57 protein-coding genes (2 of these 57 only partly in view) are annotated in these 55228 nt (G+C 72.7%); 31 read left to right on the forward strand and 26 right to left on the reverse strand.

Features of this window, described 5'->3' with window-relative positions:
• The 4 genes in view from pspAB to ABD999_RS17240 are tightly spaced (at most 5 nt apart) and all read right to left on the reverse strand, a layout consistent with a single transcriptional unit that may run on beyond the window.
• Window positions 1–67: the 5' portion of a PspA-associated protein PspAB gene (pspAB, locus tag ABD999_RS17225; RefSeq protein WP_271279994.1), read on the reverse strand. 491 nt of this gene lie to the left of the window's left edge; the window shows 67 of its 558 coding nt (coding positions 1–67); the start codon lies at window positions 65–67; its stop codon lies beyond the left edge, outside the window.
• Window positions 68–72: 5 nt separating this feature from the next.
• Entirely contained in the window at window positions 73–972 is a 900-nt protein-coding gene (htpX, locus tag ABD999_RS17230) for a zinc metalloprotease HtpX (protein ID WP_148032824.1), read from the reverse strand.
• A 4-nt stretch (window positions 973–976) separates the two neighbouring features.
• Window positions 977–1255 carry a PspA-associated protein PspAA gene (pspAA, locus tag ABD999_RS17235; RefSeq protein WP_148032825.1) on the reverse strand — a complete coding sequence of 93 codons (279 nt, stop codon included), beginning with the start codon at window positions 1253–1255 and terminating at the stop codon, window positions 977–979.
• On the reverse strand, window positions 1252–2073 hold the full coding sequence (locus ABD999_RS17240; RefSeq protein WP_148032826.1) for a PspA/IM30 family protein: 822 nt from the start codon (window positions 2071–2073) through the stop codon (window positions 1252–1254). The genes pspAA and ABD999_RS17240 overlap by 4 nt, the downstream gene beginning before the upstream one ends.
• 151 nt (window positions 2074–2224) lie before the next feature.
• Between ABD999_RS17240 and ABD999_RS17245 the strand changes: the two genes are divergently transcribed.
• Together ABD999_RS17245 and ABD999_RS17250 are read left to right on the forward strand one after the other, a co-directional pair.
• Complete coding sequence (locus ABD999_RS17245; RefSeq protein ID WP_261808686.1) at window positions 2225–2809, forward strand: DUF3043 domain-containing protein; 585 nt, start codon at window positions 2225–2227, stop codon at window positions 2807–2809.
• Window positions 2810–2891: 82 nt separating this feature from the next.
• Entirely contained in the window at window positions 2892–3893 is a 1002-nt protein-coding gene (locus ABD999_RS17250; RefSeq protein ID WP_148032827.1) for an aldo/keto reductase family protein, read from the forward strand.
• Window positions 3894–3948: 55 nt separating this feature from the next.
• Here the strand turns inward: ABD999_RS17250 and ABD999_RS17255 are convergent, their stop codons facing one another.
• A complete protein-coding gene (locus ABD999_RS17255; protein ID WP_148032828.1) occupies window positions 3949–4155 on the reverse strand; it encodes a hypothetical protein in 207 nt (68 codons plus the stop codon).
• 157 nt (window positions 4156–4312) lie between these two features.
• On the opposite strand from ABD999_RS17255, the gene ABD999_RS17260 reads away from it, so the two are divergent.
• On the forward strand, window positions 4313–5392 hold the full coding sequence (locus tag ABD999_RS17260; protein ID WP_271279993.1) for a bifunctional adenosylcobinamide kinase/adenosylcobinamide-phosphate guanylyltransferase: 1080 nt from the start codon (window positions 4313–4315) through the stop codon (window positions 5390–5392).
• Window positions 5393–5407: 15 nt separating this feature from the next.
• Here ABD999_RS17260 and ABD999_RS17265 read toward each other — a convergent pair whose 3' ends face one another.
• On the reverse strand, window positions 5408–6205 hold the full coding sequence (locus tag ABD999_RS17265; RefSeq protein ID WP_148032830.1) for an ABC transporter ATP-binding protein: 798 nt from the start codon (window positions 6203–6205) through the stop codon (window positions 5408–5410).
• Window positions 6206–6272: 67 nt separating this feature from the next.
• Between ABD999_RS17265 and ABD999_RS17270 the strand changes: the two genes are divergently transcribed.
• On the forward strand, window positions 6273–6995 hold the full coding sequence (locus ABD999_RS17270) for an aminoglycoside 3'-phosphotransferase (RefSeq protein ID WP_219544683.1): 723 nt from the start codon (window positions 6273–6275) through the stop codon (window positions 6993–6995).
• On the forward strand, window positions 6992–7825 hold the full coding sequence (locus tag ABD999_RS17275) for an adenosylcobinamide-GDP ribazoletransferase (RefSeq protein WP_271279992.1): 834 nt from the start codon (window positions 6992–6994) through the stop codon (window positions 7823–7825). Before ABD999_RS17270 ends, ABD999_RS17275 begins: the two co-directional genes overlap by 4 nt.
• Here ABD999_RS17275 and ABD999_RS17280 read toward each other — a convergent pair.
• From ABD999_RS17280 to ABD999_RS17290, 3 genes are read right to left on the reverse strand one after another with little or no spacing between them, the layout of a single operon-like run.
• A complete protein-coding gene (locus tag ABD999_RS17280; RefSeq protein ID WP_271279991.1) occupies window positions 7807–8718 on the reverse strand; it encodes a CPBP family intramembrane glutamic endopeptidase in 912 nt (303 codons plus the stop codon). The two genes, ABD999_RS17275 and ABD999_RS17280, sit on opposite strands and share 19 nt — an antisense overlap.
• Window positions 8715–9677 (reverse strand): hypothetical protein, encoded by a 963-nt coding sequence (locus tag ABD999_RS17285; protein WP_271279990.1) that lies wholly within the window; start codon window positions 9675–9677, stop codon window positions 8715–8717. Before ABD999_RS17285 ends, ABD999_RS17280 begins: the two co-directional genes overlap by 4 nt.
• Complete coding sequence (locus ABD999_RS17290) at window positions 9674–10021, reverse strand: GntR family transcriptional regulator (protein WP_187281263.1); 348 nt, start codon at window positions 10019–10021, stop codon at window positions 9674–9676. The genes ABD999_RS17285 and ABD999_RS17290 overlap by 4 nt, the downstream gene beginning before the upstream one ends.
• A 104-nt stretch (window positions 10022–10125) precedes the next feature.
• Here ABD999_RS17290 and ABD999_RS17295 point away from each other — a divergent pair, with 104 nt between their 5' ends.
• From ABD999_RS17295 to ABD999_RS17360, 14 genes are all read left to right on the forward strand, one after another.
• Window positions 10126–11604 carry a leucyl aminopeptidase gene (locus ABD999_RS17295; RefSeq protein WP_261808688.1) on the forward strand — a complete coding sequence of 493 codons (1479 nt, stop codon included), beginning with the start codon at window positions 10126–10128 and terminating at the stop codon, window positions 11602–11604.
• A gap of 42 nt (window positions 11605–11646) precedes the next feature.
• Window positions 11647–13011 (forward strand): dihydrolipoyl dehydrogenase, encoded by a 1365-nt coding sequence (lpdA, locus tag ABD999_RS17300; RefSeq protein WP_219544687.1) that lies wholly within the window; start codon window positions 11647–11649, stop codon window positions 13009–13011.
• Between the two features lie 37 nt (window positions 13012–13048).
• On the forward strand, window positions 13049–14491 hold the full coding sequence (sucB, locus tag ABD999_RS17305; protein WP_345482795.1) for a 2-oxoglutarate dehydrogenase, E2 component, dihydrolipoamide succinyltransferase: 1443 nt from the start codon (window positions 13049–13051) through the stop codon (window positions 14489–14491).
• Between the two features lie 278 nt (window positions 14492–14769).
• Window positions 14770–15663: a TIGR01777 family oxidoreductase gene (locus ABD999_RS17310; RefSeq protein ID WP_271278488.1), complete on the forward strand. Its 894-nt coding sequence runs from the start codon at window positions 14770–14772 to the stop codon at window positions 15661–15663.
• Between the two features lie 34 nt (window positions 15664–15697).
• Entirely contained in the window at window positions 15698–16435 is a 738-nt protein-coding gene (locus ABD999_RS17315; RefSeq protein WP_148032838.1) for a Type 1 glutamine amidotransferase-like domain-containing protein, read from the forward strand.
• A 38-nt stretch (window positions 16436–16473) separates the two neighbouring features.
• On the forward strand, window positions 16474–17166 hold the full coding sequence (gene lipB / locus ABD999_RS17320) for a lipoyl(octanoyl) transferase LipB (protein WP_271278489.1): 693 nt from the start codon (window positions 16474–16476) through the stop codon (window positions 17164–17166).
• Window positions 17167–17241: 75 nt separating this feature from the next.
• Window positions 17242–18204 carry a M48 family metallopeptidase gene (locus tag ABD999_RS17325; RefSeq protein WP_271278490.1) on the forward strand — a complete coding sequence of 321 codons (963 nt, stop codon included), beginning with the start codon at window positions 17242–17244 and terminating at the stop codon, window positions 18202–18204.
• 49 nt (window positions 18205–18253) lie between these two features.
• Window positions 18254–19183, forward strand: coding sequence for a lipoyl synthase (gene lipA / locus ABD999_RS17330; RefSeq protein ID WP_271278491.1), 930 nt, complete (start codon window positions 18254–18256; stop codon window positions 19181–19183).
• Window positions 19184–19382: 199 nt separating this feature from the next.
• Entirely contained in the window at window positions 19383–20342 is a 960-nt protein-coding gene (locus tag ABD999_RS17335) for an AraC-like ligand-binding domain-containing protein (RefSeq protein ID WP_271278492.1), read from the forward strand.
• Window positions 20343–20457: 115 nt separating this feature from the next.
• Window positions 20458–20844: a VOC family protein gene (locus ABD999_RS17340; protein WP_187281266.1), complete on the forward strand. Its 387-nt coding sequence runs from the start codon at window positions 20458–20460 to the stop codon at window positions 20842–20844.
• The gene (locus tag ABD999_RS17345; RefSeq protein WP_271278493.1) at window positions 20841–21650 is read left to right on the forward strand and encodes an alpha/beta fold hydrolase; all 810 of its coding nucleotides are present in this window, start codon (window positions 20841–20843) and stop codon (window positions 21648–21650) included. The genes ABD999_RS17340 and ABD999_RS17345 overlap by 4 nt, the downstream gene beginning before the upstream one ends.
• Window positions 21651–21681: 31 nt before the next feature.
• Window positions 21682–24048, forward strand: a complete 2367-nt coding sequence (locus ABD999_RS17350) for a beta-glucosidase family protein (RefSeq protein WP_271278494.1) — start codon at window positions 21682–21684, stop codon at window positions 24046–24048.
• A gap of 93 nt (window positions 24049–24141) precedes the next feature.
• Window positions 24142–24822, forward strand: a complete 681-nt coding sequence (locus ABD999_RS17355) for a DUF4191 domain-containing protein (RefSeq protein ID WP_271278495.1) — start codon at window positions 24142–24144, stop codon at window positions 24820–24822.
• On the forward strand, window positions 24822–25586 hold the full coding sequence (locus ABD999_RS17360; protein ID WP_219544695.1) for a class I SAM-dependent methyltransferase: 765 nt from the start codon (window positions 24822–24824) through the stop codon (window positions 25584–25586). The genes ABD999_RS17355 and ABD999_RS17360 overlap by 1 nt, the downstream gene beginning before the upstream one ends.
• Here ABD999_RS17360 and ABD999_RS17365 read toward each other — a convergent pair.
• The 3 genes from ABD999_RS17365 to ABD999_RS17375 are packed head-to-tail and all read right to left on the reverse strand — an operon-like array spanning window position 25567 to window position 27630.
• Window positions 25567–26517, reverse strand: coding sequence for a glycoside hydrolase family 113 protein (locus ABD999_RS17365; RefSeq protein ID WP_271278496.1), 951 nt, complete (start codon window positions 26515–26517; stop codon window positions 25567–25569). The genes ABD999_RS17360 and ABD999_RS17365 overlap by 20 nt on opposite strands.
• Entirely contained in the window at window positions 26514–27119 is a 606-nt protein-coding gene (locus ABD999_RS17370; protein ID WP_271278497.1) for a TetR/AcrR family transcriptional regulator, read from the reverse strand. The genes ABD999_RS17365 and ABD999_RS17370 overlap by 4 nt, the downstream gene beginning before the upstream one ends.
• Before the next feature lie 49 nt (window positions 27120–27168).
• Window positions 27169–27630, reverse strand: coding sequence for an RDD family protein (locus ABD999_RS17375; RefSeq protein ID WP_148032847.1), 462 nt, complete (start codon window positions 27628–27630; stop codon window positions 27169–27171).
• Window positions 27631–27719: 89 nt separating this feature from the next.
• Between ABD999_RS17375 and ABD999_RS17380 the strand changes: the two genes are divergently transcribed.
• On the forward strand, window positions 27720–28019 hold the full coding sequence (locus tag ABD999_RS17380) for a hypothetical protein (RefSeq protein ID WP_271278498.1): 300 nt from the start codon (window positions 27720–27722) through the stop codon (window positions 28017–28019).
• 85 nt (window positions 28020–28104) lie between these two features.
• Window positions 28105–29529, forward strand: coding sequence for a type I glutamate--ammonia ligase (gene glnA / locus ABD999_RS17385; protein ID WP_148032849.1), 1425 nt, complete (start codon window positions 28105–28107; stop codon window positions 29527–29529).
• A 67-nt stretch (window positions 29530–29596) separates the two neighbouring features.
• Here the strand turns inward: glnA (ABD999_RS17385) and ABD999_RS17390 are convergent, their stop codons facing one another.
• Complete coding sequence (locus ABD999_RS17390; RefSeq protein WP_271278499.1) at window positions 29597–30421, reverse strand: hypothetical protein; 825 nt, start codon at window positions 30419–30421, stop codon at window positions 29597–29599.
• Window positions 30422–30672: 251 nt separating this feature from the next.
• Here ABD999_RS17390 and ABD999_RS17395 point away from each other — a divergent pair, with 251 nt between their 5' ends.
• Window positions 30673–31719, forward strand: coding sequence for a trypsin-like serine peptidase (locus ABD999_RS17395; protein ID WP_271278500.1), 1047 nt, complete (start codon window positions 30673–30675; stop codon window positions 31717–31719).
• 89 nt (window positions 31720–31808) lie between these two features.
• Here ABD999_RS17395 and ABD999_RS17400 read toward each other — a convergent pair whose 3' ends face one another.
• On the reverse strand, window positions 31809–32612 hold the full coding sequence (locus tag ABD999_RS17400) for an SDR family NAD(P)-dependent oxidoreductase (protein WP_271278501.1): 804 nt from the start codon (window positions 32610–32612) through the stop codon (window positions 31809–31811).
• 137 nt (window positions 32613–32749) lie between these two features.
• A complete protein-coding gene (locus ABD999_RS17405; protein ID WP_271278502.1) occupies window positions 32750–33547 on the reverse strand; it encodes an SDR family oxidoreductase in 798 nt (265 codons plus the stop codon).
• A 156-nt stretch (window positions 33548–33703) separates the two neighbouring features.
• On the opposite strand from ABD999_RS17405, the gene ABD999_RS17410 reads away from it, so the two are divergent.
• On the forward strand, window positions 33704–35407 hold the full coding sequence (locus ABD999_RS17410; RefSeq protein WP_378525120.1) for an ABC-F family ATP-binding cassette domain-containing protein: 1704 nt from the start codon (window positions 33704–33706) through the stop codon (window positions 35405–35407).
• A gap of 10 nt (window positions 35408–35417) precedes the next feature.
• Here the strand turns inward: ABD999_RS17410 and ABD999_RS17415 are convergent, their stop codons facing one another.
• From ABD999_RS17415 to ABD999_RS17435, 5 genes are all read right to left on the reverse strand, one after another.
• Window positions 35418–35933 carry a hypothetical protein gene (locus tag ABD999_RS17415; RefSeq protein ID WP_271278504.1) on the reverse strand — a complete coding sequence of 172 codons (516 nt, stop codon included), beginning with the start codon at window positions 35931–35933 and terminating at the stop codon, window positions 35418–35420.
• Between the two features lie 369 nt (window positions 35934–36302).
• Window positions 36303–36884 carry an NUDIX hydrolase gene (locus tag ABD999_RS17420; protein ID WP_271278505.1) on the reverse strand — a complete coding sequence of 194 codons (582 nt, stop codon included), beginning with the start codon at window positions 36882–36884 and terminating at the stop codon, window positions 36303–36305.
• A gap of 108 nt (window positions 36885–36992) precedes the next feature.
• Window positions 36993–37541 carry a GNAT family N-acetyltransferase gene (locus ABD999_RS17425; RefSeq protein WP_148032855.1) on the reverse strand — a complete coding sequence of 183 codons (549 nt, stop codon included), beginning with the start codon at window positions 37539–37541 and terminating at the stop codon, window positions 36993–36995.
• Window positions 37542–37551: 10 nt separating this feature from the next.
• Window positions 37552–38595 (reverse strand): hypothetical protein, encoded by a 1044-nt coding sequence (locus tag ABD999_RS17430; protein ID WP_261808692.1) that lies wholly within the window; start codon window positions 38593–38595, stop codon window positions 37552–37554.
• Between the two features lie 79 nt (window positions 38596–38674).
• Window positions 38675–41614 (reverse strand): bifunctional [glutamine synthetase] adenylyltransferase/[glutamine synthetase]-adenylyl-L-tyrosine phosphorylase, encoded by a 2940-nt coding sequence (locus tag ABD999_RS17435; protein ID WP_271278506.1) that lies wholly within the window; start codon window positions 41612–41614, stop codon window positions 38675–38677.
• A gap of 75 nt (window positions 41615–41689) precedes the next feature.
• On the opposite strand from ABD999_RS17435, the gene ABD999_RS17440 reads away from it, so the two are divergent.
• Complete coding sequence (locus ABD999_RS17440) at window positions 41690–42226, forward strand: HXXEE domain-containing protein (RefSeq protein ID WP_271278507.1); 537 nt, start codon at window positions 41690–41692, stop codon at window positions 42224–42226.
• Here the strand turns inward: ABD999_RS17440 and ABD999_RS17445 are convergent.
• Window positions 42204–42902, reverse strand: a complete 699-nt coding sequence (locus ABD999_RS17445) for a type 1 glutamine amidotransferase (protein WP_148032858.1) — start codon at window positions 42900–42902, stop codon at window positions 42204–42206. The two genes, ABD999_RS17440 and ABD999_RS17445, sit on opposite strands and share 23 nt — an antisense overlap.
• A gap of 41 nt (window positions 42903–42943) precedes the next feature.
• On the opposite strand from ABD999_RS17445, the gene ABD999_RS17450 reads away from it, so the two are divergent.
• A complete protein-coding gene (locus ABD999_RS17450) occupies window positions 42944–43789 on the forward strand; it encodes an alpha/beta fold hydrolase (protein WP_271278769.1) in 846 nt (281 codons plus the stop codon).
• Between the two features lie 43 nt (window positions 43790–43832).
• Here ABD999_RS17450 and ABD999_RS17455 read toward each other — a convergent pair whose 3' ends face one another.
• The 4 genes from ABD999_RS17455 to glnA (ABD999_RS17470) all read right to left on the reverse strand — a co-directional run bounded on the left by ABD999_RS17455 (window position 43833) and on the right by glnA (ABD999_RS17470) (window position 47345).
• Entirely contained in the window at window positions 43833–44549 is a 717-nt protein-coding gene (locus tag ABD999_RS17455; protein WP_271278768.1) for a PaaI family thioesterase, read from the reverse strand.
• Window positions 44550–44781: 232 nt separating this feature from the next.
• Window positions 44782–45069: a hypothetical protein gene (locus ABD999_RS17460; protein ID WP_271278767.1), complete on the reverse strand. Its 288-nt coding sequence runs from the start codon at window positions 45067–45069 to the stop codon at window positions 44782–44784.
• A gap of 14 nt (window positions 45070–45083) precedes the next feature.
• Window positions 45084–45860, reverse strand: coding sequence for a hypothetical protein (locus tag ABD999_RS17465; protein ID WP_271278766.1), 777 nt, complete (start codon window positions 45858–45860; stop codon window positions 45084–45086).
• 123 nt (window positions 45861–45983) lie between these two features.
• The gene (glnA, locus tag ABD999_RS17470) at window positions 45984–47345 is read right to left on the reverse strand and encodes a type I glutamate--ammonia ligase (RefSeq protein ID WP_271278765.1); all 1362 of its coding nucleotides are present in this window, start codon (window positions 47343–47345) and stop codon (window positions 45984–45986) included.
• Window positions 47346–47496: 151 nt separating this feature from the next.
• On the opposite strand from glnA (ABD999_RS17470), the gene ABD999_RS17475 reads away from it, so the two are divergent.
• Together ABD999_RS17475 and ABD999_RS17480 are read left to right on the forward strand one after the other, a co-directional pair.
• Complete coding sequence (locus tag ABD999_RS17475) at window positions 47497–48042, forward strand: EF-hand domain-containing protein (protein ID WP_271278764.1); 546 nt, start codon at window positions 47497–47499, stop codon at window positions 48040–48042.
• 8 nt (window positions 48043–48050) lie between these two features.
• Window positions 48051–49031, forward strand: a complete 981-nt coding sequence (locus ABD999_RS17480) for a terpene synthase family protein (protein ID WP_261808693.1) — start codon at window positions 48051–48053, stop codon at window positions 49029–49031.
• Here ABD999_RS17480 and ABD999_RS17485 read toward each other — a convergent pair.
• Window positions 49022–49993 carry a DUF5937 family protein gene (locus tag ABD999_RS17485; RefSeq protein ID WP_271278763.1) on the reverse strand — a complete coding sequence of 324 codons (972 nt, stop codon included), beginning with the start codon at window positions 49991–49993 and terminating at the stop codon, window positions 49022–49024. The genes ABD999_RS17480 and ABD999_RS17485 overlap by 10 nt on opposite strands.
• Before the next feature lie 58 nt (window positions 49994–50051).
• Here ABD999_RS17485 and ABD999_RS17490 point away from each other — a divergent pair, with 58 nt between their 5' ends.
• The 4 genes from ABD999_RS17490 to ABD999_RS17505 all read left to right on the forward strand — a co-directional run.
• On the forward strand, window positions 50052–51248 hold the full coding sequence (locus tag ABD999_RS17490) for an MDR family MFS transporter (protein ID WP_261808694.1): 1197 nt from the start codon (window positions 50052–50054) through the stop codon (window positions 51246–51248).
• 72 nt (window positions 51249–51320) lie between these two features.
• Entirely contained in the window at window positions 51321–53195 is a 1875-nt protein-coding gene (locus tag ABD999_RS17495; protein ID WP_271278762.1) for a sensor histidine kinase, read from the forward strand.
• Between the two features lie 47 nt (window positions 53196–53242).
• The gene (locus ABD999_RS17500) at window positions 53243–54718 is read left to right on the forward strand and encodes a BTAD domain-containing putative transcriptional regulator (protein WP_148032867.1); all 1476 of its coding nucleotides are present in this window, start codon (window positions 53243–53245) and stop codon (window positions 54716–54718) included.
• A gap of 53 nt (window positions 54719–54771) precedes the next feature.
• Window positions 54772–55228, forward strand: the 5' end (the start) of a protein-coding gene (locus ABD999_RS17505) for an NAD+ synthase (protein WP_271278761.1). Its footprint extends 1313 nt past the window's final position; the window shows 457 of its 1770 coding nt (coding positions 1–457); the start codon lies at window positions 54772–54774; the stop codon falls past the right edge of the window.

The raw sequence follows: 55228 nt of genomic DNA on the forward strand, positions 1-55228 counted from the left end.
CGAACAACGCGTCGAGATCGGGTTTGACCGGCTTCGTCCGGCCCAGGATGGCATCGAGCCAACCCATCGCGCTCAGCCCCTTCCGAGTTGGTTGGAGATCTTCGCGAGCTGGTCCAGCCGTCGCTCCAGCGGCGGGTGGGTGGAGAACAGGTTGGCCAGCGTCTCCCCCTTGGCCCGGGCGGGCGCGAAGTAGAACGCGTTGAACGGCTCCGCGTCGCGCAGATCGCGGGTGGGGATCCTGGCCATGTCCCCGGAGATCTTGACCAGCGCGCTCGACAGGGCCGACGGCTGCTGGGTGAGCAGCGCGGCCGCCCGGTCGGCCGACAGTTCGCGGTAGCGCGACAGGGCTCGCGTCAGCAGGAAGCTGACCGCGTACACCACGATCGAGACGACCATGACGATCAGCCCGATGGGCAGGCCGCCCTGGCCGTTGCCGCGGCGGTTGCCGAGCCCGGTATAGAGTGCGACGCGGGTCATCAGCCCGGCCACGATGCCCAGGAACGACGCGATCGTCATCACCACCACGTCGCGGTGGGCGACGTGCGACAGCTCGTGGGCCAGCACCCCTTCGAGCTCGCGCGGCTCCAGTCTGCGCAGGATGCCGGTCGTCACGCAGACGACGGCCTTCTTGCGGTTGCGCCCGGTGGCGAACGCGTTGGGGACGTCTGACTGCGCGATCGCCACCCGGGGCTTGGGCATGTCGGCCATCGCGCACAGCCGATCGATCATGCCGTGGAGCTCGGGGGCCTCCTGGGGCGAGACCTCCCGGCCGTGCATCGCGAACAACGCGATGCGGTCGGACAGGAAGTACTGCACGAACAGCAGGACCCCCGCGATCACCAGCACGGTGACCGCCTGCGCCCCCAAGGCGATGAGGACGCCGACGAACACCACGTAGAGCAGGCCGAGAAGGAACATCGTCGCGACCATCCGGCGGGTGAGGCCGCTGTCGGGCGCGAACCTGGTCTTCATCGGCTCAGCCCGGAATCAGGCCCTGGTCTCCCAGCATCTCCCGGACCTCCTCGATAGAGGCGTCCGCGGGGGGAAGGATCAGCTCAGAAGGCTCCAGGGAGTCGTCCGGCAGGCTCTTGCCTACATGGCGCACCTTGTCGAGCAGCGCGTGCAGCTTGACGCGGAACGCCTTCTCGTCGCCCGCGTCGATGGCCGCCTCGAGCTCGCTGTCGAGGTCGTTGAGCACCGCGATGTCCTCGGGCGAGATCTCGATCTGACCCTCGCCCATAATCCTGACGATCATGCGCCCTCCCCAGGCTGACGAAGCTGCTGGGTCTGCTGGGGCTGAGCCTGCTGCTGAGGCTGAGCCTGCTGCTGCGGCGGCTGCTGGCCCTGCTCGATGGCGGACTGCGGAGCGGGGCCCTGGCCGAGCTCGGACTTCATCCTGGCCAGCTCCAGCTCGACGTCCATGCCGCCGCCCATGCGGTCGAGCTCGGCCTGGATGTCGTCGCCGCGGCTGCCGCTGTAGTCGTCGAGCGCGCCGCTGGCGAGCAGCTCGTCGATGGCGCCGGCGCGTGCCTGCATCTGGGCGGTCTTGTCCTCGGCGCGCTGAATCGCGAGGCCGACGTCGCCCATCTCCTCGGAGATGCCGGAGAAAGCCTCGTTGATGCGCGTCTGCGCCTCGGCGGCGGTGTAGGTCGCCTTGATGGTCTCCTTCTTGGTGCGGAAGGAGTCGACCTTGGCCTGCAGCCGCTGCGAGGCGGTGGTCAGCTTCTCCTCCTCACCCTGCAGGTTGTCGTGCTGGACCCTGAGGTCACCGATCTGTGCCTGGAGGTTGGAGCGGCGCTGCAGCGCCTCCCTGGCGAGGTCCTCGCGCCCCACGGACAACGCCTTGCGGCCCTGCTCCTCAAGACGCTTGCTCTGCTGCTCAAGGCCATTGATCTGCAGCTCCACACGCTTGCGAGAAGTGGCGACGTCCGCCACCCCGCGACGCACCTTCTGCAGCAGCTCCAGCTGCCGCTGATAGGAGTAGTCGAGGGTCTCGCGTGGATCCTCCATCTTGTCCAAGGCCTTGTTGGCCTTGGACTTGAAGATCATTGAAAGTCTCTTCATCACGCTCATGCGCGTCGGCCGTCCCCTTCTTCGGTCGTGCTGTGGTCACCCAGTGCAGCGCAGCCGCCTTGGGATTACCCTACGCATAACGCACGAGGGCGTCACTAAGTTGCAGTCCAGGTAGGGTTGAGACGTGTTGCGACGCCGTTCCCAAACCTCCGTGGACGACTCCCCCGTCCCCTCTGACGATCCTAAGCCCCAGGGCAAGGGCCGTCCCACTCCCAAGCGCCGGGACGCCGAGAGCAGACGACGCCAGCCGGTGAGCGCGCCGAAGGACCGCAAAGAGGCCTATCGGCAGATGCGGGCCAAGCAGACCGCCGAGCGTGAGCGGGCCCGCAGGGGCATGCTCGCGGGCGACGAGCGCTACCTCCCCGCGCGCGACAAGGGCCCGGCGCGCAAGTTCGCGCGCGACTGGGTCGACTCCCGCCGGCTGCCCAGCCAGTACTTCCTGCCGTTCTCGCTGCTGATCCTGCTGGCGACCTGGGTGCCGTGGCCGCCCGCCGTCCGCGTCCAGGTGCTCAACGCGGTGATCGTGGTGGGCTGGCCGGTGATGATGGTGGGCGTGGTCTTCACGTCCGTCTACGTGTCCTGGAAGGTCAAGCGCGAGGTGGCGGCGAAGCTGCCGGACGAGTCGCTGCGCGGGGTGGGCTTCTACGCCGCGATGCGCGCCCTGCAGATCCGCAGGCTGCGCTTCCCCCCGCCCACGCTGCTGCCGGGCGGCAAGCCGGTGCCGCCGAAGAAGTAGACCCGCGCGCGGAACCCCGCCGCAGCACGCCTCCGCCGGACCACGGGCGGATCTTCCGGCATGAAGCCATAAGGTCTGATCCATGGAATTCCGTCACCTCGGCCGCAGCGGTCTCATGGTCAGCGAGATCAGCTACGGCAACTGGCTCACCCACGGCTCCCAGGTCGAGGAGGACGCCGCCAAGCTGTGCGTGCAGGCGGCGCTCGACGAGGGCATCACCACGTTCGACACCGCGGACGTCTACGCGGGCACCAAGGCCGAGGAGGTGCTCGGCAGGGCGCTGAAGGGCGTCCGCAGGGAGTCGCTGGAGATCTTCACCAAGGTCTACTGGCCCACCGGCAAGGGCCGCAACGACCGGGGCCTGTCGCGCAAGCACATCACCGAGTCCATCCACGCCTCGCTGCGCCGCCTGCAGACCGACTACGTGGACCTCTACCAGGCGCACCGCTTCGACTATGAGACCCCGCTGGAGGAGACGCTCAAGACCTTCGACGACCTCGTACGGCAGGGCAAGGTCCTGTACGTGGGCGTCAGCGAGTGGTCGGCGCCCCAGATCGCCGAGGCGCTGAAGATCGCCGATCAGATGGGCTTCGACCGCATCGTCTCCAACCAGCCTCAATACTCGATGCTCTGGCGGGTCATCGAGGGCGAGATCGTGCCGCTGTGCGAGCGCGAGGGCGTCGGCCAGATCGTCTGGTCGCCCATCGCGCAGGGCGTGCTCACCGGCAAGTATCTGCCCGGCCAGGCCCCTCCCGAGGGCTCCCGGGCCACCGACCAGGCGGGCGGCGCGGGCATGATCGCCCGGTTCATGAAGGACGACGTGCTGGCGAAGGTACAGGAGCTCAAGCCGATCGCCGCCGACCTGGGGCTGTCGATGGCGCAGCTGGCCGTGGCGTGGGTGCTGCAGAACCCGAACGTCTCCAGCGCCATCGTCGGCGCCAGCCGCCCCGAGCAGGTGCGCGACAACGTCAAGGCGGCGGGCGTCAAGCTCGAGGCCGAGGTGATGAAGCGCATCGACGACGTGCTCGGCTCGCTGGTCGAGCGCGACCCCGGCAAGACGGCGAGCCCGCCGAAGCGTCCCTGACGAGCGACGACCCCTTGAGCCCCGGGCTCAAGGGGTCGTCCCGTTCACGGGGACGTCACTCCTGGCGCAGCGACAGCCCTCGGTACTCGACCCGTTCCTCTTCGAGGAGCGCCACCTGTTCGACCCCCGAGTCGAGCAGCTCACGCCAGTTCTCGCCGAGCCACGACTCGGCGTCGGCCTGGCTGGGAAAGACCTCACGGGGCAAGGGACGGTCCGTCACCTCACCGCCGTGCGCGTCCTCGTAACGCCAACGCCATGTCATGCCATTCGCTCCTTCTCCGCCGGCCCGCCGGCACACCCCCCGGCGGCATTGGAACCCTACTCCGGCCGCGGCACGTGATCGATCCCGCGCGCCCGCTCCCCTCCATGATCGGCCCCCGCCGCGCGGCCTCCTCCCCCGGGTTTGTACGCTCGGCGCGATGAGGCTTCTTCTCACCGGGACCGCGGGGACGGGAGGCTGGCCGGAGCCGGGGTGCCCGTGCGCGTCCTGCGGCACAGCCGACCGGCCAGGCCGACGGCCGTTCGGCCTGGTCGTCGACGACGTGGTGGCGTTCCCGTGGGCGGCGGCGCCGCGCGGTTACGAGGTGCTCGCGGGCGGGCTGGGGCTCGCGGGGCCGGACGGTCGTCGGGTGCTGTGCGTGCCCGCCGATCGGGAGGCGCCGCTCGACGCGGCGGTCCCGTACGACGTCGTCCTGATCGACCTCCTGGACCGCCCCGAGAGGCTCGGGGCGCTGCGCCGGTCCGGCGCGGTTACCGGCCGGACCCAGGTCGTCGCCGTCGGCCTGGACCACCGCGTCCGGTCCGCGGCCGAGCTGCGCCGGCGGCTGCGCCTGTGGGGCGCCGTCACCGTGCCGGACGGGACCGTCCTCCACGCCGGCGGGCCGCCGCCGGAGGCGACCGCGCTCACCACCGGACGACCCCCGGACGGAACCGCACGCCACCCCGGACAGCCGGGCGGCGTCGAGGGGGAGGCCGTGCCCCCGGCGCGACGGGCGCTGATCCTGGGCGGGTCGCGTTCCGGCAAGTCGGCCGAGGCCGAGCTGCGGCTGGCGGCGGAGCCGTACGTCACGTATGTCGCGACCGGCCCTTCGGCGGAGGGCGACGCGGAGTGGGCGGCCCGGGTGCGCGCCCATCGGGCGCGGCGGCCCGCGCACTGGGACACCGAGGAGACCACGGACCTGGCCGGGGCGATCCGCGCGGCCACGGCCCCGCTCCTGGTCGACGGCCTGGGCACGTGGCTGGCGGCGGTCTTCGACGAGCACGGCGCGTGGGACGGCGACCGCACGCCGGTGGACGAGCGGTGCGACGAGCTGGTGAGCGCCTGGCGGCGGGCGCCAGGGCGCGTCGTGGCGGTGTCGGACGAGGTCGGCATGGGCGTGGTGCCGGCCACGGCGAGCGGCCGCGCCTTCCGTGACGCGCTCGGCCGGCTGAACGAGCGGCTGGCGGCCGAGTCGGAGGACGTCACCCTGGTCGTGGCGGGCCGGCCGCTCCCCCTCTGACGTCGGCTTCTGACGTCAGCGGACGGAGCGGGCGTACCAGCGGCCGTGCAGCCGGTCGACGTGGAGCGGGAGGCCGAAGCAGTCGGACAGGTTGGCCGGGGTGAGCACGTCGGCCACCGGACCCGCCGCCAGCACCCGACCCTCGCGCAGCAGCAGGGCGTGGGTGGTCGTCGACGGCACCTCCTCCAGGTGGTGGGTGACCGTGACGGTGGTGAGCACCGGCCGGGTCTCCGCCAGGCCCTCGACGGCGTCGATGAGGTCCTCGCGGGCCGGCAGGTCGAGCCCGGCGAACGGCTCGTCGAGGAGCAGCACCGCCGGGTCGGCCATGAGCGCCCTGGCCACCCGGATCCGGGCCTGCTCCCCTTGCGAGCACACCCGGAACCGCCGGTCGGCGAGGTCCTTGCAGCCGAGGTCGGCGAGCAGCCGCCTGGCCCGGTCGTGCTCGGCGTCGCCGTAGCGGTCCCAGAGCGGGGCGCTGGTGCCGGTGTGGCCGGTGAGGACGACGGTGTGGGCGGTCGCGCCCTCCTCCTCCATCAGGCTCTCGTCGATCAGATGCTGGCTGGAGGAGACCAGGCCGATGTGGCGGCGCAGCTCGCGCAGGTCGACGCGGCCGAGCCGGTGGCCGAGCACGGTCACGGCGCCCACGGTCGGGTGGCGCACGGCCGCCGCGAGCGACAGCAGCGTCGTCTTGCCCGCGCCGTTGGGGCCCAGGACCACCCAGTGGTCGCCGTAGGCCACGTGCCAGTCGACCGCGTCCAGCAGGGTCTTGCCGACGACCCGGACGCCTACGCCTTCGAGTTCAACCACGTGCATCCGGCAAGCCTATGGGACACCGGGTGACAGGCCGCCGCGATCGCCGCCACCCGTAGGATCGGTCCTCATGCGCTTCCCTGAGAACGTCTTCGATCTGGTCGGCGGCGAAGACGCGATCTGGTCGGACGACCACGCGGACCTGAGTGCCGAGACGCTGCGGGTGACGGGACCGCACGGCGAGTTCTTCATCAAGCAGGGCCCGGTGGCGGTGGCCGAGCACGAGCGGCTGCGGTGGCTCAAGCGGTGGGCGAGCGTGCCGGACGTGGTGGCGTTCGAGGGCGACGTGCTGGTGCTGGCCGAGGCGGGCTGGCGGAGCCTCGACCACAGGCCGCCGCCGGACGCCGGCACGATCATGGGCCGGGCGCTGCGCGAGCTGCACGAGATCCCGGTGGCGGAGTGCCCCTTCGACGAGCGGCTGGACGTCAAGCTGGCCAGGGCGGCCGGTCACGTGCGCGCCGGGCTGGTCGACCCCGCCCGCTTCCACGGCGACCACGCCGGCCTCACCCCCGAGCAGGTGTACGACAGGCTGCTGGCGGAGCGGCCGGCCGGCGAGGACCTGGTGGTCACGCACGGCGACTTCACCCCCGCCAACGTGCTCGCCTCCGACTCGGGCGAGGCGATCCTGGTCGACGTCGGCGAGCTCGGCGTGGCCGACCGCCACGTGGACCTGGCCGTCGCGCTGCGCGAGCTGGACGGGCGGGCCGCCGCCGACCTCCTGGCCGCGTACGGGCCCGCCGAGGTCGACGAGGCCAGGCTCTCCTACTACCGGCTGCTGGCAGAGCTGCTTTGAGCGCCGCCGGGCTGCGGCTCGCGCTCGGCACACTCACCGTGTTCCCGGTACGGGTGACGCGGGTGGACCGCGGGGCGGCGGGCCGGGCGATGGCGCTGGCCCCGGCCGTGGGGTTGGCGCTCGGCGCGGTCGCCGCGCTGCCGCTGCTGCTGCCCGGGCCGCCGCTGCTCGGCGCGGCGCTGGCGCTCGGGCTGCTGGCGGTGCTGACGCGAGGGCTGCACCTGGACGGGCTCGCGGATCTGGCGGACGGGCTGGGCAGCGGGAAGCCCGCCGCCCAGGCGCTCGACATCATGAAAAAGTCGGACATCGGGCCGTTCGGGGTGATGGCCGTGCTGTTCACGGTCCTCGTCCAGGCGGCCGCCCTGACGGAGGCCGGGGCCGCCGGGCTGGTCACGGCGTGCGTGGCGGGCCGCCTGACGCTCGCCTGGGCCTGCCGCCCCGCCGTGCCCGCCGCCCGCCCCGACGGGCTGGGCGCGATGGTCGCGGGCACGGTACGGACCGGCGCCGCCCTCCTGGTGACCCTCGCCGCCCTGGTCGTCACGGCGGCCTTCGCCCCGGCCGCCGGACTGGTGAGGTCGTGGACCGCGCCCGAACCTGCCGGGGCGTTCCAGAACCTGCTCCGCTACCGGGAGCAGCTGGAACCGGGGATCTGGGAGCTGTGGCCGGGGGTCCTCGGGCCGCCCGTCGCGCTGCTGGCCGGGCTGGGGCTGGCGATGCTCCTGCTCGCCCATGCCCGGCGCAGGCTCGGCGGGATCACCGGCGACGTGCTCGGCGCCCTCGTGGAGACCGCCGCCGCGGCGACCCTCGTGGTCTACGTGCTGGTCGTCTGACGCCCGGCGAGCCGATCGGCGGACGGTGCCCGTACCGGGAAGATCCTGAGCAGGACCGCGCCGAGGATCGCGAGCAGGACCCAGCCCACGAGGCCGGTCAGCCCGGCGAGCGCCAGGTTGGGCGGCTCGGCGACGTCGCCGAGGAGCAGGACGACGCCCGCGGTCGCGTTGAGCGAGCCGTGCGCCACGACGGCCGGCCACACGCTGCCCGAGCGGAGCCTCAGCCATCCGAGCACCACCCCGGCCACCACGCAGAAGCCGGTGAAGTAGAGCGCGGCCCCGGCGCCCAGGTTGGGGTAGTTGTAGCCGAGCAGGGTCAGCGGCGCATGCCACAGCCCCCAGATGGCGCCCGAGAGCATCAGACCGGCCACGACGCCGCAGGTGCCGGTGAGCCTCGGCACGAGATAGCCGCGCCAGCCCCACTCCTCCCCCAGCGAGGGGAGGGCGTTGAGCAGCGGCCCGGCCACCACGCCGATGACGAACTGGATGACGACGCCGGTGGCCAGGCCGGCGGGCACGGGCACGTTCTGCGCCTCCAGCTGCGCCCGGTAGAGGCCGAGCCCGTCGAGGTCGAGGGTGAGCAGCCCGGCCGCGACGCTGAGCGCCGCCGCGAGGGCCACCAGCGCGGGCACGCCGAGCCACGCGGCGAGCACGAGCAGCAGGGTGCGGCCCTTGCGCTCGCCGAGGGTGAGCCCGGTCTCTCGCGCCCACTCGCGGAACGGCACCCGCGACGCCCGCCACGCCGCCAGCACCCCCAGCGTGGGTGTGAACATCATCAGCATGCCGAAGACCGGCATCAGCGGGTGGCCGAGGCCGCCGCCCAGCCACAGGGGCAGCGCGACGAGCCAGGACAGGACGAAGGCGACGGCGAGGAAGACGGGGAGCGGCTTCACGCGGTCCTCCTCTCCGCGATGAGGGTGTTGATCAGGGAGGCGCCGCGCTCGGCGTCGTCGATGCTGATGCCGAGCTGACCGCCGGAGCGGTAGCGCAGGACCAGGCACTCGCCGCCGCGCAGCATGATGGTGGCCCTGCCGGGCAGGCCGCGCACGCCCCACCCGCCGACCTGGCTCGGGTGGCGATCCTCGGTGTAGGCCCGGTCGATCTTGTCGAGCCTGATGCGGCGGACGGGCCAGCCGAACGGCCCGAAGGCCAGCACCAGCCCGTCCTCGCTGACCCGCGCCGTGAGCGAGGAGGCGAACAGCCCCACCGCCAGCACGATCACCAGCGCGGGCAGCACGGCGCCGAAGCTGGACAGGCGGACGACCCCGGTCACGTCCAGCGTGCCGAGCGCGAACAGCACGGCGGCCCCGGCGGCGGTGATGAGCAGCGGCCACGGGTTGCTGATCCGGCTGACCCAGACGGCCCGCTGGCCGCTGCGCAACGTGAGCCTGGGCGGCTCCGTGTCGCCGGACAGCGGGTCTGGCTCGCCCCTGCCCAGGTAGCCGGAGAGCGCCGCGGCGGCCAGCGGCACGACGAGCACCGCGACCGCCGCCAGCGGGCTGAGCCGCGCGTCCGTCCACGCCGGGACGTCGAGGTTGGCCAGCAGCGTCATGGCGGAGATGCTGATCGCGAACACCGCGCCGCCGGCGAACAGCGCCCACCACGACATGCGCCCGGACCGGCTGTCTACGGCCCGCCGCGCGGCGGCGACCAGCCCCAGCCACAGGAAGCCCCACAGCGCCGCCTGCATGATCAGGTAGGCGGGGAAGGACACGGCGTTGTCGGGGGCCATGCCGGGGCCCCAGTGGACGGCCATCGGGTCGGGCAGCCGGTCGCGCAGCGCCAGCGGCGGCCCCACCACCGCGGCGGCGACGACCGCGCCCGCCGGCACGGCGATGGTGCGCAGGTTCATGCGAGCTCCTCGAGTATGGCGATCAGATCCTCCCGGCCGTATCCGTACCTCTGGGCCTCGTCCAGCAGCTCGCGGGCCCGCTCGCGGAGCAGGGTGCGCGCGTCGGCGCGGGCGGCGACGCTGACGCCGCGCCCGCGCCGGAACTCCAGCAGTCCTTCGTCGCGCAGCTCGCGCAGGGCGCGCAGCACGGTGTTGGGGTTGATGCCCAGCGCCGCCGCCAGGTCGCGAGCCGGGGGCAGCCGGTCTCCCTGGGCGTAGCGGCCCTCGCCGATGGCGCGGCGGATGGCCGCGGCCACCTGCTCGTGCAGGGGACGAGCGTCGTTGAGGTCCAACGTCAGCAACATGATGCTAATGACACTAGCACCATGTCTTCATGAAGGCGACTCACGATTCATGGGATGAACCCCTGTTTGTTAGTACGCAGAAACCCTCGATAGAGTCGGTTTACGTGACCACTGTGCGGCTGAACTCAGCAGATCCCGTATCGTTCGACACCGACGCGCTGATCGTCGGTTTCCGGTCCGGCCCCGAAGGTCCCCGCCCCGCGACGGGCGCCGATCCCCTCGAAGCGGCCTTCGGCGGCAAGCTGGCCGCCACGCTGTCCTCCCTGGGGTTCGCCGGCAAGCCCGGCGAGATCGCCAAGCTGCCGGCCTTCGGCTCCGTCGCCGCGCCGCTGCTGGTCGCGGTCGGCCTGGGCGAGTCGGCGGACCTCGAAGGGCTGCGCCGCGCCGCCGGCGCCGCCGTGCGCTCGCTGGCCGGCACCGCGCGCGCCGCGCTGGTCCTGCCGGCCGAATCGGCCGACGAGGCCGAGGCCGTGGCGCTGGGCGGGCTGCTGGGGGCCTACGCGTTCTCGCGCTACCGCACCGGCGAGGGCCAGAAGGACCCCGTCGCCGAGCTGACCGTGCTGTCCGGCGCGCCCGGCGAGGTCGCCGCACGCGCCGCCGTCCTGGCCGAGTCCGTCGCGCTGGTGCGCGACCTGGTCAACACCCCGCCGTCCGACCTGTGGCCGGCCAAGTTCGCCGAGATCGCCGAGCAGACCGGCGGCGAGGCGGGCCTGTCCGTCGAGGTGCTCGACGACAAGCAGCTCAAGGACGGCGGCTACGGCGGCCTCATCGGCGTCGGCCAGGGCTCGGCCAACCCGCCGCGGCTGGTCCGCCTGTCCTACACGCACCCCGAGGCCGACAAGACCCTGGCCTTCGTCGGCAAGGGCATCACGTTCGACTCCGGCGGCCTGTCGCTCAAGCCGTCCGCGTCCATGGACTGGATGAAGTCAGACATGGGCGGCGCGGGCGCGGTGTTCGGCGCGCTCGTCGGCATCGCGAGGCTCGGCCTGCGGGTCAACGCGATCGGCTACCTCTGCCTGGCGGAGAACCTCCCCAGCGGCACCGCGCAGCGCCCCTCCGACGTCATCCACAGCTACAGCGGCAAGACCGTCGAGGTGCTCGACACCGACGCCGAGGGCCGCCTGGTCCTCATGGACGGCATCGCCCGCGCCGCCGAGGACAACCCCGACGCGATCATCGACGTGGCGACGCTGACCGGCGCCCAGATCGTCGCGCTCGGCTGGCGCACCGCCGGCATCATGGGCAACGACGACGAGCTGCGCGACCTGGTCGTCGAGGCGGCCGGCGCCGCCGGCGAGGGCGCCTGGCCCATGCCGCTGCCCGAGGAGCTGCGCAAGGGCCTCGACTCCCCGATCGCCGACATCGCCAACCTCCAGCCGGAGCGCTGGGGCAGCATGCTCGCCGCCGGCATCTTCCTGAAGGAGTTCGTGCCCGACGGCGTGCGCTGGGCCCACATCGACATGGCCGGTCCCGCCTTCAACAAGGGCGAGCCGTACGGCTACGTCCCCAAGGGCGGCACCGGTGCCGTCACGCGCACGCTCATCGGACTGGCGGAGCGGCACGCGAGCACGGCGAACAAATGAAAAGATGAAGGCGACAAGACCACCCCGACAAGGAGCCTTCCTGTGGCCTACGACATCGTCGTCCTAGGTGGCGGCAGCGGCGGTTACGCCTGCGCGTTGCGGGCGGCCGAGCTGGGCATGTCCGTCGCGCTGATCGAGAAGGACAAGATCGGCGGCACCTGCCTCCACCGGGGCTGCATCCCCACCAAGGCCCTGCTGCACGTCGCCGAGGTGGCCGACGAGACCAGGGAGAGCGAGTCGTTCGGCGTGAAGGCTCGCTTCGACGGCATCGACGTCCCCGGCGTCCACGCGTTCAAGGACAAGATCGTCACCCGTGCCTGGAAGGGCGTGCAGGGGCTGCTCAAGGCCGCCGGCGTCACCCTGGTCGAGGGCGAGGGCCGGCTCGCGGGCGGGCGCCGCGTCCAGGTGGGCTCCGAGGTGTACGAGGGGAGCCACCTCGTGCTGGCGACCGGTTCGGCGCCCAGGTCGCTGCCCGGCCTGGAGATCGACGGCGAGCGCGTCATCACCAGCGACCACTCGCTCAGGATGGACCGGGTGCCGTCCTCGGTGGTGGTGCTGGGCGGCGGCGTCATCGGCGTCGAGCTGGCCAGCGTCTACCGCTCGTTCGGCGCCGAGGTGACCATCGTCGAGGCCCTCCCCCGTCTGCTGCCCGCCGAGGAGGAGTCCAGCTCCAAGCTGCTGGAGCGCGCCTTCCGGCGGCGCGGCATCAAGTACGAGCTCGGCGTGCGCTTCGACGCCGCCAAGACCACCGAGACCGGCGTGCTCGTCACGCTGGCCAGCGGCAAGACCCTCGACGCCGAGATCCTGCTCGTGGCGGTGGGCCGCGGCGCGGTCACGGAGGGTCTGGGCTTCGAGGAGGCCGGCGTGGCCGTCGAGCGCGGCACCGTCACCGTCGACGAGCACTGCCGCACCTCCGCGCCCGGCGTCTACGCCGTCGGCGACCTGATCGCGACCCCTCAGCTGGCCCACGCCGGGTTCGCCGAGGGCATCATGGTCGCCGAGCACATCGCCGGGCTCGGCCCGGCGCCCATCGACTACGCCGGGGTGCCGCGGATCACCTACTCCGACCCCGAGGTCGCCTCGGTCGGCATCACGTCCGCGCAGGCGGCGGAGCGCGGGATGGAGATCGTCGAGCAGGTCTACGACCTGGCGGGCAACCCCAAGAGCCAGATCCTCGGCACGGCGGGCGCGGTCAAGGTGCTCGCCCGCAAGGACGGGCCGGTCGTCGGCGTCCACATGGTGGGCCGCCGCATCGGCGAGCTCATCACCGAGGGGCAGCTCATCTACAACTGGGAGGCGCTGCCCGCGGAGGTCGCCCAGCTCGTCCACGCACACCCGACGCAGTCCGAAGCGGTCGGGGAGGCCATGCTGGCCCTGGCCGGCAAGCCGCTGCACGTACACAACTAGTCAAGCCCTCGAGATCAGAACGCGAGAGAAGATAACGATGCCGGTCTCCGTACAGATGCCCCAGCTCGGCGAGAGCGTCACCGAGGGCACCGTCACCCGTTGGCTGAAGAAGGAGGGCGAGCGCGTCGAGGCCGACGAGCCGCTCCTCGAAGTGTCGACGGACAAGGTCGACACCGAGATCCCGTCGCCCGCCGGCGGTGTGCTCCAGAAGATCGTCGTGGCGGAGGACGAGACGGTGGAGGTCGGCGCCGAGCTGGCCGTCATCGATGAGAGCGGCCAGGCCGGCGCCCCCGCCCCGGCCGAGGAGGCGGCCCCCGCTCCCGAGCCTGAGCCGGAGCCCGAGCCGGAGCCGCAGCCCGCGCCCGCCTCGTCGATCCCGCAGCCCGCCCCGGCCGCCCCCGCTCCGCAGCCGGCCCCGCAGCCCGCGCCCCGGCCGGCTCCGCAGCCCGCGGCCCAGCCCGCGGCGCAGGCGCCCGCGCCGCTGCCCACCTCGGGCGAGAGCCCGTACGTGACGCCGCTGGTGCGCAAGCTGGCCAACGAGCACGGCGTGGACCTCGACTCCGTCACCGGCACCGGGGTCGGCGCCCGCATCCGCAAGCAGGACGTGCTCGAGGCCGCCAAGCAGCAGCGTGAGCAGGCCCCGGCCCCCGCCGCCGCGCAGGCCCCGGCCGCCGCTCCGGCCGCCGCGCCGCAGGCCGCCGCCCCGGCGGCTCAGGCCCCGGCCGCCGCGCCCGAGCAGGTGGAGGTCGACGACACGCTGCGCGGCCGCACCGAGAAGATGACGCGGCTGCGCCAGACGATGTCCAAGCGCCTGGTGGAGTCGCTCCAGACGGCCGCCCAGCTCACCACGGTCGTGGAGGTCGACGTCACCAAGGTGGCGCAGCTGCGGGCGCGGGCCAAGGACGAGTTCTTCCGCCGCGAGGGCGTCAAGCTGTCGTTCATGCCGTTCTTCGAGATGGCCGCGATCGAGGCGCTCAAGCAGCACCCGAAGCTCAACGCGACGATCAACAACGAGACCATGGAGGTCACGTACTTCGACGTCGAGCACCTCGCCATCGCGGTCGACACCGAGCGCGGCCTGATCGCGGCGGTCATCAAGAACGCCGGCGACCTCAACCTCGCCGGGCTCGCCCGCAAGACGGCCGACCTGGCCGAGCGGACCCGCGCCAACAAGGTGACCCCCGACGAGATCACCGGCGGCACGTTCACGCTGACCAACACCGGCAGCCGCGGCGCCCTGTTCGACACGCCGATCCTGAACCAGCCGCAGGTCGGCATGCTCGGCACCGGCGCCGTGGTCAAGCGGCCCGTCGTGGTCGACACGCCCGAGGGCGAGGTCATCGCGGTCCGGTCGATGGTCTACCTGGCGCTCACCTACGACCACCGCCTGGTCGACGGCGCCGACGCCGCCCGCTTCCTGACGACGATCAAGCGCCGCCTGGAGGAGGGCCGCTTCGAGGCCCAGCTCGGCCTCGCCTGACGAGGATCTGAAGGGGCCGGGCGCGCACCGTCGCGCCCGGCCCCTTCGCGCGTTCCCGAACGAACTTCGGGCACCCGGCACCAACCGCAGGACAAAGCTCCGACGGCAGGGGCCCCGGGACCGCTTCGGCGCGGCTGCCGGACGCTCTCGGACCGTCGATCCGTGAGCACGGCGAGCACGGTCACGGGTCAGTGAGTGCGGCGGGCGCGGTTATGGGGTCGTCGGGAATCGCGCGGGAGGTGACGGCCGGCGGGAAGGCGGCGTCGTAGGGTGGTCGTATGGCGATCATCGTGACGGGGGCATCGGGGTTGCTGGGCGTGCCGCTGGTCGCCGCGCTGCGGGGCGCGGGCGAGCGGGTGGTCACTCTGGTGCGACGCGAGCCCAGGAGCGGCGACGAGGCCCTTTGGCGGCCCGCTGAGGGGGTGCTGGACCCGGCCGTCCTGGACGGCGCGAGCGCGGTGGTGCACCTGGCCGGGGCGCCGATCGCCGAGCGGCGCTGGACCGCCGCGTACAAGCGGGAGCTGGTGCGCAGCCGTGTCGACAGCACGAGGCTGCTGGTGCGGGCGATGAGAGAGGCGCGGCGGCCTCCGGGCGTGCTGGTCTCGGCGTCGGGGGTCGACTTCTACGGCGACACCGGCGACCGGGTGGTCGACGAGGGCGCGCCTGGCGGCAGCGGGTTCCTGCCGGAGCTGTGCGAGCGGTGGGAGGCGGAGGCGGCCGCCGCCGAGGAGTTCGGGGTGCGGGTGGCGCGGCTGCGGACCGGGCTGGCGCTGAGCGGGCGCGGCGGCGCGCTCGTCAGGATGCTGCCCGTCTTCAAGGCCGGTCTCGGCGCGCCGCTCGGCTCGGGCAAGCAGTACTGGTCGTGGATCAGCGAGCCCGACTGGGTGGGCGCGGTGCGTCACATCCTGGCGACGCCCGAGGTGGCGGGCCCGGTCAACATGGGCTCCCCCACGCCCGTCACCAACGCCGTCTTCACCCGGACGCTCGGCCAGGTCCTGCGCAGGCCGACGATGCCGATGCCGGTGCCGGGGTTCGCGCTGTCGCTGGGGCTCGGCGAGTTCGCCAAGGCGGGGCTGCTGCCGAGCCATCGCCTGCGGCCGGGGAAACTGCTGGACAGCGGGTACGAGTTCACCCATAGCGACCTCGCCGACGCGCTCCGCGCCGTACTGTAGTGAGCTGTTCCACCTTCGCTCCGGGAGACTCCGTATGACCAGGTCAGGCCAGTCGCACATCCTCGCGATCGGGGGCGGCTCGTTCCGCCCGACCGGCCGCTACGGTTTCATGGAGGCGAGCCCGCTGCTGCGCTACGGCCTCGACCTGACCGGTCAGGACCGTCCCAAGCTGGGCCTGCTCGCCACCGCGACCGGCGACGACGCCGCCTGGCTGCTGAAGATGTACGGCGCGTTCACCGGATGGGACGTCGAGGTCAGCCACCTGACCGTGTTCCCGATGCCGAACGTCGAGGACCCGGCCGCCTGGATGCTCGAACAGGACATGATCTACGTCAGCGGCGGCAGCGTGGCCAACCTGATGGCGCTGTGGCGGCTGCACGGGCTCGACGAGGCGTTCGCGGAGGCGTGGCGGGCCGGGGTGGTGCTGTCGGGGCAGAGCGCGGGCGCGCTGTGCTGGCACGTCGGCGGCAACACCGACTCCTTCGGCCCCGAGCTGCGGGCGTGGTCCGACGGGCTGGCCCTGCTGCCCTACTCGTGCGGCGTCCACTACGACTCCGAGCCGCAGCGGCGGCCGCTGCTGCACGAGTCGGTGGCGAGCGGCGAGCTGCCCGACGGCTACGCCGCCGACGAGGGCGTGGCGCTCCACTACGCCGGCACCGAGTTCATCCAGGCGGTCAGCTGCCGGCCCGAGGGTCACGCGTACCGCGTCGAGCATGACGGCGCCGGCGGGGTGAAGGAGTTCAGGATCGAACCTCGGCTGCTGACATCCTGAATTACCCTACAAGGGTGAGGGAACGGCACAATGGACCCATGCGCCCCATCAACGGGGTCGATCCCCACAGCCTCGCCATCGTCCGTCTAGGCGTCGACGTCCCCTACGAGCAGGCCTGGTCGCTGCAGCGCTGGGTGCACGGCAAGCGGGCCGCCGGAGAGCTCGGCGACACGCTGCTGATCCTTGAGCACGCGCCGGTCTACACCGCCGGCAAGCGGGCCGCCGCGCACGAGCGTCCGGCCGACGGCACGCCGGTCATCGACGTCGACCGGGGCGGCCGGGTGACCTGGCACGGCCCCGGCCAGCTCGTCGCCTATCCGATCGTCGCGGTCTCGGACGTCGTCGACTACGTGTGCCGGCTGGAGGAGACGATGATCCAGGTGTGCGCCGACTTCGGCGTCACCGCCAGGCGGGTCAAGGGGCGTCCCGGGGTGTGGGCCGCCGGGGACGCCAGCCTGGGCCTGCCCGACCGGCAGCTCGGCGCGGTGGGCATCCGGGTCTCGCGCGGGGTGTCGATGCACGGGTTCGCGCTCAACTGCGCGAACGACCCGCGGTGGTTCAACCGGATCGTGCCGTGCGGCCTGCCCGACGTGGGCGTCTCGACGCTGTCGGCGGAGACGGGCCGGCGCATCGTGGCCGAGGAGGTCATGCCGATCGCGGAGAAGCGCCTGGCGGAGGCCCTCGGCCGCGAGCCGTACGACCTCCACGAGGAGGATCTCCTGCGCCGCTGACCTCCCCTGGTCTGACCCCGCGGATCAACCCTCGGGCCCTTACCCGGCCGGGGCGGCGGTGCCTATGATCAGGGCGTGAAACGCGCCGCGGCCTTTCTCATCGCCCTTCTGGTGCACGCGCTGACGCTCGCCTTCATCGTGCTGGGCGCGCGCACGATCGTGGTCAACGCCGAGTTCGTCTTCGGCTGGCTGATCGGCGGGATGCTGATCGGCATCGGGTGGCTGCTGCGTCCGCGCCTGGCGCGCGTGCCCGCCGACGCCGAGGTGCTCGGCCGGGAGGACGCCGCCGAGCTGTACGCGACGGCCGGGCGGGTCGCGTCCCGGATGGGGGTCAGGCCGCCGGACCTGGTGGCGGTCAGGGATCTCGAGATCGGGACGTCTTACCGGAGAGTGGGGCTCAGGCGCACGCCGGTGCTCCTGGTGGGGCTGCCGGTGTGGCTGGCGCTGAGCCCGCGGCAGCGCGTGACCCTGCTGGCGACGGCTTACGCGGGCGAGGCGACCGGCGACGACCTGGTGGTGGGCGGCGCGCTGTCCACGCTGGGCGAGTGGCGGCAGGCGCTGCTGGGCTCCGCGCCGCTGACGGCGCGCGAGGAGGCCCGCGACAAGTTCACCGGTACGCTCGGCGCGCTCCACACGCCGGACACGAGCTACGAGGTGGCCGGGTGGATCGGCCGGGTGATCGGCCGGGTGCTGGGCGCCCCGGTGCTGCTGGTGGAGTACGCGCTCACCCGGCTGGCCCGTTCGGGCGACGGGCGGGCGCGCGAGCGCAGGCTGGCGCTGGCCGCGAAGGCGGTCACGCCCGAGGAGGTGGCGGAGCTGGAGGAGCTGATCGCCGCCGGCGGCTACCTCGCGCCGATGCAGGCGGCCGCGCTGCGCGGCGAGACCGTGCCCGCGATCAGGCGCGACGCGCTGGCCCGCGCCGACCGGCCGGGGCCCGCGCGTTCCCCGTTGCTGGGCGAGATGGAGTCCGGGCGCATCGACGAGGAGTTACTCGCCCACTACACCCGCGCGGTGCGCGGTTTCGGGCTCATCGCCTGATCCACGCCCCTGGCGAGGGCCATGCGGGCGGGAGACGTAAGCTGGCAGGGTGACCGTTGCTCCTGAAGGCCGAAAGCTCCTCCGCCTGGAGGTGCGCAACGCCGAGACCCCTATCGAGCGCAAGCCCCCGTGGATCAAGACCAAGCTGAAGACGGGCCCCGAATACACCGAGCTGAAATCGCTCGTGCGCCGCGAGGGCCTGCACACGGTCTGTGAAGAGGCGGGCTGCCCCAACATCTACGAGTGCTGGGAAGACCGCGAGGCGACGTTCCTCATCGGCGGCGACCAGTGCACCCGCCGCTGCGATTTCTGCCAGATCGACACCGGCAAGCCCAAGGAGTACGACCGCGACGAGCCGCGCCGGGTGGCCGAGTCCGTCCAGCAGATGGGCCTGCGCTACGCGACCGTGACCGGCGTGGCCCGCGACGACCTGCCCGACGGCGGGGCCTGGCTCTACGCCGAGACCGCGCGGGAGATCCACGCGCTGCTGCCCGGCTGCGGCGTCGAGCTGCTCGTGCCCGACTTCAACGGCGACCGCGGCCAGCTGGAGGAGGTCTTCTCCAGCAAGCCGGAGGTGTTCGCGCACAACGTCGAGACCGTGCCGCGCATCTTCAAGCGGATCCGGCCCGCGTTCCGCTACGACCGCTCGCTGAAGGTGATCACGACGGCCCGCGAGGCCGGGCTGGTGACCAAGTCCAACCTCATCCTCGGCCTGGGCGAGACCCGCGAGGAGGTGCTGGAGGCGATGCGCGACCTCCACTCCGCCGGCACCGACCTGCTCACCATCACGCAGTATCTCCGGCCGACCCCGCGCCACCACCCGGTGGAGCGCTGGGTCAAGCCGGAGGAGTTCGTGGAGCTGCAGCGGGAGGCCGAGGAGATCGGCTTCGCCGGCGTGCTGTCCGGCCCGTTGGTCCGCTCGTCGTACCGCGCGGGCAAGCTCTACCAGCAGGCGATCACCGCCCGCCAGACGGCCTGACCGCGCCGTCTGGCGGGCGGCGTGATCGCGGCGTCGTTCGCGGCGTGATCGCGGCGTCGTTCGCGGCGTGATCGCGGCGTGATCGCGGCGTCGTTCGCGGTGGCCACGTGGTGTCGGAAGCCCCGGGCGGGGTCCCGGGGCTTTCGCGTTTCCCCTATCCGGCCGCCGCGCTACCGTGAGCGTCGGAAGGGGGCGAGACGTGGCCATTCTGATCCGGACCGGGGACGTGCCGCCGGGGCAGCGGCTCGACGCCTGGCGCAGCGTGGTCTGCGACACGCTCGGCCCGCTCGACTTCCACATCGCCCGTGGCACCCCGCTGCGGGGGCAGATCGAGGCCGGGCAGCTCGGCCCGATCGGCGTCGGCAAGGTGGAGACCTCCACGCCCCACAGCGTGCACCGCACGGCGGGCCTGATCCGGCGTGACAGCCCCGAGCTCTACCGGCTGGTGCTGGCCGTGTCGGGCAGCCCGATCCTGTCGCAGGACGGCCGCTCGGTCCGGCTGGCCCCGGGCGGGTTCGCCCTCTACGACTTCACCCGGCCCTACGAGCTGGCCTACGACGCGGCGGTGCGGCTGGCGGTGTTCAGCTTCCCGCGCGAGCTGCTGTCGCTGCCCGCCGGCGCGGCCACCTCGATCACCGCCGTGCCCATCCCGGCCGGCGAGGGCACCGCCGCGCTGGCCGCGCCGCTGCTGCGCCGGGTGGCGCTGGACCTGGAGACCTACCGGCCGGCCAGCGCCGCGCGGCTGTCCACGGTGGTGATGGATCTGGTGGCCACCGCCGTGGCCGAGCGCGTGGACCGGCTGGACGAGGTGCCCGAGCGGGCCCGGCAGGAGGCGCTGACGGCGCGGGTGCACGCCTTCATCGAACGCCATCTGGGTGATCCCGGCCTGGACCCGGCCGCCGTGGCCGCCGCCTGTCACGTGTCGCCGCGCTCGCTGCACCGGGTGTTCGAGGCCCGCGACACGACGGTGGCGGGCTGGATCCGCCATCGGCGGCTGGAGCGCTGCCGCCGCGACCTGGCCGATCCGGCGCTGGCGGGCGTGCCGGTCAGCGCGGTGGCGGCCCGCTGCGGGCTGCCCGACCCGGCCCACTTCAGCCGTCTGTTCAAGCGCGCGTACGGGGTGCCGCCGGCCGAGTACCGGCGGGCGAGCCTGCGGTAGGCGCGCATCGTCAAGGGGGTGGCGCGCAGATCCAAGACCGGGGCCGCCGCGATCCGCAGACTGGTCTCATGCCCGCGAGAACGCGGGAACCCCCTGACGAGGATGGAGTCCGGTCATGCAGCTCTTCGTGAACCTGGCGGTCAAGGATCTCGACCGCTCGAAGGAGTTCTTCACCGCGCTCGGTTTCGCCTTCTTCGGCATGGCCGACGACATGGCGTCCGTGATGATCAACGACGGCGCGCAGGTCATGCTGCTGACCGAGCCGGTGTTCGCCGGCTACGCGGCCAGGGAGCTCGCCGACCCGGCCAAGACGACCGAGGCGATCCTGGTCATCGGCCTGGAGAACCCGGCCCAGGTGGACGAGCTGACCGAGAAGGCCGTCGCCGCCGGCGCCACCCCGCTGGGCCCGCCCCGGCAGGACGACTTCCGCTACCAGCGGGCCTTCGCCGACCTCGACGGCCACCACTGGGAGGCGCTCTGCCTGGCGCAGCCGGCCGGATGAGCACCGTGACGCTGACGGGCACGGCGGTCTCGGCCGACGGGACCGCCATCGCCTACGACCGCCACGGCTCGGGACCGGCCGTGGTCCTGGTGCACGGCGCGTTCACCGGCAGGGGCCACCCCACGCTGGCGGGCGTGGCGGCGGGGCTGGCGCCGTGGTTCACCGTGTACGACTACGACCGGCGCGGGCGGGGAGGCAGCGGCGACACCTCCCCGTACGCGGTGGAGCGCGAGATCGAGGATCTGGCCGCGGTCGTCGGGGCGGCGGGCGGGCGGGCGATGGTGTTCGGCGGGTCGTCGGGCGGCGCGCTGGCGCTGGAGGCGGCGGCCCGGCTGCCGGAGGTCACCAAGCTGGCGGTGTGGGAGCCGCCCTACCACGTGACCGCCGACGCCCCCGCACTGCCGCACGACTTCGCCGCCCAGCTCGATGCCCTGGTCCGGGAGGGGCGGCGGGGGGACGCGGTCGAGCTGTTCATGGTGGCGGCGGCCGAGGTGCCGCGGGAGGCCGTGGCGCTGATGCGGGCCGACCCGTCCTGGCCGGAGGTGGAGGCCGTCGCGCACACGCTGGCGTACGAGGCGGCCGTCATGGGGCCGGGCAACGCGCTGCCGGCCGCCCGGCTGGCCGAGGTCACGCAGCCGGCGCTGGTCATGAACGGCGACGCCGGCCCGGCGTGGATGGCGGCGGCCGCGCGGGCCGTTGCGGGGCGCGTCCCCGGCGCCGTCCACCGGGTGCTGGAGGGGCAGGCGCACGCCGTGGCCCCGGAGGCCCTGCTGCCCGAACTGCTGGAGTTCTTCGTGGTGGCGTGACCCCGGCCGCCGGGTCGCCGACACTGTGATCGTGGACTTCGATGACGTGATCAGCGGGCTGGACCTGCGTACCAAGGTCAGGATGTTGACCGGCGCCTCCATGTGGGCGCTGCACCCGGTGCCGGAGATCGGCCTGGACCGCCTGGTGATGAGCGACGGGCCGATCGGCGTGCGCGGCGAGCGGTGGAGCGCGGCCAGCCCGTCGATCGCGCTGCCGAGCCCCACCGCCATGGCCGCCACCTGGGACGTGGGGCTGATCCGGCGGGTGGGGCGGCTGCTCGCCCAGGAGGCCCGGCGCAAGGGCGTGCACGTGCTGCTCGCGCCGACCGTCAACCTGCACAGGTCGCCGCTGGGCGGGCGGCACTTCGAGTGCTTCTCCGAGGATCCGCACCTGACGGGCGAGGTGGCGGCCGCGTACGTGGAAGGCGTGCAGGAGGGCGGGGTGGCGACCACCCCCAAGCACTTCGTGGCCAACGACTCCGAGACCGAGCGGTTCACGGTCAGCGTCGAGGTGTCCGCGCGGGCGCTGCGCGAGCTGTACCTGCGGCCGTTCGAGCGGGTCGTCCAGGCCAGCGCGTGGGGTGTCATGACGGCCTACAACGCGGTCGGCGGCGTCACGATGAGCGAGCACGCCGATCTGGTGCACGGGGTGCTGAAGGGCGAGTGGGGCTTCGACGGTCTCGTGGTGTCCGACTGGACGGCGGTGCGCACCACCGAGGCCGCCGCGCTGGGCGGCACCGACGTGGCCATGCCGGGCCCGCACGGGCCGTGGGGTGACAAGCTGGAGGAGGCGGTGCGCGCGGGGCGGGTGCCGGAGTCGCTGATCGACGACCGGGTGCGCCGCGTGCTCCGCCTGGCCGAGCGCACGGGCGCGCTGGGCGGGCCGCCGCCCGCCGCGGCCGGCGAGGTCATCGACGGGGTGGCGCTGGCGCGTGAGGTGGCCGCGCGGAGCTTCACCCTCCTGAAGAACGACGGGCCGCTGCTTCCGCTGTCCGGCGTGCGGTCCGTGGCGCTGATCGGGTCGGCGGCCAGGGAGGCCAGGGTGATGGGCGGCGGCAGCGCCCAGGTGTTCCCCGCCCGCGTCGTCTCCCCGCTGGACGGCCTGCGCGGGCGTGACGTCGTCGAGGTCCGGTACGCGCGGGGCACCGATCCGCGCGTCCGCCTGTCCCCGCTGGCGGTCCCGGCCACCGCGGCCTTCCTGGACGCCGACGGCCGGGTCCTGGCCGAGCATCCGCTGCCGGCGGCCGAGGGGCGCTGGATCGGCGAGACCCCGCCCGGAGTGGACGCCGACCGGCTCGCGGCGGTCCGGCTGCGCGCCGCGTACACGCCGGAGACCGGAGGGCGGCACGAGCTGTCGGTGGCCGGCGCGGGCGCGTACACGCTGTCGGTGGACGGCCGGGTGCTGCTCGACGAGACGCTGACCCCCGGTGGTGACGACCCGGCCGCGCTGCTGTCCCCGCCGGAGCGGCGGGTGACCGCCGACCTGGACGCGGGCGTCACGTACGAGCTGGAGGTCCTGCACCGGACGGCCGGGTTCCGGGGGATGGTGTTCATCGTGTGCGTGCTCGGCCACGCCGAGCCGTCGCCCGGCGAGGACGAGCTGTTCGCCGAGGCGGTGCGGGTGGCGGCCGGCAGTGACGTGGCCGTGGTGGTCGCCGCCACCACGCCGGAGGTGGAGAGCGAGGGCTTCGACCGCGGGGACCTGGTGCTGCCGGGCCGGCAGGACGAGCTGATCGCCGCGGTCGCCGCCGCCAACCCGCGCACCGTCGTGGTGGTGAACGCGGGCTCGCCGGTGGAGATGCCGTGGCTGGACTCGGTGGCGGCGGTGCTGCTCACCTGGTTCCCGGGGCAGGAGGCGGGGGCGGCGCTGGCGGACGTGCTGTTCGGCGACGCCGAGCCGGGCGGGCGGCTGCCGACGACCTGGCCCGCCCGGCTGGCCGACGCGCCGGTGGTGAACGTGACTCCGGACCGCGGTGTCATGGTCTACGAAGAGGGGCTGTTCATCGGGTATCGGGCGTGGGAGCGGAGCGGGCGCGCGCCGGCGTTCTGGTTCGGGCACGGGCTCGGTTACACCACCTGGTCGTACGACTCGATCTCCGGCGGGAGCGGGTCGGTGACCGTGCGCGTGACCAACACCGGCCGTCGGCGCGGCCGGGAGGTCGTGCAGGTCTATGCCGCGCCGGTCACGCCCGATCCGGAGCGCCCGGCCCGGTGGCTGGCCGGGTTCGCGGTGGTGGAGGCCGAGCCGGGGCAGAGCGTGAGCACCGTCGTGGACGTGCCGGACCGTACGTTCGAGGTCTGGGACGGGCGGGGGTGGCGCGTCGCGTCCGGGGAGTACCTGCTGGAGGCCGCCCGCCACTACGCCGACCGGAGGCTTTCGGCGACGGTCAAGGTCTGAGAGTCAGGATTCGGCAAAAAGATCGCGGCCGCGGCGAGGCTGCCTGGCGGCCGCGTTCTCCGTCCTGTCCGGTTCGTTTGTATCCTTCCTTCCATGGCGAAGTCCAAGGACCCAGAGAAGCCGGGGCGCATCAAGCAGCTCCGCATGATCGCGCAGATCATCAAGCAGTCCAATCCCAAGGGGATGCCGATCGTCTTCCTCTCGGCGGTCGGCACGCTGGCTGTGGTGGTCGTGATCGGTCTGGTCACGGACTATCTGTGGTATTCGATCTTCCTGGGCATCCTGCTGGCGTTCACCGTCGGCCTGGTGGTGTTCGGGCAGCTCGCGCAGCGGGCGCAGTATTCGCTGCTGCACGGCCAGACCGGCGCCGCCGCCGCCGTGCTGCAGGGCATGCGCGGCAACTGGCAGGTCACCCCGGCCATCGCGGTCAACCGCGACCAGGACCTGGTCCACATGGTGGTGGGCTATCCGGGCGTCATCCTGGTGTCCGAGGGGCCGGGCAACCGCACGGCCCGCATGCTCGCGGCGGAGAAGAAGCGCATCGCCCGCGCGGTGCTGGGCGTGGAGATCTACGACATCCAGTGCGGTGACGGCGAGGGCCAGGTCCCGCTGGCCAAGCTGCAGCGCCACATCATGAAGCTGCCGCGCAACCTGAAGAAGCCCTCGGTCAACGAGGTGAAGGACCGCCTGCGGTCCCTGCCGAAGAACATGCCGATGCCCAAGGGTCCGATGCCCAAGGGCGCCCGCATGCCGCGCGGCCCCAAGATGCGCTAGTGCCGTCCCTGTCGTCGCGGGCCAACCGCGGCTGGTGGGACGGCAACGCCGACGACTACCAGGCGGAGCACGGCGCGTTCCTGCGCGACGCCGGCTTCGTGTGGTGCCCTGAGGGCGTCGACGAGGCCGACGCCCGGCTGCTCGGCGAGGTGTCCGGGCGCGACGTGCTGGAGATCGGCTGCGGCGCCGCGCAGTGCGCCCGCTGGCTGGTGACGCGGGGTGCGCGGGTGGCCGCCTTCGACCTGTCGCGCGGCCAGTTGCTCCACTCGCGCCGCATCGACGAGGAGACCGGCGTGCGGGTGCCGGCGGTCCAGGCCGACGCCGAGTCGCTGCCGTTCGCCGCGGAGAGCTTCGACGTGGCCTGCTCGGCGTACGGCGCGCTGCCGTTCGTGGCCGACCCGGCGGCGGTCCTGCGCGAGGTGCGCCGGGTGCTGCGGCCGGGCGGCCGGTTCGTGTTCTCGGTCAGCCACCCGATCCGGTGGGCGTTCCCCGACGACCCGGGCCCGCGCGGGCTGACCTCCGACCGCTCCTACTTCGACCGCAGCCCGTACGAGGAACGCGACGAGCACGGCGCCCTCACCTACGCCGAGCACCACCGCACCATGGGCGACTGGGTGGGCCTGCTGGCCGCCTCCGGGCTCGCCATCACCGGGCTGCTGGAGCCCGAGTGGCCCGAGGGGCACGACCGGGTGTGGGGCGGCTGGAGCCCGTTGCGCGGCCGCCACCTGCCCGGCACCGCCATCTTCAGCTGCGCGCGTATCTAGCGGCCATGGCGTGGAAGGCCGCCTTCGGCTCCCAGCGCGTCTCGTCGAGCATCCTGACGACGCCGTACGAGCCGAGGTCGGCCTGATTGTCCCGGCCGATCCTGGTGAAACCGGCGAAGGTGAACCACAGGGCGGTCTCGACGCCCTCCTGTTCGAAGACGTCGAGCAGCTCGTCGAGATAGCGGACCTGCTCGTCCTCGTCGGGCACCGCGCCTTCGGGCACCAGGTAGGCCGAGCCGCCCCGCTCGCCGGCGCCGCGGTAGGCGCAGGTGCCGAACTCGGTCACGGCCACCGGCTTGCCCTGCCCGGAGCGGGCGCGCAGCTCGTCGCGGAAGGTCTCGGCGTTGTAGGCGGCGCGGTAGGCGTCGAGGCCGACGACGTCGAACGGGGTCCAGTCGACGAACTCCCAGGGCGCGGAGGCGTAGGTGATCCTGCCGCCGAACAGCGGCCGGACCGTGGCGGCGACCTCGGCCAGGTAGGAGTCCAGGCGTTCGGTGATCGCCGGGATCTCCCTGCTCCACCATTCGGGGGACGCCTCGGTGAGTGATCCCAGGCGCTCGCCGTACGTCTCCCCCGGCATGAAACCGGACAGGAACGCGCTGGCCTCGCAGCCCGCCACCAGCACCACCTCGGCGCCGCCCGCGCGCAGTTCCTCCGCCTTCGTGGCGCACTCCGCCAGCATCGGCAGGGTCTCCTCGGGGGTGAGGTCGACCGGGAACGGCGCGTACCAGACCTCCAGTCCGGCGGCGGCGGCCTCCTCGGCGGCGACGGCGAGGCGGGCGGGGTCGCCGCCGGAGACGCGGACGGCCCGGCAGCTCAGCTCGCGGGCGATCACCTGGAGGTCGCGCCGGACGGTGTCCCGGTCGAAGGCCTTGCGGCTGCGGTCGGGCTCGGGCAGGAAGCCGGTGTCATAGTTGATGCCCTTTTTCATGATTTGTCCTTACCGATACCGCCTTGGAGTTGGTCGAAGGCGAGCTCCACGTCGGAGGCGAGCATCCGGCCCGCCTCCTCCAGCGGCGTCCCGGACGCCAGCCGCTGGAAGAACGCCTCCTCGACCGTGGTGATGACGGCGGTGATCTGGGCGGCCATGAGCTGCGCGGCCGTCTCGGAGCCGGCCGTGTCCCGCAGCACGGCGGCCAGCTCGTGACGCTGCCCCATGTGCGCCTGGTAGACGCCCGCCATGAGCACCGGCGTGGACGCGATGACCCTGACCTGGGCGAGCATCCGGCCGACGTCGCGGGGACCGTCGGCGGCCAGCGCGGCGTAGTGGGCGCGCAGCGCGTCCAGGGCCGTCTGGCCGGGCGACCGCCGGGCCACGATCGAGGCGAGGTCGTCGTGGATGCCGTCGAGAGCCAGGCAGTCCTTGCTGGGGAAGTAGTTGAACAGGGTGACCTTGGCGACCCCGGCCGCCTCGGCGATCTCGCTGACCGTCACCGCGTCGTACCCGCGCTCCGCGAACAGCTCCAGCGCGACGCCCGCGATGCGCCGCCGTGTCTCTTCCTTCTTGCGCTCGCGCAAACCCGCCATCATCATGACGGCAGCGTAAACCGTACTCAGTACAAAAGTAAACCCGGTACGGTTTTCACATGCGGACGACCACGGTGTTCGACACGCGGTCGTGCAGGCCGCGGTGGTCGCGGTCGAAGATCAGCGCCGGCAGGGCCAGCACGAGCAGCACCGTGCGCACCAGCACCGGGAACAGGCGGGGGTCGCCGCCGTCCATCGCCGCCACCCGGATGCCGGCCAGCCGGTGGCCGAACGTCTGCCCCATGAACCCGACCAGCACCACGTACTGCACGGCGAACACGATCGCGGGCACCCACGGCTGCTCGGCCGTGCTGATCCCGAGCAGCAGCTGCGTGATCGCCCACGTGCAGATCATCCAGTCGATGACCAGGGCGGCGATCCTGCGCCCCCAGCCGGAGACGGACCCGCTGCCCTCCTCCGGCAGCCCGAGGCGCTGCCCCGGATAACCGAGATCGACCCCAGCGGACCGGAGCCCGCCCAGCCAGGTCTGCGTCCACCGCGGCTCGTTGCTGCTCATGTGTCAAAGGTATCCGCCGGTGGGGGCGGTCGGGATCGTGACCCGTCCGCGCTTCCGTGACGCGGGTGGTCCGGCGCATGATGGAGGCCATGCCGTACGGGGACGACTTGGACGCGCGCTTCCACGAACTGGTCGCGCAGTTCAGCGAGGAGGAGCGGCGCAGGCTGAGCGCCGCGGCGAGCAAGGGCGCCCGCCCGCGCCGGCGTCGGCGCGTGGGACGGGTCTGGTACGCGTTCGCGGCCGTGCTGGCGGTGGTCGTGGCGGCCCTGCTGATCGTCGCCGTCCGCCCCGACCTGCTCTCCCCCGCCCCCGAGCCCGCCGCGGAGTCGCCGTCACCGGTCCTGCGCGCCCACGTTCCCGGCCCTTCTGGGGACGCGAGCGCCGCGTAACACTCGCGAAACAATCGAGACACCATGCGGAAACGGCCGCGCCGTACCTTCACGGGTGATAGCCCGTCCCCAGGGAGGTTCGAGAGTGTTCAACTCCGCCGACGACGTCCTGAAGTTCATCAGGGACGAAGGGGTGCAGTTCGTCGATGTCAGGTTCACCGACCTGCCGGGGACGACTCACCACTTCACCTTCCCGGTCGAGAACTTCGGCGCGAACGTCTTCTCTGACGGCCTCATGTTCGACGGCTCGTCGATCCGCGGCTTCCAGGCGATCCACGAGTCCGACATGCTGCTCCTGCCGGACCCGTCGTCCGCCGTGGTCGACCCGTTCCGCCAGCACAAGACGCTCAACATCAACTTCTTCGTGCACGACCCGCTGACCGGCGAGGCCTACAGCCGCGACCCGCGCAACGTCGCCCGCAAGGCCGAGGAGTACCTCAAGGGCACCGGCATCGCCGACACCGTCTTCTTCGGGCCCGAGGCCGAGTTCTACATCTTCGACGACGTCCGCTTCGAGACGAAGTCCAACGCGGGCTACTACTACATCGACTCCATCGAGGGCGCCTGGAACACCGGCAAGGCCACCGAGGGCGGCAACCTGGGCTACAAGCCGCGCTACAAGGGCGGCTACTTCCCGGTGCCGCCGATGGACCACTTCACCGACCTGCGCTCGGAGATGGTCCGCAACCTCATCGAGTGCGGCATCGACGTCGAGATGCAGCACCACGAGGTCGGCACGGCCGGTCAGGCGGAGATCGACTTCAAGTTCGGCACGCTGCTCAAGACGGCCGACAACCTGATGCTCTACAAGTACATCATCAAGAGCACGGCCATGGAGTACGGTCACACCGTCACGTTCATGCCCAAGCCGATCTTCGGTGACAACGGCTCCGGCATGCACTGCCACCAGTCGCTGTGGAAGGACGGCTCGCCGCTCTTCTACGACGAGGTCGGCTACGCGGGCCTGTCCGACACCGCCCGCTACTACATCGGCGGCCTGCTCAAGCACGCCCCGTCGCTGCTGGCCTTCACCAACCCGACGGTCAACTCCTACCACCGGCTGGTGCCGGGCTACGAGGCGCCGGTCAACCTGGTCTACTCGCAGCGCAACCGCTCGGCCTGCGTCCGGATCCCGATCACGGGCTCCAACCCGAAGGCCAAGCGCATCGAGTTCCGCGTGCCCGACCCGTCCTGCAACCCGTACTTCGCCTTCGCCGCCATGCTGATGGCGGGGCTCGACGGCATCCGCAACAAGATCGAGCCGCCGGAGCCCGTCGACAAGGACCTGTACGAGCTCCCGCCGGAGGAGGCCCGCTCGGTCCCGCAGGTGCCCGGCTCCCTCACCGACGTGCTCAACGCCCTGGAGGAGGACCACGACTACCTGCTCGAAGGCGGCGTCTTCACGCCCGACCTGATCGAGACGTGGATCTCCTACAAGCGCGAGAACGAGGTCGACCCGATCCGGCTGCGCCCGCACCCGCACGAGTTCGAGCTCTACTACGACGTGTGACCGGTTACCGCGCGGTGAGCTGCACGCTCACCGCGCGGTTTCCGTCTGGGTCCCGCCATCGCCGTGTTCAGTCGTGGTCGGGAAAGACCAGCTCATCGCGCGTAGCCACCTCTTCGGCGGGGGGCGGCTCGATGTGGATCGCGTCGCCCCAGCCGGAGAACCGCACATCGGCGGTCGTGAGGCTGCGGTCTTCGACGTTCCAGGGGTATTCGGGCTCGTCATACCGCGTCTGGCACCTGCGTACGAGCTGATCCGGACCAAGCCACAGCCGCCACTTCACGGGCAACTTGGTGTAGCTCGCGTAGCGTCCTGTGGGCTTCTCGAAGTCGCCCACCCATAGACGCGGATTCAGCTTGTACAGCTTGCCGATGGTGGTGCTGCCCTCGTGGAGAGTGGTGCGGGTGCCGTCGTAGACGCCGGCGGGCCGCTTGGCCGTCGTGGTGGACAGCACGTGCCGGAGAGTGGCGGGATCGCTCAGCCTGATCTTCCCGCATTCCAGGTACAGCTCGTTCTTCTCGGTGTCCAGAATCCAGGACTTGCCCTCCGGCAGGTAGGCAGGGCGGTCGGGATACCAGCCGTAGGAACGACCCGGGAAGACGACGGCCCGGGAGGCACCGCCGGCTGAGGGCTTCGAGGGGCGGAAATCGAGGGCCACGATTCCACCGCCACCGAACTCGTAGGCGGACCGCGATCGGCTGGTGACGTGGTCCTTCTTCGGACCCCAGACACCTCGGTAGACCGAACTCGCCCGCACCCCGCCATGACCGTCGAGCTGCCGCTTCAGCGCCGCGACCGGATCTGGACGGGTGACGGCTCCGGCGTGCGGGCCGATGACCGGGATCGATGCTGTCAGCACGAGAGCCAGCCCGATCGCCCATCGACCCATGCTCATGCACTCCCCGCTCGATGCCGTGCCGTCCGGAACGGAGGCTGTGGGAGATCGTCGCGATCGAAGATCTCAACGCTGTCACGGACGGATTCCGGCGGAGCCCGCAGGTCGGTGACTCCTCGTCTGACAGTGGTTGATGGCGCCGCGCGAAAATCGTTGATCCTTACGAGGCCGACAGGTAGCGTCTGCGATCAGTGGCGATCACTTGTTCGAATTTTCGCCATCTGTCCGGCCCGCAGATCTGGAGATGTGAGATGAAGCGAACACTTAGTCTATTAACTGTCGGCCTGCTGGTCTCCGGTCTGGTGACCGCACCGGCCGGGGCCTCCAGCGTGGTGACCGATCCTCTGGCCTCTTCCCAAGCGACCGCTGCTGAGATCGCGACGTTCTGGCTCGGCGACGGCGGCGCCCATCTGATGAGCGCCACTCCGTACAACGTCCGGACCGCCGTCGACAAGGTCCTTCCCATCAGCGGCATCCCCGCGGACACCAAGCCCGGCACTATCCCGCCGACGCCCCCGTCCACCTCCGATCCGGCGAAGGCCAAGGCGCCCGGCACCTCGGGCAAGGTGTTCTTCGTCGGCGCCGACGGTCAGCCGCACTGGTGCACCGGCACCGCCGTGCAGTCGCAGTACCGCAACCTCGTGGCCACCGCAGCGCACTGCGTGTACGACACCCAGCGTTCCTACGCCACCCTCGACAAGTGGGTCTTCGTTCCCGGCTACTCCGGTGGCACGACTCCGTGGGGTCTCTACGTCGGAAAGCAGGTTTCCGGCCATTACGACTTCACCACCTACGACGACTACGACCGCGACTACGCTTTCGTCAACGTCTACGGCGGCGTCGTCTCCTCTGCCTCAGGCGGGTTGACCAACTTCGGAAGGCTGGTCGACAACGTCGGCGGCCAGGGGCTGGCCTGGAGCCAGCCGCTGGGCTCCTCGGTCGACGTCTTCGGCTATCCCGCCGGCCCCCATCCCGACGGCACCCGGCCGTACACGGGTGAGACCATCGAATCGTCGAGGGGTGACACAAGCGCCGTAAGGGTTCCCAGCTTGAAGGCGGAGGAACTCATGGCCGTGGATTCCCGGTTCACCGGTGAAGGGGCTCTCGGCTCCTCCTGGCTGTTGCGCTATGACAAGGCCAGCCGCATGGGGTACCTCAACGGCATCACCATCAGCGTCGCCGACACCGATGGCAGCCTGCGTTACGACACGAGCTTCTCTCCCTACTTCGACGGCGAACTGGCCGGCGTCTACTCCGCCGCCGGCGCTGTGTGGACCGGCTCGGTCCTGCCCGCGTAACGGAGCCTGACGGCCAGGTCCACGGCATTCGGAAGGCCATCGAGGACGCGATCGATGGCCTTCCGCGTCCGGCCGCGTCGCCGGATCCGTCAGACCTGCTTGAGGAAGCCCGCGTCCACCGCGAGGTCCGCGCCGGTCGTGGCGGCCGAGCGGGGCGAGGCCAGCAGGGCGATCGCGTCGGCGACCTCCTGGGGGTCGACCAGCCTCGGGATCGACAGGTTCATCATCTCCGGCGCCAGCCGGTCCAGCACGGAGTCACGGTCGGCGCCCGCCTGTCCGGCGATGATGTCGGCCGCGCCGCCCTCCTCGGTCCACCACGCCGTGCGCACCGGTCCAGGAGAGACGGTGTTGACGCGGATGCCCTGGGGGGCGTACTCCTCCGACAGCGCCTTGGTCACGTTGTTCAGTGCCGCCTTGGCCGCGCTGTAGTCGACGTTCATCGGGGCGGGGAGCCGTGCGGAGCCCGACGAGACGTTGACGATCGAGCCGCCGCCGCGCGCCAGCATCGGCGGGATGGCGGCCCGGACGAAGCGCACCACCGCGAACAGGTTGAACTCGAACATGGCCCGCCAGTCCTCGTCGGCGGGGGCCATGAAGGAGAAGCGCGGCAGGGCAACCCCGGGCGGCGGCCCACCGGCGTTGTTGACCAGGATGTCGAGCCCGCCGAACTCCTCCACGGCCCGCGCCACGGCCTGGCCGGGCGCTTCGGGGTCCATCAGGTCCACCGGCACGTGGAGCAGGTCGCCGCCCAGTTCCGCCAGCTCGGGGCTGGCCTTGCGGGAGACGGCCACGACACTGGCCCCCTCCCCGAGCAGGGTGCGGGTCACGGCCAGGCCGATGCCCTTGGACGCGCCGGTGACGATCGCGACGCGGCCGGAAAACTGCAGATCCATAGGTGTTCCTTCGCCGTAGGGCCCTCCGGACGAGCGGAGGGTTTCCATCGCGGAACACGCTAGGCGCGGGCCCCCGATGCGGGCTGGCGACGTTCGGACCGGTGTTTCCGGCGGGCTTCGGAACCGGAATCCCCCGCTCAGAGGCCGTAACGGCCGAGCACGTCCCGCTTGCGGCCGGTGAGGAACTTGCGGGCCATCCGGCCGGTGGTGAGCCAGGCGATGACATCGCCGTTCCCCGTGCCGGCCAGCATCCTGCCGACCAGGTACGGCGCGACCTCGTCGACGTGGTCGCAGAGGATGTTGAGGAGCTTGCGCTGCTTGGCCACCTGCTCGGGGGCGGCGGCGGCCTCGCGCAGCCAGCCCTCCGTGATGAGCATGCCGGGGCTGACCTGCCCGACCCGTACGCCGGTGCCCGCGACCTCCTTGGCCAGCGCCCGGGTGAAGGAGTCGAGGCCGCGCTTGGTGGCCGAGTAGACGCCCATGCCGGGACGGATCCGGCCGTCGCTGCCGCCGCCGAGGATGTTGAACACCTGGCCGCCGCCCTGAGCGAGCATGCCGCGTACCGCGACCTGGGAGCCGTAGACGGTGCCGAGCATGTTCGTGGTGACCATCGCGCGGACGTCGCCGGGCGCGGTCTCGACGATGGGGCGGGTGGTGTTGGCGACCCCGGCGTTGTTGATCCACAGGTCCACGCCGCCGAGGGCGTCCACCGCGGTGGCCCACAGCTTCTCGACCTGCTCGGGGTCGGTCATGTCGACGGCGCACCCGTGCACGGCCGCGCTTTCCGCCGCCTCCGGGCGCAGTCGCGCCACGGCCTCGTCCACCGCCGCCCTGGTACGGCCCGACACGACCACGGAGTGCCCGCGCCGGAGCAGTTCGCGGGCGAGAGCGAACCCGAGCCCTTTGGTGCTGCCGGTGACGACTGCCTTCCGCATGGCCGCTCCCTGGAGGGTGGGGAATCGGCGTTGATCTTACGCCGCCGCCTTCTCCTCGGATAGACCTGAGACGAGACGTTGCGTCTTGGAGGACGTGACGCTACTCTCTCATGAGACGGATCGTCTCGTCTCACTGGAAGCGAGGAGGTGGGCCTCATACGTACCGCTGCCCAACTGTCACTGGCCGAGATCACGAAGCGTTACGACACCCGCGTCGTCCTGGACCGCGTGTCGTTCGCCGTCAAGCCCGGCGAGCGGATCGGGGTGATCGGCGACAACGGGTCGGGCAAGTCCACGCTGCTCAGGCTCATGGCGGACGAGGAACAGCCGACCAACGGTGAGCTGGTGGTCGTCGCGCCCGGTGGCGTCGGATACCTGCCGCAGACGCTCGCGCTGCCGCCGCACGTGACCGTCGCGGAAGCCGTCGACCTGGCGCTGGCCGACCTTCGGGAGCTCGAAGCCCGCATGCGGGCGGCCGAGCGGTCGCTCGGGGAGGAGTCCTCTCCGGATCTGGACGTGTACGCGGAGCTGGTGGCGGAGTTCGAGGCCAGGGGCGGCTACGAAGCCGACGTCCGGGTGGATGTCGCGCTGCACGAACTCGGGCTGCCCGGGCTGGACCGGAGCCGCCCGCTGGGCACGCTGTCCGGCGGCGAACGCGCCAGGCTGGCTCTGGCCGCCACGCTGGCGTCCGACCCCGAGCTGCTGCTGCTCGACGAGCCGACCAACGACCTGGACGACCGGGCCGTGTCCTGGCTCGAACAGCGCCTGCGCGCCCACCGGGGCACGGTCGTGGCGATCACGCACGACCGGGTGTTCCTGGAGCGGGTGACCACCGCCATCCTGGAGGTCTCCGGCGGGCAGGTGCGCCGCTACGGCGACGGGTACGCCGGATACCTCGCGGCCAAGGCCGCCGAACGCGCCGCGCAGGCGCGGGCCCACGAGGAGTGGAAGACGGAGCTGGACCGGCATGCCGGTCTGGTGGCGGCCAACGCGGGCCGGTTGGCCGTGATCCCGCGCAAGACGCCCAAGGCGGGCATGGGCACCGGGACGTGGCGTGCGCGCTCGCGTACCCACGGGGCCTCCCGGCGCATCCGCCAGTCCCAGCAGCGGCTGCGCCGGCTCACCGACCACCCGGCGCCGCCGCCGCCCGAACCGCTGCGCTTCACCCCCACCCTCGCCGCCGCGGGTGCCCGCCAGGGTGCGGAGGTGGCCGCGCTCGACGGCGTGGTGGTGGCGGGACGGCTCCAGCTCGACTCCCTGACCATCAGGGCCGGCGAGCGCCTGCTCGTCACCGGCCCGAACGGGGCCGGCAAGACCACGCTGATGCACGTGCTCGCCGGCGAACTGCTGCCCGACGCGGGCGAGGTACGGCGGAGCGGCCGCACCGGACTCTTCCGCCAGGACGACCCGGACACAGACGCACGGCGGACAGAACGGTTCGGGTCCTTCCGCGAGCACATTCCGGACGACGGTGACACGCGGCGGACCAGGGATGTGCTGGTGAGGGCCGAATGGACCGTGTTGCGGGCCTATGCGCACGGGCGGGCCGGGAGTCTGGATGAGCACGCGGACGCGCTGCTGGCTCTGGGGCTGTTCGGGCCGGCCGACCTGGGGCTGCGTCTGGGAGAGCTGTCGTATGGGCAGCGGCGCCGGGTCGAGCTGGCGCGGCTGGTGAGCGAGCCCTTGGACCTGCTGCTGCTCGACGAGCCGACCAACCACCTGTCGCCGATGCTGGTGGAGCAGATGGAGGAGGCGCTGGAATCGTTCCCCGGCGCGCTGGTGGTCGTGACGCACGATCGGCGCCTGCGGGCCGGGTTCACCGGCTCCCGTCTGGAACTCGCCGACGGCGTGCCGTCATGACGCCCGGATGTCAGTCGTCGGCGGCGACCAGGAGTGACAAGGTCCCGGCGGTCCGATCGACGAGGACCAGCTCGTGGAAGTCGATCTGGACCCCGCCCCAGTCGTGGAACGCCCCACGGCCGAGGTCCTTCAGCCGGTACCGCTCGGTGGCGTCCGCGAGCAGCGGGTGGACCTCGTCCTCCAGCCGGGCGGACAGAGCCGCCGGAAGCGGCCCGAACTGGTCCGCCCAGCCGCGCAGAACGGCGTGCGCGGCCGCCCCGTCGACCTGCTCGTACGCGGCCGGGCTCAGGTTCCGCAGCCAGTAGGGGCCGTGCCGGAGCCCCGCGGCCTCGGCTCCTCCCCCGGCGTAGTCGTCCCGGTACTGCTCATGCCCGACCAGGTCAGCCAGGAGTTGGCCGCCGGCGACGTCCCGGCGGGACAGGCCGAACCGCTTGACGTCGATCCAGCGGAACGCGTGGTCCTCGAAGTCGAACGCGCTGAAGTTGATGAAGATCTGATCCCTGTACGTGAGCGTCCCGTCCGTCACGCCGGAAACGATAACGCGGGGCGGTCACGGCGCGGGTCTGCCGTACATCGAGAACGCAGGTAGCCCCCGACAGCGGCGGCGAGGAGCGCGCCCGGCCCTCAGAACACGCACGCGGCCAGCCCTTCCAGCGGCGAGGCGAGGGTGACATCCGGTGGACGATCGCAGGCCGGTTCGCCTTCGCCGAATGGGGTGCCTGGGTGCCGGAGTGCTCCTGGCCGATCTGGGGCGCCGCGCCGGCCGCTGCCGCCTGCGGCGCGAGGCCGACGCGGTGGGTGGTCGGCGCGTTGCCCGATGGGCGCGCGGGTGCCGATCCGGCACGTCGTAGCCGCCGGCCGCCCGTGGGGGATGCCCGCCTTGTCCCGTCTCGGCTCAGGGCTCATTCATGCTTTCGCCCTGTGCGACTCGCGGAGGTGTCGAAGACAGGATCGCCGCGATGCCGCGTACGAGGCGGTCGGTGAGCAGTCCGGCGGGATCGCGCCAGGCGAGGGACCCGGCCTGCGGCGTGATCCGGGCATGCAGCGTCCGGAAGGCGAAGCGGAAGTCGGCGTGCTGGTGCGAGGGCACACCCCTGGCCGGGTCGGCGGGGATCTCGTGGACCTCGATGTCCACAGGGACGGTCTCGGCCGGGACGACGACCTCCCGCCGGGGAACACCTGTCCCCGCTTCCAGCTCGCGCAGGGCGGCGTCGCACAGGCTGTCGTCCGAGGGCTCCACGTGGCCGCCGGGCAGGAGGCAGCGGTCCTGCGCGCTGTGGCGGATCATCAGCACCCAGCCGGAGCCGTCGATCGCGACGGCGCTGGTGGTGACGTGCAGGGGCAGGGTCTCGCGCGAGGCGAGGTCCTGCTCGCGGTCGAGCGCCTGCGCCAGCATGACGGCGTCGGCGGCGCGGCCGGGGTGAGCGCCGAGATAGCGCGTCAGCACGGCGACGATCTCCCTGCGGGTCACGGTCATGGCCCTATGGAAGTGGGTCGGCCGGGTGCCCGCAATCGACTGCCGGACAGTGGCGGAAAGCTCCCACATGCCCGTCGTGCCACTTCTGACACGGAATCATGCTTATGGTCAAGTCGTGGGACGAACGACCCCAGCCGCGCTGATCCGGTAGAGGACGTGCGGGCGGAGCGGGTGGCCTTCCGGGATCATGCTGTGGTCGAAGTCGTCGGCCGGGTCGCGGGTCATGCCGAGCCGCCGCATCACCGCCTGGGAGCGCACGTTCAGGACAGCCGTGATCGACACGATCTCCTCCAGGCCCGCCTCGCCGAACCCGTGAGCGAGCGCCCGCCGGCCGGCCTCGGTGGCGTAGCCGTGTCCCCACGCCGAACGGGCCAGCCGCCAGCCCACCTCGACGGCGGGCGTGAACGGCGCCTCGAACGTCTGCAGGGCCAGCCCGGCGAACCCGATGAACTCCCCCGTCTCCCGCACCTCCAGCGCCCACAACCCGTACCCGTGCTCGTCGAACCGCTGCTCGATCCGGTCCACGAGGGCGTCGCTCTCGGCCCGGGTCATCGGGGCGGGGAAGTGTTCCATCACCCGCGGGTCGGCGTTGAGCGCCGCGAACGGCTCCCGGTCGCTCTCCCGCCACCTGCGCATGATCAGCCGCTCGGTCTCCATCCCCGACACCCTAGCGACGGGAGCGGATGCCGGTGATGCGGCGCAGGACGTCCCACCAGAAGGGGGCGCCGAACAACAGCGCCACGTACGTCAGCAGGAAGCCCGGCCAGTGGCTGGGGGTGGTGAGGCGGTCCCACCAGGCGCCGCCGTTCCAGTGGAAGGACGGCTCGCCCTCGGCGGGGACCGCCATGCTGACGATCGCGTTGTCGAGCACCTTGACCAGCGCGGGCTGGCTGAGCGTCTCGGTGACGCACGGCACCGGGTCCGACTGCTCGCACTGCGCCTTCAACTCGCTGTACGCGTCAGGACCCGCTTCGGTGACGGCCGTGACGGTGGCGCGATAGGCGTTGTCGCGCAGCAGCGTCTTGCCGTACTCCAGCCCGTCCACGGTGAACAGCAGCGTCACCACCAGCGCGAGCAGGGCGAGCACCCACTTGACGTACCGCTTGTAGAGCATCGACAGCCGCTGCATCTCACTGTCGAACCAGCGTTCGACGCCCTGACGGAACCGGTCGAGGTCGCGCTGGGCGGACTCCCACACACCTTGGAGATGGCCGTAGAGCGGGCTGCCCGTGGCCCTGAGCTTCTCCAGGAGCCCTTCGACGCCGCCCGGCTCGCTCGCGGCCAGCTCCATCATGGCCATCGAGAACCGCCCCGGCGGCAGGTCGGCGATGCTGGTGCGGCCCCGGGTGGGGTGGTCGATCTCCCGTACGCGCTCGTACAGCAGACCAGTGAACCCGTCCGCGCCGGCGGGCGCGCCGGCCGGCACGGCGGCGGGAACCGCCGGGGCGGGCCGGCTTTCGTGCTCGGGCCGCGGGTCGCGGGCGAACGGCAGCGCCGCGAACACCTCGCGCAGGCCCGACGGCAGCCACGAGCGGCCCTTCGGCGCGTCGTCGTCGAGCGTGTCGCGCAGGTAGGCCCAGAGGAACTTGCTGCGGATCGCCAGCAGCCGCACGATGGCCTCGTTCAGCCCGCTGACGAGCAGCGACAGCAGGAGGAAGGCCAGCACGAGGCCGAGCGCCAGATCGATGTAAGCGGATAACAAGCCGATCACCCCGCGCCTTGATACACCCTGCGCCGCGCGGCCGCAACGGAAAGGCAGCGGCAAGGCAGCGGAAAGGCAGCGAAAAGGCTCAGTCTCCGTAGAAGACGCGCTCGACGACCTGGCGGGCGCGGCGGGTGACGCGGCGGTAGTCGTCGAGGAAGTCCTCCGACCCGTCGGCCGGGTAGCCGAGGGCGCGGGCGAGGTGGCGGCGCTCGCGGGCGCTCGCCGGGACGCTGTCGCCGGGCCGCCCCTTCACCAGCATGATCGCGTCCCTGACGCCGGAGGCGCACCGCCACGCCTCGGCCAGGACCGTCTCGTCGGCCGCGTCGAGCAGCCCTTCGGCCACGGCGGCGCGCAGCGCCTCAAGCGTGCGGGTGGTGCGCAGGGAGGGCAGCGCGCCGGCGTGGCGGAGCTGCTGGAGCTGGGCCACCCACTCCACGTCGGACAGGCCGCCGGGGCCCAGCTTGGTGTGCAGGGCGGGGTCGGCGCCGCGCGGCAGCCGCTCCGCCTCCATCCGCGCCTTGAGCCTTCTGATCTGCCGTACGGCGTCGTCGGTGATGCCGCCGGCCGGGTAGCGCAGCTCGTCCACCATGGCGATGAACGCGGAGCCGAGCCCGGCGTCACCGGCGGAGAACCTGGCGCGCAGCAGCGCCTGCGACTCCCACGGCGACGACCAGCGGGCGTAGTAGGCGCGGTAGGAGGCGAGGGTGCGGACCAGCGGCCCCTGCCTGCCCTCGGGGCGCAGGTCGGGGTCGATGAGCAGCGGCGGGTCGGGCGCGGGCAGGGCGAGCAGCCGGCGCACCTCGTTGGCCACGGCGAAGGCGGCGTCGGTGGCGTCGCGCTCGGCGGCGCCCTCCAGCGGCCGGTGGACGAACATCACGTCGGCGTCGCTGGCGTAGGAGGACTCCATGCCGCCGAGCCGGCCCATGGCGATGATCGCGAACCGGGTGGGCAGCTCGCCGCGCCGCTCGGCCGACACCTTGCCGATGGCCGCGTCGAGCGCGGACTGGAGGGTGACGTCGTTCAGCGCGGACAGCGCCACGCCGACCCGCTCGATGTCGATCAGCCCGGCGACGTCGGCCACGGCGGTGCGGAACAGCTCGCGGCGGCGCAGCGCCCGGACGGCGGCCACCGCGGTCTCCGCCTCGTCGGTGTAGCGGGACACGGCGGCGGACGCCTCGCCGAGCAGCGCCTCGGGCGGGCGGACGGCCAGGTCCTCGTCGCGGCCGAGCAGCGCGACCGCCTCGGGGGCGTGCGTGAGCAGCTGGGTGGCGTACCGGCTGGTGCCGAGGACGCGCGCCAGGCGCTGGGCGACGGCGGTCTCGTCGCGCAGCAGCCGCAGGTACCACGGCGTGGCGCCGAGCTTGTCGCTCACCTGGCGGAAGCCGAGCAGCGCGGCGTCGGGGTCGGGCGTGTCGGCGAACCAGCCGAGCATGACCGGCAGCAGCGTCCGCTGGATCGCCGCCCGCCGGGACACGCCGCCGGCGAGGGCGGCGATGTGGCGCAGCGCGCCCTCCGGGTCGACGTAGCCGAGCGCGCCGAGGCGGGCCTCGGCGGCGGAGGTCGACAGCCGCGCCTCGGTCTCCGGCAGGCGGGCCACGGCCTGCAGCAGCGGCCGGTAGAACAGCTTCTCGTGCAGGCGGCGGGCCTGGCTGGCGTGCCGCCTCCATCGGGTGGTGAACTCGCCGACCGGGTCGGCCTGCATGCCCAGCGCCCGGCCGAGCCTGCGCAGGTCGGCGGGGTCCTCGGGCAGCACGTGGGTGCGGCGCAGCCGGTGGAGCTGGAGCAGGTGCTCCACCTGGCGCAGGAACGTGTACGCCTCGGCCAGGCCGCGCGAGTCGTCGCGCCCGACGTACCCGCCCCGCGACAGGGCGGCCAGCGCGGGCAGCGTGGCGCGGCGGCGCAGCAGCGGGTCGAGCCGGCCGTGCACGAGCTGCAGCAGCTGCACCGCGAACTCGATGTCGCGCAGCCCGCCGGGGCCCAGCTTGATCTGCCGCTCCCCCTCGGCCAGCACGTGCGCCTCCACGCGGCGGCGCATGGCCTGGACGTCCTCGACGAAGTTGTCGCGGGTGGCGGCCGACCAGACGAGCTCGTTGACCGCGCCGACGTACTCCTGCCCCAGCTCCAGGTCGCCGGCCACGGGCCGGGCCTTGAGCAGCGCCTGGAACTCCCACGTCTTGGCCCAGCGCCGGTAGTAGGCGAGGTGGCTGGCGAGGGTGCGCACCAGCGGGCCCGAACGGCCCTCGGGGCGCAGCCCGGCGTCCACCTCCCACAGCGACCCCTCGGCGGTGGCGGCCGAGCAGGCGCGCATCATGGCCTGGGCGAGCCGGGTGGCGGTGCGCAGCGCCTTGGTCTCGTCGGCGCCCTCGCGCGGCTCGGCGACGAAGACGACGTCCACGTCGCTGATGTAGTTGAGCTCTCTGGCGCCGCACTTGCCCATGCCGATCACGGCGAGCCGCGCGTCGTCGGTGTCGACCTCGGTACGGGCGATCGCCAGCGCGGCTTCCAGGGCGGCGCCCGCGAGGTCCGAGAGCTCGGCGGTGACCTCCTGGAAACCGGCCTGGCCGGTGAGGTCGCGGGCGGCCAGGTGGGCGAGCCGGCCACGATAGGCGATCCGGAGGCCGGCGAGCGCGCCGGAGCCGGTGGCGCGCGGCTCGGGGTCGCCGGGGTCGGCGCCGACGGCGCGCAGCAGCTCCGCCCTCGCCTCTCCGAGTCCGGGCAGGGCCAGCGTGTCGAGCTGGGCGGGGTGGCGTACCAGGTGCTCTCCCAGGGCGGCGCTGACGCCGAGCACGGCGAGCACCCGTTCCCTGAGCGCGCCGTCGGCGCGCAGCCGGTCGAGGACGGCGGGCTCGCGCTCGGCGAGCCTGGTCAGCGAGGCCAGCGCGAGGTCGGGGTCGGCGACGCCGGCGAGGGCGTCGAGCAGGTCGCCCAGCTCCACTCCTGCCTGCTCCACCAGGCGGGCGGCGGTGGCGGCGTCGGCGAATCCGAGTCTGGCGAGGCGGGCGGCGGTGGACTCGATCCTGGGCACCCCTCCAGTTTGACAGGCCCGCCGGGCGGCGGCCTAGGATAAAACGCAACGGTGCGTTGCGTTTGGGGAGGTTTCGTGGTGGAGAGGGTGCCGGCGACGGTGACGTGGGGGCTATTCGCGGCGTGGGTGGTGCACGACGCGGAGGAGCTGGCGACCATGGCCCGATGGTCACGCTCGGCCCGGCCGCGGCTGGAGCGGCTGTTCCCGCCGGTGCCGTGGGAGCGGCTGGAGGTCTCGCAGGCGCACGTCACCGTGGCGATCGGGCTGATGGGCGCGGTGATGGCGGCGGCGTCGGCCGAGGGCGCCCGCACCGGCGGGCGCAGCCCGCTGTTCCAGGCGGCGCTGGCGGGTTTCGGCGCGCACGGCGTCGTTCACCTGGCGCAGGCGGCGCTCACCCGCGGTTACACGCCGGGGGTGGTGACCTCGCCGCTGGTGGTGATCCCGTTCTCGGTGTGGGCGTGGCGGCGGCTCAAGGCCGCGGGCGTGCCGGTGGACGCCGGACCCCCGGCGTCGCTCGCCGCCTTCCCTGTGCTGGCCGCCGCCGTCCACGGTCTCGCCCACGCCCTCACCGGCCGCGGGCGGACCCGGATCAGGCGCCCTGGGCGGGCGTGAGGGGGGCCGCGTCCGCGTGGGCGCGGACGCGGGCCGCGAAGGCCCGCGCCATCGGGCGCCAGGTGGACTCCAGGGCGGGCGCCGCGGCCCGCACCTGGTCGTCGAGGTGTTCCAGGCCGGTTCCCGCGGTCCACGAGGCGAAGATGTCCGGCGTGGCCTCGGGGTGGAACTGGACCGCCCAGGCCTCGCCCAGCCGGTAGGCCTGGTTCGGGTAGCGGTCGCCGGTCATCAGCGGCACCGCGCCGTCGGGCAGCCGCGTCATGGCGTCCCGGTGATACTGGACGGCGACCGCGCGCCCGACGCCCGCCAGCAGCGGGTCGGCGGCCGCGGCGGGCAGCGCGACGACCTCGCACGCGCCGGCCTCCAGCCCGTCGCCGCCCCGCTCCACGGTGCCGCCGCAGGCCATGGTCAGCAGCTGGGCCCCGAGGCAGACGGCCAGCGTGGGCGTGCCGTCCTCGACGGCCCGGCGCAGCAGCGCGCGGGTGGCCGGCTGCCAGGGGCAGCGCTCGTCCTCCCACGCGGCGGCCTCGCCACCGAGCACGATCAGCCCGTCCGCCGCCCGCTCGGGGATCTCCTCCCCCAGGTACGGCCTGACGACGTCGCAGGGCAGCCCCAGCCAGCCGGCCAGGTAGCCGAGCGGAGCGTCGGCCTCGTTCTCGATCACCGTGATGCGCATAGCACCTAATGTAAAGCCCGCTTTGTCCCTAAACTCCCAGCATGAGGATCGAGGATGTCGACGGCCTGCGGATCGCCACCTACGGCGCCGGGCCGCGGGTGATCGTGGCGGTGCACGGGATCACCGCCTCGTCGAAGGCCTGGGAGGCGGTCGGGCGGCGGCTCCCGGACGGATGGTCGATGGTCGCCATGGACCTGCGCGGCCGCGGCCACAGCGCCGGCCTGCCCGGTCCGTACGGGCTGGACCGGCACGCCGAGGACGTGCTGCGGGTGGCGGACCACGTGGGCGCCGGGCCGGATGCGGTGCTGACCGGCCACTCGATGGGCGGGTACGTGGCGGCGCTGGCGGCGGCGCGGCGGGAGTTCGCGCGGGTGGTGCTGATCGACGGCGGCCTGCCGCTGCCGCTGCCGCCGGGCATGGACGCGGACGAGGCCATGGTCGCCACGCTCGGCCCGGCGCTGGCCCGGCTGCGCCAGACGTTCCCCTCGGCGGAGGCGTACCTGGAGTTCTTCCGGGCGCATCCCGCCTTCGACGGGTTCTGGAGCGCCGAGGTGGAGGAGTACGTGCGCTACGACCTGACCGGGCCGGAGGGCGCGCTGCGCTCGCGGGCGGTGCCGGAGGCCGTGGCCGAGGACGGGCACTGGCTGCTGCGCGAAGGGGCGAGGATCGGCGACGCGCTCCAGAACATCGAGGCGCCGCTGCACCTGCTGCGCGCTCCGCGCGGGCTGCTGAACCAGGACGTCGGCATGTTCCCGGACGACCTGACCGCTCCCTGGCTGGTCCGGCTGCCGGAGCTGAGGGACGAGGTGGTGCCGGACTGCAACCACTACACGATCCTGTTCGACGATCGGTGCGTGGCGACCATCGTCGAGCGGCTCACCTCCTGACATGGCGGACGGCCCCGCACAGGGGGCCGTCCGGCGCCGTGGGTCAGCGAGGAGCGATCCACGTGGCCTTCGCGGCGGCCACCAGCGTGCCGTCCACCTCGTAGATCGCGCTCTGGCCGAACATCTTGCGGCCCTCGCGGCCGGTCTCGCGGGCCACCACGGAGTAGACCCCGCCGGCGGTCACCTTGCGGTGGAACTGCACCGCGAGCCGTCCGAGCAGCGCCGACTCGCCCGGCCTGAAGTGGGCCCAGCCGGTGACGCAGTCGAGCGCGGCGCCCACGACCGCGGGCGGCACGCCGTCCTCGTCGGCCACCGTGAACGGCACCCGCCACCCGGCCGCGACCAGGTCGTCGCTGCCCTCGACCGGGCCGGGGAAGATGCGCAGGCCGTCACCCGGCTCGCGGAACCCGCACGCGAAGCACTCGGGGAAGGCGTGCGCGCGGCGACCGGCGAACCCGGCCTCGGCCCGCGCGGCCTCGGTGAAGGACACGAACGGCGGCGCCTGCACGTCCTCGGCCACCGGGATGGCCTCGACCAGCGGTTTCCCGCCGTCGTAGAGGGAGACGGAGTTGGCCAGATGCTCCAGCTTCAACTCGGTGCCGAGCGGTGTCGGGGCGCGCAGCGTGACCTCGACCGCCGATCGCCCGCCGTTCAGCACGCCCGCGAGGGTGCCGGCCAGCCAGCCGCCGTTGGCGGATCGCGCGGGCCCCCGGAAGCGGTCGGGAACGGTCAGTACGGTCTGCAGGGCAGCCGTCGTCATGCAACACCCTCCAATATCGCCATAAATCGGCGAAGTCCTGAAACGTCGTTTGAGATGGGCCGATACTACTGGACCTGCTGATCAGCCCATACTCGGGCCCACACCAGGTGATGTCCCGCGCATCGCGGAGCCCTGCCGCTGCCCGAGATCTCCAGGAGGGAACCTCCGGAATCAGTAAAAGATACGGTGCCGACGTTGCGAGCAGGTGACTTCCGGGTGGAAGTGATGTTGCTCACGTTCGCCGGTCCGGCTCCTCCTGGCCGTCCTCGGCGCCGGGGAAGGCGATCCTGGACGCGATCACGTACTCGATCCGGACGTTCCGGTACTCCTCGCCCTCGCGGACCCGCTCCGGCAACCGGTCCCGGCGGCTGCCGGAGCCGGACTCCTCCCCCGGTTCGCCGGCGAACCGCACCGACGTCTCGGGCACCTCCGCGAACCGCATGCGGTCCGCGCGCACCGTGGCGGTGAACACGATGTCGGCGTCCTCGATGAGCCGGCGGCTGGGACGGTCGTCGTTCATGACGGCTCCAGGGTCTAGCGGCGGACCCGTTTGGACAGTTCCAGAAGTTGCCGCGCGCCCACCCGCCCCACGGCCCTGCCGAGATCCCGCAGAGAGTCCCCCAGATGCGGCCCTTCCTCCCCGGTCCCGGACTCGGGCCGGGCTGAGGCGGACTCGGGCGTCGGTTTGGGCTCAGGTTCGGGTTCGGACTTGTCCTCGGGTTCGGGTTCCGGCTGGGACTCAGGTTCGGGTTCGGACTCGGGTTGGAGTTCCGGTTCCGGTTCCGGTTCGGGTTCGGGTTCGGGTTCGGGCTCTTCGAGTGTCGCGTCGCCGGGTGCGTACGGCTCCTCGTGTTCGCCGAGGAGTTCGGCGTCGCGGCCCAGGTCCGCGATCGGCCGCTCGACCTCCGGCAGCGCGTCGCCCACGTCCCGGACGGCGGTCGCGACGCTGTCGACGGCGCCGGTGACGATCTCGGGGTTGCGGTCGATCGTCCGCAGGACGTCACCGACGATCAACGCGACGTTGTCGAGCCGTACCTTGAGCATCGCCTGCGCGTCCACGCCGTCGATCTCCAGGTTCACCTTGCCGAGCACGACGTCCACGCCGACGTGCAGGTTGAGCAGGTCGAGCACGTCGGCCTGGAGGGAGACCCGCGCCCGCAGGTCCTCCACATCGAGGCTGATCTTGTCGACCTTGACCGTCGGCACGTCCAGCAGGACATCCGGGTCGGCGGAGCCGGAAGGCCTCCGCTCCGGTTCGGAGTAGAGCAGGTCCGGATGCTCGCCGGCGGCCTCCGGCACGTCATCGGTCATGTCCGCGCTCCTCCCCGCCCGTCGGGAACGGCTGATGCGCCGAGGAAGTGGCCCTTCCAGTGCACGGCCTACCCGAGAACGCGACAAAGCGCCCAAACTAGGACCCAAATGGGCGTATAGGCGTCAGAGGACGGGCAGGTAACGGCCGAGCTCGAACTCGGTGACCGTGCGCCGGTAGTCGCGCCACTCCGCCCGCTTGTTGCGCAGGAAGAAGTCGAACACGTGCTCGCCGAGCGTCTCGGCCACCAGCTCGCTGCGCTCCATGACGCTTATGGCCTCGTCGAGCGACTGCGGCAGCGGCTGGATGCCCAGGGCGCGCCGTTCGGCGCTGGTGAGGGTCCACACGTTGTCCTCGGCCGCCGGCGGCAGCTCGTAGCTCTCCTCGATGCCCTTGAGCCCCGCGGCCAGGACGAGCGCGAAGGCGAGGTACGGATTGCAGGCCGAGTCGAGCGACCGGAACTCGATGCGGGTCGAGCCGCCCTTGTGCGGCTTGTACATGGGCACCCGCACCAGGGCCGAGCGGTTGTTGTGGCCCCAGCAGATGTAGGAGGGGGCCTCGCCGCCCTGCCCGGCGATGGCCTCGGCGCCGCCCCACAGCCGCTTGTAGGAGTTGACCCACTGGTTGGTGATGGCGGTGATCTCGGCGGCGTGCCTGAGCAGGCCGGCGATGAACGAGCGGCCCACCTTGGACAGCTGGTAGTCGGCGCCGGGCTCGTGGAAGGCGTTGCGGTCGCCCTCGAACAGCGACATGTGGGTGTGCATGCCGGACCCGGGGTGCTCGGTGAACGGCTTGGGCATGAACGAGGCCCAGACGCCCTGCTCCAGCGCGACCTCCTTCATGACCAGGCGGAAGGTCATGATGTTGTCGGCCGTGGTGAGCGCGTCGGCGTAGCGCAGGTCGATCTCCTGCTGGCCGGGGGCGCCCTCGTGGTGGCTGTATTCCACCGAGATGCCCATCGACTCCAGCATCATGATCGCCTGACGGCGGAAGTCATGGCCGGAGCTGTGGGGGGTGTGGTCGAAGTAGCTGCCGGAGTCGATCGGCTCGGGCCGCAGGCTGTCGCCCGGCCGGTTCTTCAGCAGGAAGAACTCGATCTCCGGGTGGGTGTAGAAGGTGAACCCCATGTCGGCGCACTTGGCGAGCGTGCGCTTGAGCACCCAGCGCGGGTCGGCGTGGGACGGGGAGCCGTCGGGCATGAGGATGTCGCAGAAGATGCGCCCGGCACCGGGCGTCTCGCTGCGCCACGGCAGGATCTGGAACGTCGACGGGTCGGGCTTGGCGAGCATGTCGGACTCGTAGACCCGGGCGAACCCCTCGATGGCGGAGCCGTCGAAGCCGATGCCTTCGGCGAACGCGCCTTCCAGCTCGGCCGGCGCTATCGCGACGGACTTGAGGAAGCCCAGCACGTCGGTGAACCAGAGCCGGATGAACCGGATGTCGCGTTCCTCGAGCGTGCGGAGCACGAACTCCTGCTGGCGGTCCACGGCATCCCCTCGTGCAGATGGTACAGGTCACTTATCAGCATGCCGTGTCCGTGTTTCGCACAGGTTACGAGGGGTGCCGGTGCGAGCCTCACTGACAAAGGGCGTGCCCGGTCTTAATGTGATCACGCAGTCAGTCTCGGGGGAGGCATTGGTGGCTATCGACCTGCTCAATCACAAGCTCGATCGGGCCTTCGACCACATCGACGCGGCCGGCAGGGGCGTCGTGGACCGCGAGGACCTGCTGGGCCTGGGGGCCCGCATCCTGGTCGGTTTCGGGGAGTCCCCCACGTCCGTGACCGGCAGCGCCCTCGTCGACGGCTTCGACCGCGTCTGGGCGGAGCTGTCGGCCGCGCTCGGCCGCGACGAGGACGTCGACATGTCCCGCGAGGACTTCGCGCTCGCCATGACCGCCGCGTTCGTCAAGGGCGACAGGTACGCTCCGGTCTTCGGCCCGGCGGCCGCGGCGGTGGCCGGGCTGTGCGACCGCGGCGGCGACGGCTACGCGGGGCCGGAGGAGTTCCGCACGCTGCTGGCCGCCTTCGGCACCGGCCACGACGACGCCGACGCGGCGTTCGACCGGCTCGACACCACGGGCCGGGGCGTGCTGACGGTGGACGAGCTGGTGCGCGCCGCCCGCGACTTCTACACGGGCGAGGACCCCGAGGCGCCCGGCAACTGGCTCTTCGGGCCCCTGTGAACACCGCGGTGAGCACGACCGTGATGGCTTCCGTACGGTCCGCGCTCCGATCCGTCCTGCACTGGAAGCCCCTGCTGCCGCTGCCCCGCCGGGGCAGCAGGGCCGCGGCCGCGCTGCTGCCGCTGGTCGAGCGGGTGCCCGGGATGGCGGCGCCGTGCCGGATGCATCCCGCCGTGTACGCGATCGAGGCGGCCGTCATCGACTGGGCGCGCCGTACGGGCCTGCGCGCCGACCCGGGGGTCGGCTTCCACCGGATGGCGGGGCGGGCGTTCGCCGAGTTCGACGCGGCCGCGGCGGCGCTGTTCGCGCAGTGGCTGACGTGGCTGTTCCACCTGGACGACGAGCTGGACGAGGGGCCGTGCCCGCTGGAGGTGTTCCAGGGGATGCTGGAGGGCGCCGGCGGCCATCCGCTGGAGGCGGCCTTCGCCGACCTGTGGCGGGTGACGAGCGCGCGGATGAGCGACCAGTGGCGCCGCCGGTTCGCGGTCAACCTGCAGCGCCAGCACTACGCCTGCCGCACCGAGGCCGACAACAGGGCGGCGGGCCAGGCGCCGACGCTGGCCGACTACCCGATGCTGCGCAGGGGCACGGTCGGCCCCTACCTGTACGACCTGGTGGAGCCGTGCCTGCGGGTGGAGGTGCCGGCCTGGGTGCACCGGTCGGAGCCGTGGCAGGAGCTGGTGAACTCCTGCAGCGACATCACCGCCTGGTGCAACGACGTGGCCTCGCGGCCCAAGGAGCGCGGCGACGGCCACAACCTCGTCGTGATCGCGATGCGCGAGCTGGGCCTGGGCGAGCGGGAGGCGGTCGGCTGGGTGCTCGACCGGATCGCCGAGCGGTGCCGCGACATGAGCGGGGCCGCGCGTCGGCTGCCGCTGGACGATCTCGCGCCGGGCACCGCCAGGGACGTGAGCAAGGTGGCGTGCGCCTACCTCGCGGCGCCGCGGGCCCACCTCGACTGGCTGCTGGAGTCGTCCCGCTACGCGTGAGGGGCGGCGGCGAGCGCGTCGCCGGTGGCGGTGCGGCGGTAGACGACCTGCTTGCCGACCCGCATGCCGACGGTCAGGCCGCTGCCGCTGAGCACGGTCAGGTGCTGGCTGACCGCGCCGGGCGTCAGCGCCATGCGGCCGGCCAGCGCCGTGGTGGTGGCCGGCTCGGCCAGCGCGAGCAGGATGCGGGCGCGGCTGCGGCCGATGAGCGCGGCGAGCGCGCCGGGCGCGGGCGGCGGGCCCTGCTCCCACAGCGTGCCGACGCCGAGCACCGGATAGACGAGCATCGACTGGTACGGGGCGGACATGACGGCGACCGACGGCCAGTAGAACGCGCTCGGCACCAGCACCAGGCCGTCGCCGTGCAGCGCCGGGTCGTCGTTGCACCAGGGCCGGTCGACGAGGAGCCGGCCACCGGTCCAGGTGACGGCCGGGTCGAGCCCGTCGAACAGCTCGCGGGCGCCGCCCCTGGCGAGCTGCCGCGAGCGGCGCAGCACGTCGCGTTCGAGCAGCGCGTGGACGCGCGGCCAGAACTCGGCGAGACACGTCCGCCAGTACGCCTCAAGGGCGTCGGCGACCCGCTGGATCCCGCCCGCCGGGTCGGCGACGAACCGGCCGAGCGCGGCCGGATCGGCGGAGCGCACCTCCCGCGCCTCGTGCAGCGCCCGCTCCGGCGAGGTGCGCCGGACGCGCTCCAGCTCGGCGGCGAAGTCGGGCATGGGCGTGTCGGGCGGCGGCGTGAGGAAGTCGGCGAGATAGCCGCTCGGGGGCACGAGCGCGAGCAGCTCGGCCAGGTCGAGCCCGGCCAGGCGGGGCCGCACGCAGGTGAGCCACGGCAGATGCAGGGCCTGCCTGGCCGGGTCCTGGAGGGTGCGCAGGCTCGCGACCAGCTCCCACAGCGGGGAGAAGGCGAACCGGATCCGGGCCACGTCCTCAGGCTTCAGCTCCCACGTCACCGGCATGCTTTTAGTGTGCCCTAAATCGTTCGACCCGGCGATCCGAGGGCCGGAACCTGGCGGGGTGACGACCACCGCTCCCGAAAAACCGCCCTTCCTGCGCGCCGCGTTCGGCGGGCTGCCCCGCCCCTTCTGGGCCCTGTGGGGCGGCACCCTGGTGAACCGCCTGGGCGCCATGGTGCTGCCGTTCACCGGCGTGTTCCTCACCCAGGCACGCGGCCTGTCCGTGGCCGCCGCCGGTCTGGTCATGGCCGTCTTCGGGGCGGGGTCGCTGCTGTCGCAGCTGCTGGCCGGGACGCTGGCCGACCGGATCGGGCGCCGGGCCACGCTGGCCGGCGGCATGGTGGCCACCGCGGCGGCGCTGATGGCGCTCGGCTACAGCACGACGCTGCCCGCGATCCTGGCCTCGATGCTGGCGCTCGGCCTGGTCGTGGACGCCTACCGGCCGGCCTCGAACGCGCTGGTCGCCGACCTGGTCTCCCCGGAGCACCGGCCGCGGGCGTTCGGGCTGCTGTTCTGGGCGATCAACCTGGGCTACTCGGTCGGCATGACGGCGGGCGGGTGGCTGGCGCAGCAGGGCTTCCTCCTGCTGTTCTGGCTGAACGCGGCGAGCTGCCTGGTCTTCGCGGCGCTGGTGTGGCGGGCGGTGCCGGAGACCCGGCCCACGGGCGAGTCCGGGCCCGGCGGGTTCGGGATGGTGCTGCGCGACCGGCTGATGGTCGCGTTCACGCTGGTGACGCTCGGGAACGCGCTGATGTACGCGCAGACGTACACGATGCTGCCGGTGGCGATGACGAAGCTGGCCGGGCTGACGACCGCCCAGTTCGGCGCGGCGATGGCGCTGAACGGGGTGCTCATCGTGATCGTGCAGCCGCTCGTGTCCGGCTGGCTGGGCCGCAGGGACGCGCCCAGGACGCTGGCGGCGGGGCTGGCGGTGATGGGGGTGGGGTTCACGCTGACGGCCTTCGTCACCAGCACGGCCATGCTGGCGGTCACCATCGCCGTGTGGACCGCCGGCGAGATCGTCACCGCGGGCATCGCCGGGACCATCCTGGCCAGGCTCGCCCCGGCCCACCTGCGCGGCCGGTACGCGGGACTGTTCGGGTTCGCCTGGTCGGCGGCCGGGATGCTGACGCCGCTGATGGGCAGCGCCCTGCTGGAGGTGGGCGGGCAGCCGGCGCTCTGGTTCACGACGGGCGGGATCGGCCTCGTCTCCGCGGCTGGGATGCTCGCGATCGGCCCAGCGATCAGGCGCCGTTGAACGGATTTTGATTCATTGTTGGCCCAGGCCCGATAATTTCCTCCCTGCCAGAGGGCTGGGAGGACGGATTTCATGCGCCACGCAGGGGCGGCGCGCGGTGTGGCGATCGGGCTCGCCACGCTCGCGATCGCCTTGGAGCTCGCCAACGCCTGGGTGACCGCCCAGTTGCCGCCCGCCTCCTACACGCCGCTCCCGTTCGCGCCGGAGGACGTGGCCGGCACCGCGTTCCCGGTGTTCGGCGCCATCCTGGTGGTGCGCAGGCCGCAGCTGGCCATCGGGTGGCTGCTGTGCGCGGGCGGCGTGAGCGCCGCCGCCAACATCCTGTCCGCCAACCTCATCGCCCTGTACGGGGAGCCGGGGTGGGGCTGGATCGTGGTGCAGGCAACCTGGCAGGCCTGCCAGCTCTCGCTCGGCGTGCTGCTGCCCCTGCTCTACCCGGCGGGCCGGATGCCGTCGCCGCGCTGGCGGTGGGCGCTCCTGCCGGCGGTGGCGGGTCACCTGCTCGACTGGACCGCGATCGTGATCATGGAAAGGGAGCTCAGGGACGCCGCCCACGTGCTCGTCGCCGCGGGCATGGCGCTGGCCTTCGCCTCGCTGGCCGTGCGGTTCACCCGGGGCGACCCGGTCGAGCGGCGGCAGATCCTGTGGGTGCTCGTCACCCTGCCGGGGCTGCTGATCCCGTGGATGCTCGGCGGGCCGTTCTGGTGGCTGGCCACGCTCGGCATCCCGCTCATCCCGGCGGCGATCGCGGTGGCGGTGCTGTGCTACCGGCTGTTCGGCATCGACACGCTGATCAGCCGGGCCATGGTCGGCACCGGGCTCGCCCTGGTCATCACCGCCGTCTACCTGGCGGTGGGCGCCGCCTCCAGCCTGTTCCTGGCCGAGGTGGACCCGGTCACCGGGCTGGCGGCCGCGCTGTTCGCCGGGGTGTTCTTCCAGCCGATGCGGCACGCGCTGCAGCGCGGCGTGGACCGCCTGCTCTACGGCGGCATCGGCGTGCCCGCCGAGCTGGCCGAGCGGCTCAAGCACCGGCTGCAGCGCGTCGACCCGGGCCACGGGCTGCTGGCCGCGCTGGAGGTGCTGCGCGAAGGGCTGTCGGTGACCGGGGCGGCGGTCGAGGTGGACGGCGCGACCACGGTGACCGGCTCGCCCGAGCCCGTCGCCCGTACCGTCCCGCTGGTCTGGCACGGCGAGCCGGTCGGGCTGCTGCTCATCGGCCCGGCGGGCCGGCGCCGCTTCCCCGCCGCGCACGACGAGCGGGTGATCGCCACGCTCCTCCCGTACCTCGCCGACGCCGCGCACGCGGTGCGCATGACCGCGGCCGTGCGGCGGTCGCGCGAGCGGATCCTGACCGCGCGCGAGGAGGAGCGGCGGCGCCTGCGCCGCGACCTGCACGACGGGCTGGGCCAGTCGCTCACCGGGATGGCGATGGTGATCAACGCGGCCCGTGTCTCCCTGCGCCGCTCCCCCGAGCAGGCCGAACGACTGCTGGCCGACCTGCGCGCGGGCATGGACGCGATCAGCGGCGACATCAGGCAGCTCGTGTACGGGCTGCGCCCCCCGGCGATCGACGAGCTCGGCCTGGCCGGCGCGATCGGGGAGCTGGCCCGCACGCCCGAGGAGCCGGCGACCTCGGTGGAGACCGCCGGCGACCTTGACGGCCTGCCCGCGGCGGTGGAGGTGGCGGCGTACCGGATCGTCCAGGAGGCGCTCACGAACGCGCGCAAGCACGCCGCCGCCTCCCGCGTGACGGTCCGGCTGGAGCGCGACAACCGGGTGCTGCGCGTCACGGTGGCCGACGACGGGATCGGCCTGCCGCCGGACGCCCGCGCGGGCGTCGGGCTGGGGTCCATGCGCGAGCGCGCCGCCGAGCTGGGCGGCACCTGCGTGGTACGGGCCGCCGAAGACGGCGGAACCGTGGTGAGCGCGGATCTGCCCACGCCATGAGTTCCCATTTACCGGCACATCTGGATGGCCGTAGGCTTATGCCCACAATGTTGACTTTCACTGCGCTCGGACCGTTCCAGGCCTGGGCGGACGGCGTCCCCCTCGACCTCGGCGGTCAGCGACAGCGGGCGGTGCTCGCCCGGCTGATCGTGGCCGGGGGCCGGGCCGTTCCCGTGAACACGCTCATCGACGAGCTCTGGCCCGGCGATCCGCCCGCGCAGGCGCTCTCGACCATCCAGGGGTACGTCTCCCGGCTGCGCCGCGTGCTCGAACCGGGCCGGGCGCCCCGCGAGGAGGCGTCCGTCCTGGTGTCGGCCCCGCCGGGCTACGCGCTGCGGGCCCGTCCAGAGCAGGTGGACACCTGGCGGTTCGAGCGCCTGGCCAAGTCCGACGGGCCGCCCGGCGAGGTGTGGGCGGCCATGGACGGCGCGCTGGCGCTGTGGCGCGGGCCCGCGCTGGCCGAGTTCGCCGACCTGACGTGGGCGGCGACCGAGGCGGCCAGGCTGGAGGAGTTGCGGCTCGTCGCGATCGAGCGGCGGGGCGCGGCCGGGCTGGCGCTCGGGAGCCCGACGGCGCTGGTCGCGGACCTGGAGGCGCACGCCGCCGCGCATCCGCTGCGCGAGGAGGCCTGGCGCCTGCTGGCGCTGGCCCTCTACCGCACCGGCCGGCAGGGCGACGCGCTCGCCGCGCTGCGCCGCGCCCGCGCGGTCTGGCGGGACGAACTGGGCCTGGACCTCACGGCGGGGTTGCAGCGGCTGGAGCACGACATGCTCTCCCAGACCCTGCCGGACATCCCGCAGACCCCCGTGGCGGACCGGCCCGCCGCCGACGCGGAGCCCGCGGCCTCCCCCGGCGGCCCGCCCCTGCGGGTGCTCGTCGCCGACGACCAGGCGCTGGTACGCGCCGGGCTCAAGGTCGTGCTGGCCGCGGAGGCGGGGCTGGAGGCGGCCGGGGAGGCCGGGGACGGCGAGGAGGCCATCGCCGCCGCCCGCGCCCTGCGCCCCGACGTCGTGCTGCTCGACATCCAGATGCCGAACCTGGACGGCCTGGCCGCCGCCCGCCGCATCCTCACCGCCGCCGATCCGCCCAAAGTGATCATGATGACCACCTTCGGCAGCGACGAGAACCTCTACGCGGCGCTGCGCGCGGGCGTCAGCGGGTTCATGCTCAAGACCTCGCCGCCCGAGCAGCTCGTCGCCGCCATCCGGGCCGCCGCCGCGGGCGACGCCCTCATCGACCCGGCGGTCACCACCCGGCTCATCTCCGCCTTCGCCGGGCGCACCGACCCGGCCTCGCCGCCCGCGCTGGCCGGGCTCACCGACGCCCAGCTCGACGTGCTCAAGCTGGTGGCGCGCGGGCTCACGAACCGGCAGATCGGCCAGACGCTGGCCATGCCGGAGCCGGAGGTGCAGGGGACGGTGCGGACGCTGCTCGACAACCTGGGGTTGTTCGAGCGGGCGCAGCTCGTGGTCGCGGCCTACGAGTCCGGCCTGGTGACCCCGGGAAGCATCGCAGCGAAGTAGGCCGATTTATCGTCATTTTGAGGCTAAAAATAACCCCGTACTAGGCTGGGGCCGTGGCACAACTGCGTATCGCCCTGGCCCAGACGAACCCGACCGTAGGCGACCTGGCCGGCAACGCCGACAAGCTCGTGGCGTGGACCCGCCGGGCCGCCGACCGCGGCGCGCACCTGGCCGTGTTCACCGAGATGTTCCTCACCGGCTACCCCGTCGAGGACCTCGTGCTGCGCACCTCCTTCGTGGACGCCAGCATCGCCGCGATCGAGGAGGTGGCGCTCCGGCTCGACCGCGAGGGCCTCGGCGACCTGCCGGTGGTGGTCGGCTACGTCGACCGGGCCGGCCTGGCCCCGCGGGTCGGCCAGCCCAAGGGCGCCCCGCTCGACGCCGCCGCCCTGCTCCACCGCGGCCGGGTGGTGGCCCGCACCGCCAAGCACCACCTGCCGAACTACGGGGTGTTCGACGAGTACCGCTACTTCGTCCGCGGCGACCGGCTGCCGATCTTCCGGCTGCACG

The sequence above is a fragment of the Nonomuraea ferruginea genome (assembly GCF_039540635.1).
GTDB lineage: Bacteria > Actinomycetota > Actinomycetes > Streptosporangiales > Streptosporangiaceae > Nonomuraea > Nonomuraea ferruginea.

Excerpts from the sequence above, each read along its gene's own strand:
- htpX (WP_148032824.1), bottom strand. The coding sequence starts at position 972 with ATGAAGACCAGGTTCGCGCCCGACAGCGGCCTCACCCGCCGGATGGTC.
- pspAA (WP_148032825.1), bottom strand. The coding sequence starts at position 1,255 with ATGATCGTCAGGATTATGGGCGAGGGTCAGATCGAGATCTCGCCCGAG.
- ABD999_RS17240 (WP_148032826.1), bottom strand. The coding sequence starts at position 2,073 with ATGAGCGTGATGAAGAGACTTTCAATGATCTTCAAGTCCAAGGCCAAC.
- ABD999_RS17250 (WP_148032827.1), top strand. The coding sequence starts at position 2,892 with ATGGAATTCCGTCACCTCGGCCGCAGCGGTCTCATGGTCAGCGAGATC.
- ABD999_RS17255 (WP_148032828.1), bottom strand. The coding sequence starts at position 4,155 with ATGACATGGCGTTGGCGTTACGAGGACGCGCACGGCGGTGAGGTGACG.
- ABD999_RS17260 (WP_271279993.1), top strand. The coding sequence starts at position 4,313 with ATGAGGCTTCTTCTCACCGGGACCGCGGGGACGGGAGGCTGGCCGGAG.
- ABD999_RS17265 (WP_148032830.1), bottom strand. The coding sequence starts at position 6,205 with ATGCACGTGGTTGAACTCGAAGGCGTAGGCGTCCGGGTCGTCGGCAAG.
- ABD999_RS17270 (WP_219544683.1), top strand. The coding sequence starts at position 6,273 with ATGCGCTTCCCTGAGAACGTCTTCGATCTGGTCGGCGGCGAAGACGCG.
- ABD999_RS17285 (WP_271279990.1), bottom strand. The coding sequence starts at position 9,677 with ATGAACCTGCGCACCATCGCCGTGCCGGCGGGCGCGGTCGTCGCCGCC.
- ABD999_RS17290 (WP_187281263.1), bottom strand. The coding sequence starts at position 10,021 with ATGTTGCTGACGTTGGACCTCAACGACGCTCGTCCCCTGCACGAGCAG.
- sucB (WP_345482795.1), top strand. The coding sequence starts at position 13,049 with ATGCCGGTCTCCGTACAGATGCCCCAGCTCGGCGAGAGCGTCACCGAG.
- ABD999_RS17310 (WP_271278488.1), top strand. The coding sequence starts at position 14,770 with ATGGCGATCATCGTGACGGGGGCATCGGGGTTGCTGGGCGTGCCGCTG.
- ABD999_RS17315 (WP_148032838.1), top strand. The coding sequence starts at position 15,698 with ATGACCAGGTCAGGCCAGTCGCACATCCTCGCGATCGGGGGCGGCTCG.
- lipB (WP_271278489.1), top strand. The coding sequence starts at position 16,474 with ATGCGCCCCATCAACGGGGTCGATCCCCACAGCCTCGCCATCGTCCGT.
- ABD999_RS17340 (WP_187281266.1), top strand. The coding sequence starts at position 20,458 with ATGCAGCTCTTCGTGAACCTGGCGGTCAAGGATCTCGACCGCTCGAAG.
- ABD999_RS17345 (WP_271278493.1), top strand. The coding sequence starts at position 20,841 with ATGAGCACCGTGACGCTGACGGGCACGGCGGTCTCGGCCGACGGGACC.
- ABD999_RS17355 (WP_271278495.1), top strand. The coding sequence starts at position 24,142 with ATGGCGAAGTCCAAGGACCCAGAGAAGCCGGGGCGCATCAAGCAGCTC.
- ABD999_RS17365 (WP_271278496.1), bottom strand. The coding sequence starts at position 26,517 with ATGAAAAAGGGCATCAACTATGACACCGGCTTCCTGCCCGAGCCCGAC.
- ABD999_RS17370 (WP_271278497.1), bottom strand. The coding sequence starts at position 27,119 with ATGATGATGGCGGGTTTGCGCGAGCGCAAGAAGGAAGAGACACGGCGG.
- ABD999_RS17375 (WP_148032847.1), bottom strand. The coding sequence starts at position 27,630 with ATGAGCAGCAACGAGCCGCGGTGGACGCAGACCTGGCTGGGCGGGCTC.
- ABD999_RS17380 (WP_271278498.1), top strand. The coding sequence starts at position 27,720 with ATGCCGTACGGGGACGACTTGGACGCGCGCTTCCACGAACTGGTCGCG.
- ABD999_RS17390 (WP_271278499.1), bottom strand. The coding sequence starts at position 30,421 with ATGAGCATGGGTCGATGGGCGATCGGGCTGGCTCTCGTGCTGACAGCA.
- ABD999_RS17395 (WP_271278500.1), top strand. The coding sequence starts at position 30,673 with ATGAAGCGAACACTTAGTCTATTAACTGTCGGCCTGCTGGTCTCCGGT.
- ABD999_RS17400 (WP_271278501.1), bottom strand. The coding sequence starts at position 32,612 with ATGGATCTGCAGTTTTCCGGCCGCGTCGCGATCGTCACCGGCGCGTCC.
- ABD999_RS17405 (WP_271278502.1), bottom strand. The coding sequence starts at position 33,547 with ATGCGGAAGGCAGTCGTCACCGGCAGCACCAAAGGGCTCGGGTTCGCT.
- ABD999_RS17420 (WP_271278505.1), bottom strand. The coding sequence starts at position 36,884 with ATGACCGTGACCCGCAGGGAGATCGTCGCCGTGCTGACGCGCTATCTC.
- ABD999_RS17425 (WP_148032855.1), bottom strand. The coding sequence starts at position 37,541 with ATGGAGACCGAGCGGCTGATCATGCGCAGGTGGCGGGAGAGCGACCGG.
- ABD999_RS17445 (WP_148032858.1), bottom strand. The coding sequence starts at position 42,902 with ATGCGCATCACGGTGATCGAGAACGAGGCCGACGCTCCGCTCGGCTAC.
- ABD999_RS17450 (WP_271278769.1), top strand. The coding sequence starts at position 42,944 with ATGAGGATCGAGGATGTCGACGGCCTGCGGATCGCCACCTACGGCGCC.
- ABD999_RS17455 (WP_271278768.1), bottom strand. The coding sequence starts at position 44,549 with ATGACGACGGCTGCCCTGCAGACCGTACTGACCGTTCCCGACCGCTTC.
- ABD999_RS17460 (WP_271278767.1), bottom strand. The coding sequence starts at position 45,069 with ATGAACGACGACCGTCCCAGCCGCCGGCTCATCGAGGACGCCGACATC.
- ABD999_RS17465 (WP_271278766.1), bottom strand. The coding sequence starts at position 45,860 with ATGACCGATGACGTGCCGGAGGCCGCCGGCGAGCATCCGGACCTGCTC.
- ABD999_RS17485 (WP_271278763.1), bottom strand. The coding sequence starts at position 49,993 with ATGCCGGTGACGTGGGAGCTGAAGCCTGAGGACGTGGCCCGGATCCGG.
- ABD999_RS17495 (WP_271278762.1), top strand. The coding sequence starts at position 51,321 with ATGCGCCACGCAGGGGCGGCGCGCGGTGTGGCGATCGGGCTCGCCACG.
- ABD999_RS17500 (WP_148032867.1), top strand. The coding sequence starts at position 53,243 with ATGTTGACTTTCACTGCGCTCGGACCGTTCCAGGCCTGGGCGGACGGC.